Raw genomic sequence first — 56,519 nt, forward strand, 5'->3', positions numbered from 1 at the left:
TCCTTGGCGGTCTCCTGCGCCTGCAGCCCGGCGATCTCCTCGTTGAGCTGGGTGACGCGCTCGCGCAGCTGCGCCTTCTGGCCGGTGCGGCCGTTGACGCGGACCTCGAACAGCTTGGTCTCGCTCCCCATCACGTCGCGGACGTCGGGATCGTCCGCGCGCTCGGCGAGCTGCGGCGGAAACGCGATCTTGGGCCGGTTCTGCTGCTCGGCCTCGAGCCGGGCCGCGCGGGCGTACAGGCCATTCAGCGTCTTGACGACGATGGCGAGGCTCGCTTTCACCACGGTCTCGTCGAGCCGCACCACGATGTCGCCGGCCTTGACCACGTCGCCGTCGCGCACCCGCACCTCGCCGACCACGCCACCGGTCGGATGCTGCACTTTCTTCACGTTGGAATCGACCACCACCGAGCCCGGCGCGATCAGCGCGCCGGAGATCGGCACCGTCGAAGCCCAGCCGCCGACGCCGCCGGCGAGCACGAGAACCACGACGAGGCCGACGATCAGGTGCTTCCTGATCGACTGGTGCGCATTGCGCGGTAGCTCCTTCATGACTTCGCTGCTCCCGCGTCGGAGACGATCTTGATCGGCGGTGGCGGAACGCGCTGCAGCACCTGCCCGAGCACGGCTTCCTTCGGACCGAAGGTCTGCATGCGGCCGTCCTTCAGCACCAGGAGCTGGTCGACGCCCTCGATGCCGATCGGCCGGTGCGCGACCACGATCACGACCGCGCCGCGCTCGCGCGCCGCGCGCACCGCACGCGTCAAGGCCTCGTCGCCCTCGCTGTCGAGATTGGAGTTCGGCTCGTCCAGCACGATCAGGAACGGGTTGCCGTAGAGCGCGCGCGCCAGCGCCACCCGCTGCGCCTGGCCGGCGGAGAGCGCGGCGCCCTGTTCGCCGACCTGGGTGTCGTAGCCCTCGCGCATCTTGATGATCATCTCATGCACGCCGGCCTCTTTCGCCGCGGCGATGATGCCATCGGACTTGGCCTCGGGATCGAAGCGGCAGATGTTCTGCGCAACGGTGCCGCCGAACAGCTCGACATCCTGCGGCAGATAGCCGACGTAACGCCCGAGCACATCCGACGACCACTGGTCGAGCGCCGCGCCATCGAGCCGCACCTTGCCGCGGACCGGCGTCCAGACGCCGACCAGCGCGCGGATCAGCGACGATTTGCCGGAGCCGCTCGGGCCGATCACGCCGACGCCGCTGCCGGCTTCGACCGCAAAGCTGACATCCTGCACGATCACGCGCTGGTCGCCGGGCGCGACCATGGTCACGCCTTCGACCGTCAGCTTCTTCGCCGGCGCCTGCAGCAGGGTCTGCGCGGCGGGCGCCGGCATCTGCTGCAGCAGGCGGGTGAGGCGCTGCCAGCTCTGGCGCGCGGCGACAAAACCCTTCCAGTGTGCGATCGCGAGGTCGACCGGCGCCAGCGCCCGCGCGCTCAGGATCGAGCCGGCGATGATGATGCCGGCGGTAGCCTCCTGGTGAATGACGAGGTAGGCGCCGACCGCGAGCACCGCGGACTGCAGCATCATGCGCAGCACCTTGGCGACCGCACCGAGGCCGCCGGTGACGTCGCTGGCGCGCTGATTACCGGCGAGGTAGTCCTCGTTGGCCTCGTTCCAGCGCTTGTTCATCCGCCCGGCCATGCCCATCGCGACGAGCACCTCGGCGTTGCGCCTGCTCGAGGTCGCAAGATCGTTGCGCCGGGCCGCGAGCGTCATCGCCTCCTTCGCAGGCGTCCGCGACATGTATTCGGTGATCAGCGTCAACGTCACGAGGATGATGGCGCCGGCCAGCGCGGTGACGCCGAGCAGCCAGTGGAACGCGAAGCAGATCACCAGATAGAACGGCAACCAGGGCAAGTCGAAGAACGCCCCCGGGCCCATGCTGCCGAGGAACGAGCGCACATTGTCGAGATCGCGCAGCGGCTGCAGGCCCTCGTTGCGATTGCCGACCAAGAGCGGCAGGCGCACCACGGTGTCGAACACCCGCGCATTGAGCGCTTCGTCGAGCGAGGTTCCGATGCGGCCGAGGATCCGCCCGCGCAACAGATCGAGCACACCTTGGGCGATGTAGAGACTGCCGGCGATGACGACGAGGCCGACCAGGGTCGGAACGCTGCGGCTGGGCAGCACCCGGTCATAGACCTCCAGCATGAACACCGAGCCGGTCAGGTACAGCAGGTTGATCATGCAACTCATGAGACCGACGCCGATGAAGGCACTGCGGCAAGCGCGCAGTGCATCACCGAGTTCGGAACGCCGGACAGCGGGTGCGGCTGCCATTAAATCTTTGTCTCTGCAAAAAAGGGGTACGTGATGTCCACGTTGTACCGACGTTTGTGGCCACCGTCCATTTACGTCCGGTTAACCCGCGGGGGATTGCGCGGGTAATTCCCGTGATGGCACAGAGAGTTGAAGGAACAATGGCTAGTTTGCCGCCGAACCGGGCCGGGAAGCCGGCTCAGGCTTCGAAAATGGCACCAGGATGACGGACATCGAGACCCGCCCGATCGGGCCATGGGCATCGAGCAACACGCCGCTGCCGACGCCCAATCCGGCCTCCGGCCGCCAGCCTGCCTCCGCGCGGACCCCGACCCATTCGCCCTGCGGCGGTCGCACCAGCTGAACGAACAGGTTCGGATTGGGGTCGGCGATGACGTTCTGGACCGGACGCCCGATACCGTGGGTCCAATCGGCGGGGCCGAGCACCCGCGACAGTGGGCCGGCGTCGGCGATCACGCTGTGGTGCATCCGGAACCAGGCCGCATCGCCGCCGAGGCGCGCCTCCATCGCGTCCATGAACCAGACGCGACCTTGGACCGCGTGCAGGGTGCGCACAGGAAACTGCAGGGGATCGACGACGTCAGTTTCCGGAGCACTGAAGCCGGGAACTTCGATCGCACGCTCGCGCGACAAGGTCACGCGTACGGTGGCGCAGGGCTGCTCCTCGCCGACCGGCCACAGCGTGTTGTCGACGACGCTGACGCGGCCGCCTTCGGTCACAACCGCGAGCTGCGTGCGCAACTCCGTCATCGGGGTCGGCCGCAGGAACCAGGCTGCAGCCGAAATCGCACTGCCCCAGTTGCGCACGCCGGCCATGGCCTCGACCTCCGCGGCCAGAAGGCTCGCGACCGCCCCGCCCTGCAGGCCGGCAAACGGTCCCGCCGCCAGCGCGGACGGCTGCCAGCGATTGGGCGCACCAAGCGGTTCGAAAATGGCCAAACGAGACAATCCCGGAGGTGAGGAATATTGAGCCTTAGGGCAGTTTGGGCCAAAACTGCCGGGCATGACAAAAGGGATTTCATCATCTGAGATGAATCAGGTTCACCCATTGGGAACGCTTGATCCGCGGGTCATTCCGCCGCTGACGGCGCTGCTCGCCTTCGAGCGTGCCGCCACGCAACTGAGCTTCCGACGCGCGGCGCGCGACCTGTCGCTCAGTCCGTCGGCGATCAGCCATCAGATCCGCGGACTGGAGCAGCAGTTCGGCACCAAGCTTTTCGTCCGTGGCGCGCGCTCGGTGCGGTTGACCGCCGACGGCGAGCACTATCTCGCAAAGGTGTCGGCGGCGCTGGCGATGCTGCACGAGGCGAGCCGCGACATGCTGCGGCAACGCCGCGAGACCGGCGGCGAGCTCTGGATCTCCTCGCTGCCGTTCTTCACCAGCACGGTGCTGTTGCCGGCGCTGCCGGAGTTCAAGCGGCGCCATCCACGGCTGACGCTGCGGATCGAAGCCACGCATCAATATGCCGACTTCAACGGCTCCCGCGTCGACGTTGCGATCCGCTACGGCCGCGAACATTCGGCCGGGCTGAAGGTCGAGCCGCTGGTCAAGGTCAAGAGCCTGCCGGTCTGTGCGCCGGCGCTGGTCAAGGGTGGCCTGCGGACGCCGGAAGATCTGTCACAGCAGGTCCTGCTCCATGTCACGACGCAGCCGCGGACGTGGAGCGTCTGGCTGAAGGAAGCGGGGCTCGCCCACCTCACCCCGCGCGGGCATTTGTGGCTCGACAGCGTACCGGCGATGCTGGAGGCGGCCGAGCACGGGCTCGGCGTCGCACTCGGGATGGCACCCCTGATCAGGGCGCGGCCCGGCTTTGGCAAGAAACTGGTCGCGCCCTTAGCGTTCGAGCCGACCCATAGCGAGACCATCTACCTGATCTCCCGGACCGAGCAGGCGCGGGACCGGCGAATCTCCGCGGTGCGGCGCTGGATCGCGGACGCGGTCGCCCGCGCAAGCTGAACCCTAAAGCGCGCGCTTTAGCCTCTGTTTAAGCATGATCTTTTCGGAAAATCGCTTCACACTTTTCCGGATCATGCTCTAGCGCCGGAGCAGCCGCACGATCAGCAACAGGATGACTGCGCCAATCGCGGAGTAGACGATCTCGGATACCAGGCCGGTACCGATGCGAATTCCGAGCTTGGGGAACAGGAAGCTTGCGACCAACGCACCGCCGATGCCGACCAGGACATCCCCGATGATGCCAAAGCCGGTGCCGCGTACGATCTTGCCGGCGAGCCAGCCCGCGACCAGACCGACAAAGAGGATAACGAGAATGCCTTCGTTGGAGATGTGCATTCGAAAGTCCCCCGGTTGCGCGGCTGGACCCTAGCTGCAATAGCGTGGGCTTACCACGCGAATCTGCAGGCTATGTTACAGCTGCCACCGCCGGCTCCGCCAGGACGCAGCGCGCGAACCGGTCCGGCGCGATCTCGACATTGGGCGGCAAACGCTCGCTGCAGCGCGGCTGGGCAAAACTGCAGCGCGGCGCAAAGGAGCACGAGGTCGGCGCGCGATCGAGCGAGGGCGGCGTGCCCGGGATCGTCTCCAGCCGCTGGCCGCGTTTGGCGCCATGGATGGTCGAGGCCAACAACCCCTTGGCATAGGGGTGAACGGGCGAACGCACGATGTCGCGCAAGGTCCCCTGCTCGACGATCTGGCCGGCATACATCACCGCGACGCGGTCGCAGATTTCGATGGCGACGCCGATATCGTGGGTCACGAAGATCACCGACATGCCGAATTCGCGCTGCAGCTCGCGCAGCAGGAGCAGGATCTGGATCTGCACGGTGGCATCGAGCGCGGTGGTGGGTTCGTCCGCGAGCAGGATCTTCGGCTTGCAGGCGAGCGCCAGCGCGATCATCGCGCGCTGGCGCATGCCGCCCGACATTTCGTGCGGATAGGACTCGAGCCGGCGTTTCGCCGAGGGGATCCGCACCACCTCCAGCATCTCGAGCGCGCGCGCCGTCGCCTCGCGCTCGCTCTTGCCCTCGTGGCGCATCACCGTTTCGGAGATCTGCCGGCCGATCGTGTAGACGGGATCGAGCGCAAGCGCCGGCTCCTGGAAGATCATCGAGACGGTCTGGCCGCGGAAAGCCGACAGCGCCTCGTCGTCCATCGCTAGAACATCCTGTCCCAGCACCTTCACGCCGCCGGAGATCTGCGTCCGCTTTCGCGGCAACAGCCGCATCAGCGCCCGCAAGGTCACGCTCTTGCCCGAGCCGGATTCGCCGAGCAGCCCCAACACCTCGCCTTCGCCGAGCGACAGGCTGAGATCGTTCACGGCATGAACCGTGCGATCGCCGGTGAAGCGGATGTTGAGGTTGTTGATCTCGACGAGCCTGGTCATGCGAGTTTCGGCACCTGGGCGTGGAAATCGGTCGCGCGCTGGAATGCGGCGCCGATCCGGATCAGCGTGGCTTCCTCGAACGCGCGGCCGATCAGCTGCATGCCGACCGGCAGGCCGTTCCTGGTGAAGCCACTCGGAATCGATAGCGACGGCAGGCCGAGATAATTGACCGGCCGGGTGAAGCGCGTCAGGCGCTGGATCACGGCCTCCGCGCCCGGGCCGTTGCCGACGTCGCTCTCGGCGATGGTCGGCGCCGGGACCGGGGTCGCCGGCGCGATCACGGCATCGACGCCGTTAACCGCCGCGTTATAGGCGGCCAGCGCCGGGCCGCGCCAGCGCATCGCCTCGAGATAGGACACTGCCGGAATCGCGAGCCCGTTCTGCAGCCGCATCAACACCTGTGCGCCGTAATCCTGCGGGCGCTCGATCAGCCAGCGCTTGTGGAAGGCCGCCGCCTCAACGGCCAGCACCAGTTGGGAGGCGGCGCTGAGCTGGCGCTGGTCCGGCAGCTCGACCTTGACGATCTCGGCACCCTCTTTCTTCAGGGTCGCAATCGTCTCATCGAGCACGCGCGCCACCTCGGGATCGAGATCGTCGACATAGAACGCGGTCGGCACGCCGATCTTCATCCCCTTCAGCGAGCCCTTCGCGGCAGCCATGTAGTCCGGCACCGGCAAGGTCGAGGCCGTGAGATCCTCCGGATCCGCGCCGGCCAGCAAGCCGACCAGCAGCGCGCAATCCTCGACGGTCTGCGCGAGCGGACCGACGGTGTCGAGCGACTGCGACAGCGGCATCGCGCCGGCGCGGCTGATGCGGCCGACGGTGGTCTTCAATCCGGTGACGCCGCAGAAATGTGCGGGCATCCGGATCGAGCCGCCGGTGTCGGAGCCGAGCGCCGCAAAGGTCAGGCGCGCGGCGACCGCCGAGCCGGAGCCGGACGACGAGCCGCCGGTGATGTGATCGACATTCCAGGGATTATGCACCGCACCGTAATGCACGTTGTGTCCGGTCGGGCCGTAGGCGAACTCGACCATCTGCAGCGAGCCGAGCCGGATCGAACCTGCATCCTTCAGCCGCTGCAGCGCCGTCGAGGTTGTCTTCGGCACGAAGCCGCGGCGGATCAGCGAGCCGCAGGTCACGACCTTGCCGGCCTCGTAATACATGTCCTTGTGCGCCATCGGCACGCCATGCAGCACGCCGCGACTGTTGCCCTTGGCGAGCGCCGCGTCGGCCGCGTCGGCGGCGGCCAGCGCCTCCTCCGATTCGATCGCCATATAGGCGTTGAGCCGCGGCTGCCATTGCGCGATCCGGTGCAGCACGGCGCGCGTGACCTCGCGCGAGGACACCTTCTTCTCGGCGATCGCCTTTGCGACCGCAACGAGCGACATCAAAGCGTGTTCGGTGCTCATTTCGACACCTTCGCGGTCTGCGCCAGCAGGAAGCTCGCGGGTTCGAGGTCGAACGGCAGTGTGCCGGCGATCGCAGCAAAGCCGTCGAATGCCGGACCGATCGAATTGGCGATGCGGTTGGAGACCTCGTCATCGACCGGCACGCCGGCGATCTGGGCCACCACCTTCACTTCCTTGGGACTGGGTCTGGTCATGCGGCGTTTTCTCCTTTTGTTTTTGCCGGCGCGCGGCTGTGCCCTGAGCCCGGAATGGCCATGTAGCACGCCGCCTGATGTCCCATTGTATCGAGATCGCTGAGCTTTGGTGTGTGCCCTGCGCAGAGCGGCTCCGCAAACGGACAGCGCGTGTGAAACCGGCAGCCCGGCGGCGGATCGATCGGGTTGGGCGGATCGCCTGAGATCGGCGGCACTTCGGTGCGGTTGTCCGGATCCGATGACGGCATCGCGGCCAGCAGCGCGCGGGTGTAGGGATGCGCGGGCACGTCCCAGACCGCGTCGACCGGGCCGAGCTCGACGACCTCGCCGAGATACATCACCAGCACGCGGTCGGAGATGTAGCGGACCACATTGAGATCGTGGCTGATGAAGAGATAGGTCAGCCCGAACTCGCGCTTGAGATCGGCGAGCAGGTTGAGCACCTGCGCCTCGACCGACTTGTCGAGCGCGGAGACGGCCTCGTCGAGGATCACCAGCCGCGGCGATAGCGCCAGCGCACGCGCGATATTGACGCGCTGGCGCTGGCCGCCGGAAATCTCGTGCGGATAGCGATTGGCGAAGGTTTCCGGCCGCAGACCGACCTTGCCGAGCAGCTCGCGCGCCAGCGCCCGCGCCGCGCCGTCAGCCATGCCGTGAACCTTGGGCCCGAACGCAATCGATTCCTCGATGGTGAGGCGCGGATTGAGCGAAGCGTAGCTGTCCTGGAACACCATCTGCATGCCGCGGCGCAATTCGCGCAGACTGAGCGACTGGCCGACCGTCATGCCGTCATAGACGATCTCGCCGGCATCGCGGGTCATCAGATGCATCAACAGCCGCGCCGTGGTCGACTTGCCGCAGCCGGATTCACCGACGATGCCGACGGTCTCGCCCTTCATCACCGAGAACGTGACATTGTCGACCGCGCGCACGGTCTTGCGGGCGCTGAACAGCTCACCGCGCACCGGGAAATGTTTGGTCAGGCCCTTGACCTGCAGCAGCGGCTGCGCGGCGCCGCCGATATCCTCGACTGGCTCCAGCATCTCGGCTGACAGATTTGCGTCGGTCATTGCACTAGTTCCTGATGTCCATGGCGCTGCGCATGCCGTCGCTAAGCAGGTTGAAGCAGATCGAGACCGCGAAGATCATCGCGCCCGGCAGCGCCGCGACCCATGGATTGACATAGATTGCGGTGCGCAAGGTGTTCAGCATCAGGCCCCATTCCGGCTCCGGCGGCTTTGTACCGAGACCGAGGAAAGAGAGGCCGGCGGCCAGGATCATCGAGACTGAGATCAGGCCGGTCGCGTAGACGAAGATCGGCCCCAGCACGTTGCCGAGCATGTGCACGCGCATGATGGTGAAGGGACCGGCACCGGAAGCACGCGCCGCCTCGACGAAATCCATGTTGCGCACGCCGGTGGTGACGCTTTCGGCGACGCGGGTGATCTGCGGCACGAACACAATGGTCAGCGACACGATGGAGTTGACGATGCCGGCGCCCAGCGCGCCGGAGATCGCGATCGCCAGCAGCACCGAGGGAAACGCGTAGAACACATCCACGGTGCGCATGATCACCGTGTTGAGCTCGCCGCCGACATAGCCGGCGACAAGGCCGAGCGAGGTGCCGATCACGAAGGCGAAAATCACGGGCAGGATGCCGACGATCAGAGACAGCCGGCCGCCATAGATCAACCGCGCCAGCATGTCGCGGCCAAGCTCGTCGGTGCCGAGCGGATAGTTCGGCGTTCCGATGTGGCGAAGGCGGCGGATCATCGAGCCCTGATAGGGATCGGCGAGCCCGAGCCACGGCGCGAGCAGCGCCGAGGCGAAAATCAGCACCAGGACGAAGGCGCAGGCCATGCTGACCTTGTCCCTGACGATACGCCGGCCAACGGTCGCCCAATAGCCCCGCGCCTTCGTCGCGGGTGCAGCCTGCAATGCAGCCTCTGATATCGCGCTCATAGCCTAGCTCCGCTTGATGCGCGGATCGATCGCGGCCTGCGCGATGTCGACCAGGAGGTTGAGCAACACGAAGAACAGCGCCAGCACCAGGATCGTGCCTTGCAGGAGCGGCAAATCGCGCTGGAAGATCGCGGAGTTCAATAGCAGGCCCGAACCCGGCCAGGAGAACACGGTCTCGATCAGGATCGAGCCGCCGAGCATGTAGCCAAGTTGCAGCCCCATCACCGCGAGCGCGGTCGGCGCGGCGTTCTTGACGACGTGGCGGAACACCTCGGTCTCGCGCAAGCCCTTGGCGCGCAGCGCCTCGACGAAATCCTGGCTCAGAATGTCACCGGTCAGCGCGCGCACCGTGCGGGTGACGATGCCCATCGGAATCACCGAGGTCGTGATCGCGGGCAGGATCAGATAGCGCAGATGCTCCCAGTCCCAGGCCCAGGCGCCGGAGCCGCCGGGCCCGGCGCCAACCGCAGGCAGCCAGTTGAGCTGCACCGAGAAGATGATGACCATCACCATGCCGAGCCAGTAATGCGGCACCGAGACGCCGGCGATGGCGAAGGACGTCGCGACCTTGTCGACCCAGGTGTCGCGGAAGTAGCCGGCGATCAGCCCGAACAGCAGGCCGAGCGTGAAGCCGATCATCGCCGCCGCGATCGCCAGCATCACGGTGTTGCTGACCGCGCGCATCACCTCGGAAAGCACCGGGCGGCCGGTGGCAATCGAACTGCCGAGATCGCCGTTGACCGCGCGCCACAGCCAGAGGCCGAACTGCACCGGCAGCGGACGGTCGAAGCCGTAGGCCGAGCGTAGCTGCGCGGCGAGCTCCTGCGAGGCGTCGGCCGGCAGCACCGCGACCAGCGGATCGCCGGGCGTGATGTGGACGAGCAGGAAGCACACCAGCGCAACGCTGATCACGATCGGGATGACGTAGACGATGCGTCGGGCGATATAGGCGAACACGAGTCAACCTTCGAAAATTGATAGTACGCTCCCTCCTTCGTCATGCCCGGGCTTGACCCGGGCATCCACGCCTTCCTTGCTTCGCGGCCAAGACGTGGATGGCCGGGTCAAGCCCGGCCATGACGAGAGAGCAGGATCAACCGATCACGGCGCGACCGTGACCGGCGAGAAGTCGACAAACCAGCTCTTCGGCTGCACGAACCCCTTGATCTTCGGGCTCATCGCCCGCGGCGCGACGTCGTGGGCGACGTAGAGAAAGGCCGCGTCGTCGACCGAGGCCGCGTGCAGCTCGGCGAGTGCGGCGTCGCGCGCCGCAGGATCGAAGGTCTGGCGCGCCTTGGTCACCAGCTCGTCGAACTTGGGATTGTTGATGAAGCCCCAATTGTTCGACACCGGCGGCGCCATGCCCGACTGCAGGAAGCGCACCAGCGCGAAGAACGGGTCCATCGCCGCATAGGTGACGTTGGTCGCGTTCGAGCCGTTGGCCGACGGATCCTTGGCGCCGCGCCGCCAATTGGTGAACAGCGTATTCCACTCGATGACGTCGAGCTGAACATCGAAGTAGCACTCAGCCAGCGCCTGCTGCAGATATTCGTTCATCGGCAGCGGCAGCATCTGGCCCGAACCAGACGCAGACGTCTGGATCTTGACCGTCAGCTTCTTGCTCGGACCGAAGCCTGCCTCCTGCATCAGCTTCTGCGCCGCCGGCTTGTCATACTTGATCTGGAAGGCGGGATTGCCGCGCCAGGGATGGCCGGGCTCGAAGGTGCCGGTCGCCGGCACCATCAGGCCGGCAAGCAGGCCGTCGCGCAGGCCTTCGCGATCGACGCACAGGTTCGCCGCCTTGCGGACGCGGATGTCGTTCCAGGGCGAGCCCTCGACGCGGGAGAACTGCCAGGGCCAGACATGCGGCTCCTCATTGGAATAGAGCGCGAAACCACGCTGCTTGATCTCGGGCAGCGCATCCGGCGCCGGCGCCTCGACCCAGTTGACCTGGCCGGACAGCAGCGCCGCGGTGCGCGCATTGGCTTCCGGCATCGGCAGCAGCACCATCTTGTCGGTCTTCGGCACACGCGCCTTGTCCCAGTATTTGTCGTTCTTCACGAGCTCAAGCCGCTCGCGCGGGGTGAAGCTCGACATCTTCCAGGGACCGGTGCCCGACGCGTCCTTGGCGAACGCCGCCCATGCGGCCTGCGATTTTGCCTTGGCGTCGGCACCTTCCGCCTTGTCGTAGAACGCCTGCCACTTGGTCGGGCTCGCCATGAACAGGTTGGTGAGGTTGATCGGCAGGAAGCTGTCCGGCTCCTTGGTCGTCAACTCGACCGTCATGTCGTCGATCTTGCGGGCCGAGACCAAGGTCGGCATGCGCGAGGCGGTGACGCCGACCTGGCTCGGATCGAATTGCGGCGCGTCCTGCTTCAGGACCTTGTCGACGTTCCACACCACCGCGTCGGCGTTGAACGGCGAGCCGTCGTGGAAGGTGACGCCGGGGCGCAGCTTGAACGCCCACTTCTTCTTGTCTGCGTCGTCGACCTTCCATTCGGTGGCAAGGCCGGGAATCAGGGCGCTCGCCTTGTCCGCCGACGACAGGTCCCACATCGTCAGCGCGTCATACATGGTGAGGCCGGTGAAGCGGTTGCCTTCAAACCCCTGATCGGGTTGCCCGAGCGTGCGCGGAATATCCGCGGCCGTCATGCCGATGCGCAGAACGGTCTCGGCGCCGGCCGTGGCCGGGACGCCTGCGGCCAACGCGATCGCCAGCAGCATGGCCGTCGCTGTCGTCTTTGGTTTCTCGTTACGCATCGCAGCAAATCCCTTCTTGCAACCTCGGGTGATTATTTGTTGGGCAATCGTATGCAATGGCTGTGCCAAGGGGGAGAGGCTCTTCAGCATTGAACCCTCGAATGCGACAATTCTTCCCACTCCGACCACGCGCATATTTTCCGCCGGAGTAGACGGCTGATGCGCGCACGGACGCGCGGTCGCGCCACTGCACTCACAGCAAGGTATCCATCGTATTCTGCAAATGCGCGCGCATCGCCCGCTCAGCGCGGGCTCCGTCCTTGTCGCGGATGCAACCGAAGATCACTTCATGATCGCGCTGGAAGCTCGCCACCAGATTCGGATAGCGAACCCGGGTGTTGGCGCGGGCCGCCGCGATGCTGTGATAGAGACGGTGGCCGATGAACGAAACGAAGCTCTCCAGATAGGAATTCTTCGCGGCCGCGGCGATGGCAACGTGAAAACGAAAATCTTCCGCGGCCCCTTCGTCGCCGACCTCGATGCTGGTCCTGATGTCATTCAGCGCAGCCTCGATTCGCGCGAGATCACGCCTGGTGGCGCGCTGCGCGGCGAGATTGGCGCATGAGCATTCCACGATGATGCGCAGTTCAAAGATTTGCCGCCGATCGTTCTGACCTTCGAGATCGCCGCGAAGTCGAAAGACGTCGCGGTCACTGATCTCGGTGACGAAGGCACCGAGCCCCTGCTGAGACCGGATCAAGCCTTCGGATTTGAGCCGCGACAAAGCTTCGCGGATGACCATCCGGGAGACCTGGAATTTCTCCGTGAGTTCGCGCTCGCGCGGCAGGCGCGCGCCCGGCGTGAGCTGCCCCGTCTCGATTGCCGAGGCCAACTGCTCAGCGACCTTGTCCGACAGCCGCTGTCCTCTCGATACGGCTTGAAACGCCATGCCCACTGAAGCCCTGCTTGTGTCGCTTCGCCCGCAAAGCGCCGCCAGAGACAATCACTCGACGTCTGTATCCAGGGGAAAGCCTGTCATGCCGTATGTTGTCATACAAGCATATGTTTGGCGCTATCGTTGCCGCATTTTTCAGCATGCTGCACCGCAGCCATGTCGCGAGGCCTGAGGATTGAATGCGCCGTTCCGGGGTTAATGCACCAACGGTGCCCAACGGATCGATCCGACCGCAGCGCTGACGTACCCCTTTCGCCTCGCTGTCGGCGACAGCACGATCACTGGCACCAGGCTTGCAGGTTGGCATTAGGTATTTCGCATATTCATCCCAACGGAGTTCACGTCATGCGTGCGCGCAATTCGGTTCTGATGGCGGCAATGGCGCTCGCCATGACTTGGGGCTGGCCGGCCATGTCGGCGCGTGCCGAATCCGTCGTGCGCTACGGCATCTCGATGGCCGACATCCCGCTCACCACAGGCCAGCCGGATCGCGGTGCCGGCGCCTATCAGTTCACGGCCTACACGATCTACGATCCGCTGGTCGCCTGGGAGATGGACGTCGCCGACCGGCCCGGCAGACTGGTGCCGGGCCTGGCGACCGAATGGAAGGTCGACGACCAGGACAAGACCAAATGGCGCTTCACGCTGCGCCAGGGCGTCAAATTCCATGACGGCAGCGACTTCAATGCCGACGCAGTGATCTGGAATCTCGACAAGGTGCTGAACGACAAGGCACCGCAATTCGACAAGCGGCAAAGCGCGCAGGTGAAGACCCGCCTGCCCTCGGTCGCGAGCTACGCGAAGATCGACGGCTCCACAATCGAGATCACGACCAAGACGGTCGACTCCTTCTTCCCCTACCAGATGCTGTGGTTTCTGGTCTCGAGCCCGGCGCAATATGAAAAGCTCGGCAAGGACTGGGACAAATTCGCCAGCCAGCCCTCCGGCACCGGTCCCTTTAAGCTGACCAAGCTAGTGCCGCGCGAGCTCGCCGAGCTGACCAGGAATCCCGACTATTGGGACAAGAAGCGGCTGCCAAAGGTCGACAAGATGGTCTTGATCCCGATGCCGGAAGCGTTGACGCGGACCAATGCGCTGCTGGCGGGCCAGGTCGACCTGATCGAGACGCCGGCGCCCGACGCCGTGCCGCAGCTCAAGGCCGCCGGCATGAGGATCGTCGACAATATCACGCCGCATGTCTGGAATTATCATTTGAGCGTGCTGCCGGGCTCGCCCTGGACCGATATCCGGCTGCGCAAGGCGCTCAACCTCGCGATCGACCGCGACGCGGTCGTCGGCCTGATGAACGGATTGGCAAAGCCCGCGAAGGGCCAGGTCGATCCGTCGAGCCCTTGGTTCGGCAAGCCAACATTCGAGCTGAAATACGACGTCGCGGCGGCGAAGAAGCTGGTGGAGGAAGCGGGCTACTCGAAGGACAAGCCGCTGAAGGCGACCTTCATCATCGCCCAGGGCGGCACCGGGCAGATGCTGTCGCTGCCGATGAATGAATTCCTCCAGCAAAGCTTCAAGGAGATCGGCATCGACATCGACTTCAAGGTGGTCGAGCTCGAGACATTGTACACGCACTGGCGCAAGGGCGCGGCCGACGAGATCAACGCCGGCATCACCGCCAACAACATCGCCTATGTGACGTCGGACCCGCTCTACGCCATCGTGCGCTTCTTCCATTCCGGCCAGGTGGCGCCGGTCGGCGTCAACTGGGGCGGCTACAAGAACCCCAAGGTCGACGCGCTGATCGACGAGGCCAAGCAGACTTTCGACACCGCGAAGCAGGATGACCTGCTCGCGCAGGCGCACGCGCTGATCGTCAACGATGCCACGCTGGTCTGGGTGGTGCACGACACCAATCCGCATGCCTTGTCGCCGAAAGTGAAGACATTCGTGCAGGCGCAGCACTGGTTCCAGGATCTGACGCAGATCGGGCTGGAGTAAATCTCTCCGCCGCCGTCCCCGCGAAAGCCGGGACGACATCGAACGTGTATCACATCACTTCGTCATCAGCGCGAATGCGCCGTTCCAGTCGTCGGGCGGCGGCTGCTGCTGGAAGTCGCGGATGCGCGCTTCATAGAGGGTGTAGAGATATTGCAGCGAGCGCGCCTCGTCGGTCTTGCGGCCGCGCTCGATCGCCGCCAGCGCGCCCTCCCAATCGCGGCCGCGATAGCAGGCAAGCATTTCAATGGTGAGGTTGCGCAGCCGCTGGAAGCGGCCGGAATTGGCGACATCTTCACGGCCGGCGATCGCGTAGATCACCTCGGGCTCCCTCTTGCCCTTCACCATGATGAAGTCGAGCTCGAGGATCGCGAACTTCTCCTTCACCGCCAGCGCCGTTGTCGACCCCACGATGATCGGGAAGCCGTATTCCTTGGATTGTCCTTCGAGGCGTGAGGCCAGATTGACGCTGTCGCCGAACACCGAATAGTCGAACTTGATGTCGGACCCCATATTGCCGACGACGCAGGCACCGGTGTTAAGGCCAACGCCGATATTGAGCGGGATATAGGTGTGGCCGCCATCGAGCGCTTCCTGCTCGCGCTCCCGGTTCAGCGCGTCGACGCGCTCCAGCATGTCGACCGCGGCCTCGCAGGCGTTCAGCTGGTGCTCCTTGTCGTCGAGCGGCGCGTTCCAGAACGCCATGATGGCGTCGCCCATGTACTTGTCGATATATCCCTTGCGGTTGAGGATCGCGTGCGTCAACGGCGTCAGGAAGCGGTTCATCAGCGACGTCAGGCCCTGCGGATTGTCCTTGTAGGTCTCCGAGATCGATGTGAAGCCGCGCATGTCGGAGAACATGATGGTCATCTCGCGCTCCTCGCCGCCGAGCACCAGCCGCTCCGGCTGCTGCGCCAGCTGCTCGACCAGCACCGGCGACATGTACTGCGCGAACTGCGAGCGGATCTGCCGCCGCTGCTGCTGCTCGCGCACGAAGCTCGCGAAGATCAGCGTCAGGTAGATGGCCGTGGTCGACATCAGCGGATAGGTGAAGTCGATCAACAGACGGTGCTGCGCGTAGAAATACCAGGAGGTGCCGACCAGGATCGACGCGAACATGCCGCCGACGATCACCAGCGTCACCGGGCCGAATTTCGGCGCGAATGCGAGGACCAAGAGCCCCATGATCATCGCCGCGAAGAATTCGATGCCGATGCCATAGCCCGGCTGCGAGATCACCGCGCCGGTCAGCGCGCTTTCCAGCACCTGGGCATGGATTTCGACGCCCGGCATCGCCGGCGTGATCGGCGTCGTCTTGATGTCGTTCATTCCGATCGACGAGGTGCCGATCAGCACCAGCTTGCCCGCGATCCGGTCCGGCGCGACGCGCCCTTCCAGCACGTCGATCGCCGAGACATAGATCGAGGGATCGTAGTGCGCGTAGTGGATCCAGAGCTGACCGTAGCGGTCGGTCGGGATGCTGAACCCCGTGACACCAACGCTCTGGATGCCGGCCGGGTTGGCCTTGATCAGGATCGTTCCGGAGCCGCTGGCGACGCGCAGCACCTCGAAGGTCAACGACGGCATGGTCACGCCTTGCGCAACCATGATCATCGGCACGCGCCTGACGATACCGTCGCGCTCCGGCTTGATCGTGAACAGACCACGCCCGGCGGCCGCCTCCTCCAGCACCGGCACGTTGCGCAACAATCCCGGGAACTTGAACATGAACCGCTGCGGGTCCTCGCCAAGCATTGCCAGGCCGGTCACCGGGAGCTTTTCGTTGAGATTGGCGTGAATGTTGAAGTCGCCGGACTCGCCGAGCACCACGCGTGAACTGCGGATCGCGTCGGCGAGGATCTTGTCGTTGCTGGGCAGCGAACGCAGCCGCTGCCGCATCTCCTCATCAAGGTCGCCGAACGTATCGGCGGCGATATCGGGATTGAGCCGATCAGGCTCGGAGAACACGACGTCGAACGCGATCACGACGGCGCCGAGCCTGGTCAGGTTGGTGACAATGTCGGCAATGCGGGTCCTCGGCCACGGCCACTGACCAAGCCTGGGATCAGCCAGGCTCTTTTCATCGATATCGACGATGGTGACGGGACGCGAGGTCTTCTTGCGGGGATCGATCCGCTGGAAGGTGTCGAAGGTCCTGACCCTCAGCTCCTGGACGGGGCCCGGATCGAGGACGCGTAGCGCCGCGATGCCGATCAGCAGCGCCACGCAAGCCAGCCGCGCATAGCCGAAGCGCCGCGCGAACCATCTCCGGATCACCCTCAGCCGTTTCATGCCGTCTGGATATCACGCCCGGGGGGTTGTTCCAATCGGGCGCGATTCGCTGCAATGCAGGATCGGGGCGTCATGTCGTGTCCGCAGCGATCGCGAGCTGCGCGCCGGTCACGTGATGTGGACGATGAAGTCGTTCTTGGTCAGGGTCGCGTTGCGAACCGCAATGGTGTCTGCGCTATCGATCGTGATCAACGTATCCGCGGAATTGGTCGGCGACGGCGCGACATGCGTGCTGAACCAGGTAGCGAGGTCGCTCGTCGACACCACCGCCGACAGGTCGATCTGGTCCTGGCCGGACTGGAAGCCGATGATCGCATCATGGTTGAAATTCGGCGCGAACACGAACTTGTCCTGAAAGCCCGTTGCGAAGAACACGTCCTTGTCGCTGGTGCCCGTCAGCGTCACCGGCTGCGTGGGGTTCTGCGCGAGGTTGAAAATCAGATTGACCGTGTCGCTTGCTTGATGGGAATCGGAAACCTTGACGGTCACCATGTCGGTCGCGGGCGGCGATGTGCCCTTGTCATAAGTGAGGCCAGACGTCAGCGAGGTGTTGATGTTCGACAGCCCGGCGGAAACGGAGGCCGGGAGGACGCTGCTGCCTGGTCCGACACTGGTGGCGCTTAGCACAAAGCCTTCGTTGACGCCCGCATCCGCATCCGTGACGGACAGCCCGGCGATCTTCGTCGTTCCATCGGGATTGCCCGACACGGTCAGATTGTCGGTGTGGATCACCGGTGCATCATTGGCGCCGATCACGTCGACCGTCAGCGTCGCCGTGCCGACGGCGCCGTGCGCGTCGGTGGTCTGCACGTCGAACGTATCGTGATACGTGCCGTCGGACAGCGCGTTGATCGCGACCGCATTGGGGACATACGTGTAGCTGCCATCGTCATGCACGGTCAGCGAGCCGTAGTGGCCCGTGACTGGCGTGGTCACCGCATGGTGGGACGCATTGAGCGCGGCATATTTGAGCGTGGCGGTTTCACCGACATCCTTGTCGGAGCCGACCAGTTGCCCGGAGAGATTGCTGAAGCTGTCGTATGCGGCCGTATCGGTCAACGTGCCGGCGTTGACGCTGGCGAGCGTCGGCGCGTCATTGGTGCCGGTGATCGTGATCGTGACGGGTTGCGTGACAACGCCGCCATGATGGTCGTCGACCTGGATCGTGTAGGTCAGCATCAGCGTCTGATCGGCGGCGAGGTAGTCAAAATTCTTATCCAGCGCCGAGAAGGTCCATGGCTGCGATCCCGTCGCACCATTGGTCGAATCGGTCAGCATCCCGAGCGTCAGCCAGCTCAACACCGTCGCCTCGTCGGAGAGCCCGCTGGTGACGCCACTCTCCGTCACTCCGGCGACGGTGACACTGTGGGTGTCGGCGAGATCGACATCGGTAAATGTCACCGCTCCCGTGGCGGTGTCCGGCTTCACCGAACCGGTCGTGTCGGGCACCTCCGTGATAGCACCCGTCTGCGCCGAAGATGTGATAGCCGGCGTATCGTTGCTGCCGGTGATCGTGATCGTGACCGGCTCGCTGATCAGGCCGCCATGATGATCATCGACCTGGATCGAATAAATCAGCGTCAGCGTCTGGCCGGCCGCGAGGTAATCAAAATTCTTGTCCGGCGCCGAGAAGGCCCACGACTGTGACCCCGTCGCGCCATTGGTCGAATCAGCCAGCGTTCCCAGCGTCAGCCAGCTCAACACCGTCGCATCATCGGCAAGCCCAGTGGTGACGCCGGTCTCGGTGACCCCGGTAATGGTAACGCTGTGCGTATCGCTGAGATCGACGTCGGTGAACGTGACGGCGCCCGAGGCCGCATCCGGCTTTACCGAACCGGTCGTGTCGGGCGCTTCGGTGATCGCAACCGCCTGCGGGGCCGACGTGATGACAGGCACATCGTTGGTGCCGGTGATCGTGATCGTGACGGGCTGTGTGACCACCCCCCCATGGTGATCGTTGACCTGAACCGCATAGGTCAGCGTCAGCGTCTCGCCCGCGGCAAGATAATCGAAACTCTTGTCCGCGGCCGAGAATGTCCAGGCGCGTGATCCAGTGACGCCATGGGTCGAATCCGTCAGCGTGCCCAGCGACAACCAGTTCAACACGGTCTGTTGGTCGGCAAGGCCCGTGGTCACACCGGCCTCGGTCACGCCGGTGACGGTCACGCTGTGGGTGTCGCTGAGGTCAACGTCGGTGAAGGTGACCACGCCCGAGGCCTTATCGGGCGTCGACGAACCGGTCGCGTCAGGCAACTCGGTGATCGCGGCCGTCTGCGCCGACGACGTGATCACCGGCGTATCGTTGGTGCCGGTGATGGTGATCATGACCGGCTGAGTGACCACCCCACCATGATGATCATCGACCTGGACAGTATAGGTCAACGTCAGCGTCTCGCCCGCCGCGAGATAATCGAAATTCTTGTCCGCGGCCGAGAATGTCCAGGACCGCGATCCCGTCACGCCGTCGGTCGAATCAGTCAGCTTGCCCAGGGACAACCAGCTCAGCACCTTCGCCTTGTCGGCAAGGCCTGTGGTCACACCAGACTCGGTCACGCCGATGATGGCCACGCTGTGCGTATCGGTCAGGTCCGGATCGGTGAATGTGATCGCGCCGATCGCAGTATCCGGAACCTCGGAGTTCTTTGCACCTGGAATTTCGGTGATCGCGGCGGTCTGCGGCGACGAGGTGATCACCGGCAAATCGTTGGTCCCGGTGATCGTGATCGTGAAAGTCTGGAAGCCGGTCTCGTTGCTCAGCTCGAAATTGTTGTCGACACGCGCCGTGTAGGTCAGCGTCAACGTTTCGCCCGCCGCGAGGAAGTCGAAGGCGCCGTCAGGGAGACTGTAGGTCCAGGTCGCGGAGCCGACGTTCCGGTTGCCGGGATCCTGTTCAACGACCAGCGGGACCTCGACCGCTTTGATCGCGGCCAGCTGCTCCGGCGTCAGCGACGACGTCTTGTCGCTGTTGTGGGCATCCTTGTACGTAAACGACGTAAAGCTCGCGCTTCCGGTCGGGATGTCGCCGAGATTGACGTCGAGCCATTTGATCTTGCCGGAGATCGTGTCTGCCGAGGCATCATGGGTGACGCCCGCCCGTTCAACGAACGCCCCGTTCTCGGTGGTAACCGTCGGCGGGCCCGGGATGTGATCATTACCCTTGAAGCCACCGGTCGCCGCCGCCAGTTTGTCCACCAGGTTGAGCACGAAGAGCGTTGGCGTGACGATGTCGCCGTTTGGCAGCTTGAAGCCGAACGTAATCGGGACGACTGTATCAGTGAAATTCGTCGTGAGCTTGGTATTGGGATTGGTGTTATCGGTGAATTTGAGCGCGAAGACGTCGTTGATGATCTTCTGCGCGTCGGTCGACAGTTGCGCCGACGACAGGAAGCTGACCGTGCCCTGGCCGTTGACGATCGTCTGCGTGCCGGCCTGATTGACGGTTGCGATCGGGTTGAGCGTGGTCTTGTCGAACAGGATGTAGGAGCCGGTGGTGCCGTCGGGCTCAACCAGCACCTGGAACTTGGCGGGCGGCGCGCCGCCCTGGCCCGGCACCTCGAAATCGATCTCGACCAGCACCGCGGTGCCGCGAATACCCATGGTCGCGACCGGCGTGTCGACCTTCATGTCGCCGTGCTTGGCGGTCTGGCCGGCGACGAACGAGATGGTGCCCTGGACCAGGCTCATGAGCGAGGAGTTGTTCGACCCGTTCGGGTCGTAGATCATCTCGTTCAGCACCATCTTCGCGTTCGAGCCGAGGCCGAACACGGTGCCGTCGATGAAGGTGATGCCGAGCGTCGAATCGGATCCGGACTGGACCACGTCGCCCTTGTAGACGTTGTCGCCCTGGTTGAGGACGATCGCGACGCCGTTGCGGATCGCGGTGGCGTTGCCGGCGAGCTTGGTGACGTGACCGATGATCTTGGCCGCGTCGGGCGCGCCGCCGGCCTGGGCGTATTGGGTGTAGCCGGTGAGCGCGCTGACGATATCACCGGTCAGATGCGCGCCGTCGGGCGAGGCCAGCGCGGCGCGCTTTTCGCCCTTGAAGTAGTCATGCAGGACCAGTTCGCGGTCGTCCTTCGACAGCACAAGGTCGAGGCCCGAGCGCTTGAAGTCGCCGGTAAACAGCAGATGCGCGTCGTCAACGACGATCGCACCGGGCGGAGCATGCGCGGAGACATTGTCGACATGGACCTGCCCACGGGCATGAGCGTCCATGCTCGGCAAAAAGCCGTCGAATTTCTCGACAAAGTTCACGCGGGTGTGCCCACTTAAGGTTAATATTTATAGAATATGCAAACGACTATGCTTGCATATCATCGGACGGAACAAGACGAAACCATCCTTTGCTTGTCCAAAGCCCTCTTACGGCCCGTTGTTTTTGCGTGTGGCATTTCGGTCGTCTTCTACTCTTGAGTAGTTATACCCTATTTGTAGGTATTATGGGAGGGAATTTTCGACCGGCGTGGGTATTCGCGCACGTATTCGATGTATTGATAGGCGCAATTTTACTCACCTCTATTTCCCCTCAGTTCCGTGGCGGGATATGAGCCCAACTTCCTGGCTAAAGCTGTGACTTAGCTTACAAATCACATATTCCTGAGCCCTCCGGGCTGATTAACCGGGAAGCAAGGATGGGGCTTTGCGACCCGGCAAAAGGTTCGCGGGAACCTGTTCACAAAGTCGGTAAAGTTTTCGGGACCGCGACGAGCGCTTTTTCAGCGTCTTTTGCGCTTTCTCGCCCGATTCGGCGCGCTTTAAGCAGATTCAAAGCCTCCGTCCCCAAGCTGACGCGTGATACGATCCGGTCACGCGCAGGCGCTACGCCAGTCGATGCCCGGACAGGGGGTGTCAGATGGGGATCTCGCTTCACTCGCGCGCACTGCGCGCCGTTATGCTCGCCTGCGGCCTGGCTTGGCTCGTGCCGATGGCGCCGCTGAACGCCGCCTCGCTGCTCTCGCCCGGTCCGGCGGAGTTGATCCGCAAGTCGACCGAGCCGTTTGGGCTGCCGACCGCCCTGCTGCTCGACGGCGGATTGCGCGGCAAATGGCTCGGCGTGCAGCGCCGTCTCGACGACGAATTGGTGCAGCTTGCGATCTGCGAAGGCGATCGCGAGGGCTGCGTGTCGCCGGAGGCATTACGCTTCCTCGCCATCATCGAGAGCGCGCGGGCGAACGAGGGCCGCGCCCGGCTCGGCGAGGTCAACCGCGCCGTCAACCTGGCGATCCGGCCGGGCAGCGACCTCGCGCTGTACGGCCAGGTCGACGTCTGGACGTCGCCGCTCGCCACCCTCGCCAAGGGCGCCGGCGATTGTGAAGACTATGCGATCGCGAAATTCGTGGCGTTGCACAAGGCCGGCGTCGCCGCCGAGGACCTGCGGATCGTCGTCATGCACGACCAGCTCAGTGGCGAGGATCACGCCGTCGCCGCCGCCAGGCTGGATGGCCGCTGGTTGCTGCTCGACAACCGCCGCATGGCGATGATCGAGGATTCCAGTGTCAGGAATTTCCGGCCGACCTTCGTGATCGACGCGCATGGCGTCAGCAAGTACACCGACGCGCCGCTTGTCGCCGAGGCGGCGTTGCGGTCGGCGACCCAAGCCAATTGACAAAGCTCTGCTGAGCAATTTCATTTCCGGCGCAGCAAGCCGTGGCTGTCATGGCCACGGCTTCGCTGTTGTGTTCATGACGGTGAGCATTGCATGCGCTCGTTTGTATTGACGGTTGCCGCAGCCCTGTGCGGACTGACGCTTTCCGCGCGCGCCGACTACCAGGACGAAGATCGCTCGCTGCGCGGCATGCAGCCCCTGTTCGAACAGAACCGCTGCATCGAGGTAAAAGATCCGGCCGGTCAGCTGCTCTGCGGCGATCCTGTGCTGCAGGCCGCGGGCCGGCGGCTCAGCGGCGCGGTCGAAGCGCGGCTCGCGCGCATCGCGGACCGCGCGCACGCGATCGAGGAGAACGTGGGGTGGACAAAGAGCCGTGACCTGAGCTGCGGCATCTTTGCGAGAGAGCGCGTCGCGCGTCGCCGGGCAGAACATCGATGCAGTGAAGGCCTGCCTGCTGAAGGAGACGAACGAGCGCGTTGCCATCCTGGCCGACCCGAACTTCGATTGCCTTGCCACCGGCACCACCGCCGGCCTGCTGATCTGCGGCGATCCTGCGCTTGCGATCGCCGACAAGGATCTCAACACCCAGGTGCTCGCCCTGATCGCCAAGCTTGGGGATGACGAGGCGCAGGGCGCCTTCAGCGACTATGCGCGCTGGACCAGGACGCGCGACCGCAAGTGCAAGCTCGCCGACAAGGACAATGTGCCGCTCGCCGAACTGGCACCGTTCGAGGGATGCCTCGCCGGCGAGCTGGCGCGCAAGACAACCGAGATCGCGGCCGCCAAAGGCGATCCGAAGAAGGTGTTCGGCCGGGCGCAGAGTTCCCCCTTGCCCGACGCCGACGCCGTCGATCTCTGCGTCGCGCAGATTCACGCCGCCAACGCCTGCGGCAATTTCCTGCGCGTCAGCCGCATCATCCAGATCGACACCGAGGTGTCGGAACGCGACGCGCTGGTGACGGCAGAGGTGGAGATGAAGGTGCTGTCGCCGTTTGCGGTGTGCAGCCCGATCGCCTCGACCTGCACCGGGACATGCTGGGACGTCGGGTCGGGACAAGCCAGGCCGACGCCGCGCAGCCGCGAAAGCCTGCCGATCTCACATCGGCTCCGCATCGAAAAGTCGTTCGCCTTCCATAAGGCGGACGGCGGCAACTGGCAATGCACCACCAAAGCGCTGCAGCCGATCGAGCTCGGCGTCGCCCTGAGCGGGCCGTAGCGCGAGCGAACTTCCGCCACCGTCATTGCGAGCAAAGCGAAGCAATCCATCCTTCCGCGGAAAGAAAGGATGGATTGCTTCGTCGCTTCGCTCCTCGCAATGACGATGTAACTGCGTTCCGGGGCTTACTAGAACATCAAATTGTCCTTCACCAGAACCCAGCGGCCATTCTTCACCTGCTGTACTTGGGTGATGGTGCTGGCGAGGTGATTGATCTTGGAGAACGTCGTCGGCGGCGAATTGAAGATGTCGATGAATCTGTCGCCGGACTCCAGCGCTTCGAGCATCTTCTGACCCGACAGATCCTTGCCCGCCTTCTGCGCGTAGAAGGCAAAGGTCGTCACGGCATTGTAGCCGATGATCGCCTGGGTGTTGGCATCGGTGCCGAACATCTTCTTGTAGTTGACGAGCCAATCCTTCACCTTGCCCTTGGCGGTGTCCTCATAGGGAATCTCGAAGCCACTGGCGGCGTAAAGCCCTTCCACCGCCTCCTTGCCGAGCGCCGGCACCTCGAGCACGTTGGTCGGCGTGGCGCCGAGGAACGTGACGTCCCAGCCGAGCTTCCTGGCTTCGCCCATCGCGCCGATGGTCTCGCGGATCACGGTGCCGAGCAGGACGAGATCGCAGCCGTCCGCCTTCATCTTGGCGACCTGCGCGCTGAAATCCGCAACGCCGCGCTTGTAGCTCGTGATCGAAGCCGGCTGCACCTTCATCGCTTCGAGCTGCTGGTTGAAACCGTCGAGCACGTTTTTGCCATACTCGTCGTCCTGATACATGATGCAGGGCTTCTTGAAGTTTTTCAGCTCCATCATGTATTTGAGCGCGGCGCGCGTGCTCTCGACATAGGGCAGGACGTTGCTGAATTTCAGCCGCTCCTGCGGCTTGTTCGGGTCGAACTTGAAGGTGAATTCGGCCGCGCTCAGCGGGAACAGCTGCAGCACGCCGGCATCGAACAGCACGTCCTGCGCGGCGAGCACGGTCGGCGAACCCATCGGACCGACCATGGCAAAGATCTTGTCGCGTTCGACCATCTTCTGCGTCGCCAGCACCGCGCGCTTCGGATCGTAGCCGCTGTCCTCGAGGATCATCCGGATCTTGCGACCGTTGATGCCGCCGCTCGCGTTGATCTCCTCGACCGCCATCTTCATGCCGTTGGACACCGGGACGCCCCAGCCCTTGATCGGGCCGGACAGGTCCTGATGGGTGCCGATGACGATCTCGGTCGCCGAGATGCCTTCATTGGTAACCTTGGTCTGGGCGGCGGCCGGCAGGTTGGCGAGCGCCAGCGCGCCTACCGCAAGGCCCAGCGCCTTGAACGTTACAGACATTCTGATCTCCTCTCCATTGGCCCGTATTTCAAGCGAAGGGCGGGGCCAGTCTCGGCGCCTTCGCATTGCCAAAAATTCCTAGGCAACCGCCCGCGCGCCATACATGGCGTCGATTTCGGCCGCGTAACGCTTGTTCACGAAGCTGCGCTTGAGCTTCATGGTCGGCGTCAGCTCCTCGTCCTCTGGCGTGAGCTGGCGCTCGATCAGATAGAATTTCTTGATGGTCTCGACGCGCGCGAAGTTAACGTTGACCGCCTCGACCTCGCGCTGGATCAGGTCCTGGATCTCGCGTGCGCGGCACAGGCTCGCATAGTTGGTGAAGGGGATGTCGTGATCCTGCGCGTATTTCTCGACATTCTCCTGATCGATCATGATCAGGCAGGTGAGATACGGCCGCTTGTCGCCGATCACGACCGCATCCGAGACGTAAGGCGAGAATTTGAGCTGGTTTTCGATCTCTGACGGCGTGATGTTCTTGCCGCCCGAGGTGATGATGATGTCCTTCATCCGGTCGGTTATCTTCACATAGCCTTCATTGTCGATCGTGCCGACATCGCCGGTGTGCAGCCAGCCCTTGGCGTCGATGGTCTCGGCGGTTTTCTCCGGCTGGTTGAGGTAGCCCATGAACAGGAAGTCGCCCCTGATCAGGATTTCGCCCTTCGGGCAGATCATCACCTCGCCCCATGGCGCTGCCTTGCCGACCGAGCCGAGCTTGATGCGTTCGGCCGGCATCATGGTCGCGACGCCGCAATTCTCGGTCTGGCCGTAGACCTCGCGCATGTCGATGCCGAGCGCGAGATACCAGCGGATCAGGTCCGGCGCGATCGGCGCCGCACCCGTGAAGGCGATACGGCAGCGGTCGAGCCCGAGCATGCGGCGGATGTTGCGGAACACCAGCCAGTACGCGGCGCGGTTCGCAAGCCTGAGCGACAGCGGCGGCGTCTCACCTTCGAGCCGGCACTCGGTCATGCGATGGCCGACCGCGAGCGCGCGGGCGTACATCCAGTTCTGGAACGGGGTGGCGTCCTTCAGCGCGATGGTGACGCCCGAATAGAACTTCTCCCAGATCCGCGGCACCGCGAGGAAGGCGGTCGGCTGCACCTCGCGCAGATTGTCCGGCACCGTCTCCGGGCTCTCGGCGAAATTCATCACCGAGCCCAGCGCGAGCGAGATGTAGTAGCCGCCGACGCGTTCGGCGACATGGCAGAGCGGCAGGAACACCAGCCGCTCCTCGCTGTCGGTCGACGGATAGAGATCATTGGCGTGACGCATCTGGTGCGTCACGCTGCGGTTGGAATGCATCGCGCCCTTGGGCGGACCGGTCGTGCCCGACGTATAGACGAGGATCGCGAGATCGGACGTCGTGCGGCTGCCGGTCATCTCGTCCCACAGCACCTCGTTGCCCTGCTCATGGTTGCGGCCGAGCGCCATGAATTCGGCAAGCGACAGCACCATCGGATCAGAGAAGCCGCTCAAGCCCTCCATGTCGAACACGACGATCTTCTCGAGCGTCGGACAGCGCGATCGGCAGGTCAGGAGCTTGTCGAGCTGCTCCTCGTCCTCGGCGAACACGATCCGGGTGCGGGAATCATTGACGAGATATTCGACCTGGGCTGCTGAGTCGGTCGGATAGATGCCGGACGACACGCCACCGGCGCAGAGAATGCCCATGTCGGCGTAGACCCATTCGGGCACGGCATTGGCGATGATCGAGGCAACGTCGCCGGGGCGAAAACCCGTCGCATGCAGGGCATAGGCGATGTCCTTGGAGATCTGCAGCCACTGCCGCCAGCTGGTCGGCTGCCAGATGCCGAACTTTTTTTCGCGGATCGCGGGCCGATCGCCGCGCTTTTCCACGGCGAGCAGAAAGCTCCTTGCGATCGTGTCGGCGACCGTCAGCACCGCCGGTCTGGCCATGCCCGTTTCCTCCTCTGTCGCCTGCCTTGCGCGCCGGATTTGCCGCCGGTCTTGTCCGCGAAACAGGGCCCTAATTTAGCTCGAAGTTCTTCTCGACGCCAATTCTTCTTCAGCGCCAAATCTTCCTCAACGCCAAACCTTCCTCAACGCCACGTCTTCTTCTTTTTCCAGCGCCGCTCACCCCGCGCGCCGGCCTCCTTGGCGCCGAGATAGAACTCCTGGATGTCGGGAGAATTCATCAGCCGCTCGCAGGTGTCGTTCATGACGACCCGGCCGATCTCCAGCACATAGCCGTAATGCGCCGTCTCCAGCGCGATCTTGGCATTCTGCTCGACCAGCAGGATCGACATGCCCTGCTCCTCGTTGACGCGGCGGATAATGGTGAAGATCTCCTTCACCAGGATCGGCGACAGCCCAAGCGACGGCTCGTCGAGCAGCAGCAATGTCGGACGGTTCATCAGCGCGCGCCCGATCGCGAGCATCTGCTGCTCGCCGCCCGAGAGCTGCCCGGCCGGCTGGTCGAGCCGCTCCTTCAACCGCGGAAAGTAGCCGTAGACCCGCTCCAGGTCATCAGCCACACCGTCGCGGTCACGGCGCGGATAGGCCCCCATCATCAGGTTCTCGCGCACCGACAGGAACGGAAACACTTCGCGGCCTTCAGGCACGTGGCTTAAGCCCAACCGCACGATCTTGTCGGCCTCCATGCGCTGGATCGGCTTGCCCAAAAACTCGATCGAGCCCTTCTGCGGATCGAGGATGCCCGAGATGGTCTTCAGCACCGTGGTCTTGCCGGCGCCGTTGGCACCGAGCAACGTCACGATCTGGCCGCGCGGCACCTCGAGGCTGATGCCGCGGATCGCCATGATCGGCCCGTAATAGCTTTCGATGTTGCTGAGCTTCAGGATGATGTCGGGTGCGCTCATGGCATCATCCTCATGCGCCGAGATAGGCGGCGACGACGTCGGGATGGTGCTGCACCTCCGACGGCGAGCCCATCGCCAGCACACGGCCGTAGTTCAGCGCGATCACTCGGTCGGACACGCGGTTCACCAGCGTCATGTCATGCTCGACCATCAGCACGGTGATGCCGAGCTCGCTCTTCATGTCGCGGATCCAGAACGACATGTCGTCGGTCTCCTCGACATTCAATCCCGACGACGGCTCGTCCAGCAAGATCAGCTTCGGCTCGGAGCACAGCGCGCGCGCCAATTCGATCACCTTGCGCACGCCGTAGGGCAGGCCCGAGATCAGCTTGTCGCGATAGGGTTCGAGATCGAGGAATTCAATGACCTGCTCGACCCGGCGGCGATGCATCTTCTCGGTGGCGCGCACGTTCGGCAGGAACAGCAATTCCTGCCAGAGCCTCGTGGTGGAATGCACGTGGCGGCCGACCAGGAGATTGCTGAGCACGGTCGCATTCTCGAACAGCTCGATGTTCTGGAAGGTGCGCGCGATGCCGAGCTTGGCGATGTCGTAGGCCGGCTCCTCGGTGATGTCCTGGTCCTCGAAGAAGATCTTGCCCGAGGTCGGCGGATAGATGCGCGAGATCAGATTGAAGATCGAGCTTTTGCCCGCGCCGTTCGGTCCGATGATCGATAGGATCTCGCCCTTCTCGACCGCGAAGCTCACGGAATCGACCGCCTTCAGGCCGCCGAAGTGCAACGACAGATTCTCGGCACGGAAATAGCTCATCGGTTCCGCTCCGATTTGACGTAGATCTTCTGCCGCTTGAAGGTCGCGCGCTTGTAGAGCGGGAAGAGCTGGAAGAAGAGCTTGATCTTCAGCCAGCGCCCATAGAGCCCGAGCGGCTCGAACAGCACGAACACCACGATGATGATACCGTAGATCGCGCCTTTCAGCCCGTTGGCCGAGGCGATAGCCGCGGCCACATCCTGGATATGGCCGGCACGCTCCTTGCCGGCGCCAAGCGTCGCTGCGACGCCGCCGATGATGCCGGGCACGTCGTCCTTCAGGTAGGTCAGGAACGGATCGATCATGACGAGGAAGATCGCCCCCAGCACCGCGCCGTGCAGGCTGAACGTGCCGCCGATCAGGATCACGATGATGAACTCGATCGAGAGCTGCAGCGTGAACATCTCCGGCGAGATGAAGGAGAGCTTGTGCGCGAACAGCACGCCGGCAAGGCCGGTGATCGCGGCTGAGATCGCGAACGATTTCACCTTGTAGAGCGAGACATTGATGCCCATGCTGCGCGCCGCGGTCTCGCTGTCGCGGATCGCGACGAAGGCGCGGCCGGTCGGCGAACGCAGCAAGTTGAGCGTGCCGACGATGGTCAGCACCAGCACCGCAAGGCAGAGATAATAAAAGGTCGGGCTATCGCGCGACACACTGGCGCCGAGCAACTGCATGGTCTTGACCCGCATGCCTTCATTGCCATGGGTCACGCTTTCCCATCGCGCCAGGATCTCCTCGACGATGAAGGCAAACGAGATCGTGGCGATCACGAGATAGATGCCCTGCAACCGCAGCGCCGGAAATCCGACCAGCGCGCCGACCACGCCGGTCAACAATCCCGCCGCAAGGAAGTAGACCGGAAACGGCACGTTGAACTGCTGCAGATACGCCGCGGTATAGGCGCCGATTGCAAGGAAGGCGGCGTGGCCGAGCGAGGCCTGGCCGGTGAAGCCGGTGAGGATCAACAGGCCGACGCCGACGGTCGCATAGATGCAGACGAAGACGAGCTGGCTCATCAGATAGCTCGAGAGCACGTAGGGCGCGATCAGGAGCGCCGCCAGCAAGAGGCCGTAGGAATAGACATAGCCCGAGTGCGGGAACAGCTTGATGTCGTCTTCGTAGTCGGTCTTGAAGAGAAACCGCATATGTCGCTCCTCAGACCTTCTTGCGGACATGAAGGCCGAACAGGCCTTCGGGCTTGAGCAGCAACACCGCGAGCAGCACGATGTAGGGCGCGACGTCCTTCCAGCCCTGCGGCAAATAGAAGCCGGCCATGCTCTCGATCACGCCGATCAGGACGCCGCCGACGACCGCACCGGGGATCGAGCCGAACCCGCCGAGGACGGCGGCCGGGAATGCCTTCAGCCCGAGCACCAGGCCGACATTGGAATGGATGAAGGTGATCGGCGCCAGCAGCACGCCGGCGCAAGTCGCAACCGCCGCCGAGATCGCCCAGACGATCGACACCACGCGCTTGACCGGAATGCCCATGTAATAGGCAGCGAGCATATTCTCCGAACTGGCACGCATCGCGGTGCCGAGCGTGGTGCGGTTGAAGAACAGATAGAGCAGCGCACAAAGGATGACGGTCGCCGCGATCACCGAGAGCTTGTCGTAGGCCAGCACGAGCGAGCCGATCCGCAACACCCCCTGGCTGAACGGCGTCTCGATCTTGAAGTCGTCGGTGCCCCAGATGATGCCGGAGACCGAGCGCAGGAAATAGCCGAGGCCGATCGTCGCCATGATGATCGAGAATTGCGGATAACCCAGGATCGGACGCACCACGACCCGCTCCGCCAGCATGCCGAACATCGCCATGCAGATGACCGCGCCGGCGAAGCCGACCCAGTAGTTCAGCCCGAGCATGCCGATGAAGGTGAAGGCAAAGAAGCCGCCCAGCATCATCAAATCGCCTTGCGCGAAATTGACGACCTCGGTTGCCTTGTAAACCAGCACGAAGCCGAGCGCGATCAGGCCGTAAACGCAGCCGAGCGCTATGCCGCTGACGAGCTGCTGAACGAAGTCCAGCATCGTTCCCTCCCCGATGCATGGCGATTCTTCGCGACCGCCTTGGTGCATCCCGCCTTCGCGCCCTTGTGCCGGAAGCGCTGAAAGCCGCCTATGTCCGTCCCAATTGAGCCAAAAGCCCTCATCCCTGTCAACAAAGCGCTCGCCGCCGGGCGTCATCACAATTGCGGAGAAATGCCGCAGCACGGAGTTTTACGGACTTCACTTCGATTTGCCGGTCGCGATTCACCGCGCCGAAACGGTTTCTGTCCAAGGTGCGCAACCGAAAAGCGAAGTTCGGGATCGTCACCCTATTATGACAATCGAGTTATCCGCGCTCGAAGTGCGAAAGTTAACGAAGCGTTTTGACCGTCCGGCGGTCGATGCGCTCGATCTCACCGTCCGTGTCGGCGAGTTCTACGCGCTGCTCGGGCCGAACGGCGCCGGCAAGACCACCACGCTGCGCATGGTGGCGGGGCTGCTGCGGCCCGACGCCGGCGCGGTATCGATCCTCGGCATCGACGCGTTGAAGGATCCGGTTGCGGCCAAGCAGGTGATGGCCTGGGTATCCGACGAGCCCATGATCTACGACAAGCTGACGCCGCTGGAGTACCTCGAATTCGTTGCCGGCCTCTGGGGCGTCGCCCCCAGGACATCGGAGGCGTCGGCACGCAACCTCCTGGTGTCGCTCGGGCTGGAGGCGCATCTGCACGAACGCTGCGAGGGCTTCTCCAAGGGCATGCGCCAGAAGGTGGCGCTGGCCGGCGCGCTGGTGCATGACCCCCGCCTGATCATCCTCGACGAGCCCCTGACCGGTCTCGACGCGCTGTCGGCGCGCCATGTGAAAGGCTTGCTGCAGGAGCGCGTGCGCACCGGCTGCACCGTGATCATGACCACCCATATCCTCGAGGTCGCCGAGCGCATGGCCGATCGCATCGGCGTGATCGCGGCCGGCAGGCTCGTGGCCGAAGGCACGCTGGCCGAGTTGCGTCAACAGAACGGACGCAACGCCACCAGCCTCGAGGACATGTTCATCGCGCTGGTTGACAGCCAAGCGGCCGCCGCGTGAGCGCGACCGCCCACCTGTCGTGGTTCGCGCGTCACGAATTCCGCCTGGCATGGCGCGAATGGCTGGCGCTGATGACCGGCGGTCGGCGCCGCCGTAGCCGTGCCGTGATCGGGCTGTTGGTGTTTGCCGTCCTCCTGCATCTGCCGGCCTATGCCGTGGTCGGCCGCTTCGCGGACCTCAGCTTTCCGCTCGACCCGCCGTCCATGATCGTGCTGACGGCCACGATATTCCTGTCGTGGGCGCTAATGCTGTCGCAGGCGATCGAATCGGTGACGCGCGTGTTCTATGCGCGCGCCGACCTCGACCTGATCATCTCGTCGCCGGCGAAGCTGACCAACATCTTCTCGGTCCGGATCGCAGCGATCGCACTGTCGGTGACCAGCATGGCGCTCTTGCTGTCGATGCCCTTCGTCGACGTGCTGGTGATCCTCGGGGGTGCGCGCTGGCTTGCTGGCTTCGGGGTCGTGGTCGCGATCGGCCTGTCAGCCGCGGCGGCCGCGATCGCGGTCACCGTGCTGCTGTTCCGCCTGATCGGGCCGAGCCGGACACGGCTGGTGGCGCAGATCGTCTCCGCCATCATCGGCGCGGGCTTTGTGATCGCGCTGCAGGTGGTCGCCATCCTCTCCTACGGCACCTTGTCGCGCTTCGCGGTGCTGACCTCGGACACCGCCGCGCGGTTTGCGCCCGGTCCCGACAGCGTCATCTGGTGGCCGGCCCGCGCCGCCCTCGGCGATGTCGAAGTGCTGATGCTGCTCACAGCCGGCGCGCTCGTCCTGCTCGGCGGCGTCATGGCGGCGTTCGCGCCGAAATTCGCCGACTCCGTCGCCAGCGTCGCGGCCAATCCCTCCGCCGCCACGCGCGGGCGCGGACGATCGTTCCGCGCCGGCTCACGGCAACAGACGTTGCGCCGGAAGGAGTTTTTGCTGCTGCGGCGCGATCCCTGGCTGCTGTCACAAAGCCTGATGCAGATGCTCTATCTGGTGCCGCCGGCGCTGATGCTGTGGCGCAGCTACTCCGACTCGTCGACCGCGATCGTGCTGATCACGCCTGTTATCGTGATGGCGGCGGGCCAGCTCGCCGGCGGGCTCGCCTGGCTGACCATCTCGGGCGAGGACGCCGCCGACCTGGTGGCAACCGCGCCGCTGCCGCCATCGCGGGTAATCCGCGCCAAGATCGAGGTGGTGCTGCTTGCGATCGGCGCGATCTTCGCGCCCCTGGTCGTTGCGCTGGCGTTCGCCTCGCCACGGCAGGCCGCCGTCACCGCAACAGCGGTGATCGTCGCGACCGCCTCCGCCGCCGCCATCCAGCTCTGGTTCCGCGCCCAGGCCAGGCGCAGCCAGTTCCGCCGGCGCCAGACCTCTTCGCGCGTTGCGACCTTCGCGGAAGCCTTCTCCTCGATCGGCTGGGCCGCGACGGCAGCGCTTGCGCTGACGATCCCCCTTGCCGCCATCGTCAGCGGCGCGATGACCATGATGGTGCTGGCCGCCGCCTGGAAGATCAGCCCGAAGCGGGCGTGACCGGCCGATCTACCCTTTCATCACCTCGATCACCGCCGCGGCGAAGGCCTCGGGGGCTTCCTGCGGCAGATTGTGGCCGGCGTGCGGGATCACCCGATGCGCCCGGCGGGCGGTGAATTTCGACGCGCTGGCGCTGCCGTCGGTCGCCGGCACGACGCCGTCCTCGTCCCCATCGAGCGTGACCGTGGGGACCGTGATCACCGGCAGCGCGGCCAGGCAGCGCTGCACCTCGGCATAGTGCGGATCGCCGTCGGCAAGGCCGAAGCGATGGCGATAGCTGTGGATCACGACGTCGACATAATCAGGATTGTCGTGCGCCATGGCGGTGCGTTCGAAACAGGCGTCGTCGAACCGCCAGTTCGGCGACCATTGCGACCACAGGATCTTCGCGATGCCGCGGCGGTCGGCGGCAAGGCCCGCGCGCCCGCGCTCGAGTTGGAAGTAATACTGGTACCAGAGCGGCACCTCGCGATCCGGCTTTGCTGGCAGCATCGCGCGCGCAATGTCCTGGATCAGGTATCCGTTGACGCACACGAGCCCGATGCAGCGTTCCGGCCACAGCGCGGCGCCGACGCAGGCGGCGCGACCGCCCCAATCGTAGCCCGCAAACACCGCCCGCCCGATACCAAGCGCATCGATCAGCGCCATCATGTCGGCGCCAATGGCCGCCTGCTCGCCCGAGCGCGGCGTGGCGCCGTCGCGGAATGTCGTCGGCCCATAGCCGCGCAGATAGGGCACGATGACGCGACAGCCTTGCGCCGCCAGCATCGGCGCGACGTCCACATAGGCGTGGATGTCGTAGGGAAAGCCGTGCATCAGCAGCACGGCCGGACCGTCGGCAGGCCCGGCCTCGTAATAGGCAATGTTGAGCACGCCGGCGTCGACATGGCGCAGCGGCTCCAGCCGCTTGGTTAACGGCGCGCGCGGCGCGGAGGCGGTTTCGGTCATGGCGAGCTCCCGGAGTTCTGCAACTTGCGCGCCCATGATAACGCCCGTCGCCGGATTCTTGTGTTGCCTTACGCGCTACGGAGCGATGCGCCGGCGTCATCATGACGGAGCGCCGATTCGGCGATACTCTGGAGATCGCGGTCATCGCTACGGACGGAACAGGTCATGCCGAGATTGCTCGCCGCGCTCATCCTGTTGGGGTCGTTCACTGCCCAGGCTTGGGCGCAGGACGCCCGACGCAGCGAGTGCCTGGCGGTGGCCAATGCACCGCCGCGCGCCGCGCCGGTCGCCTTCCGCCGCGTGGCGGCAAAGGCCGACGAGGTCGCGATCACCTATGCCGGGCATTCGACCTACTATATCGATACCCCCGGCGGCATCCGCATTGCGACCGACTATAACGGCGCCTACCGCACCGGACGGCTGCCCGACGTCGTCACCATGAACCGGGCGCACGACACGCATTACACGCTGTTCCCCGACCCGAAGATCCCCCACGTGCTGCATGGCTGGGGCGAGAACGGGCAGCCGGCGCACTACGCAATGCGGATCGGCGACGTCTATATCCGCAACGTCACCACCGACATCCGCCGCTATTGGGGCGAAGGCCCCGGCGGCGAGATGATCAAGGACGGCAACTCGATCTTCATCTTCGAGGTCGCCGGCCTCTGCATCGGCCATCTCGGTCACCTCCACCACAAGCTCGACGACAGCCATTTCGCGGCGATCGGCCGGCTCGACATCGTGATGGTGCCGATCGACGGCACCTATACGATGTCGCTCGACGGCGTCTCCGAGATCACCAGGCGGCTGCGCGCCGCGGTGGTGCTGCCGATGCACCGGTTTGCGACCCCGCTCGGCGAGTTCATGCGCCTGATCGGCCAGCAATTCGAGATCGACCGGCGCGGCGGCGAGCGTACGTTGCGCATTTCGCGGGACACGCTGCCGGCGGCGCCGACGGTCATTATCCTCGACGGCGTCTGAGGCAGGGCGATCGCACATTTCGCCAGCGGGCCTTTGGCACTGAAGTTTCCGCATCGTCATGGCCGGGCTTGTCCCGGCCATCCACGTCTTTTGCACGGAGCCAAGACGTGGATGCCCGGCACAAGGCCGGGCATGACGAGTTTATGGAGCGGCCGACACGATTTCGTGACGCGGTGATGTTTCGCGCTTGACCTAGAGTACGCTCTAGCATGTTCACTGATGCGGTCTGGAGACACCGCTCGTGAGGAACAACGGCATGACGACCATCAGCAAGCTCCCGCATCGCAAGCTCGGCAAGAACGGCCCCGAGGTGTCCGCCATCGGGCTTGGCTGCATGTCGCTCTCCGGCGTCTATGGCGCGAATGACGATTCTGCGACGCCTGACTTCATCCGCCACGCCATCGACCGCGGCATCGATTTCCTCGACAGTGCTGATCTCTATGGCTGGGGCCACAACGAGGAATTGCTCAGCCGCTCGCTGAAGGGCCTGCGCAACCGGGTCGTGATCGCGACCAAGTTCGGCCAGGTCAAGACCGCGACCGGGCAAGGCGTCGACGGAACGCCGGCCTATGTGCAGCAGGCCTGCGAGGCCAGCCTGAAACGGCTCGGCATCGACACCATCGACCTCTATTACCAGCACCGCATTGATCCGAACGTGCCGATCGAGGACACCGTCGGCGCCATGGCGCGGCTTGTCGAGCAAGGCAAGGTACGCCATCTCGGGCTGTGCGAGGCGCGTCCCGAAACCATCCGCCGCGCGCACGCGATTCATCCGCTGGCCGCGGTGCAGACTGAATACTCGCTGCTCTATCGCAGCGAGGCCGAGGAAACCCTGCAGACGACCCGCGTGCTCGGCATCTCGTTTGTCGCCTACTCGCCGCTCGGCCGCGGCTTCCTGACCGGGCAGATCCACTCGCACGCCGACATCGCGGGCGATCGCCGCAGCGATCATCCGCGCTTCGTCGGCGATAATTTTGCCCGCAATCTCGATCTCGTCGACCAAATCGTCGCGATCGCGCGCGAGAAGGAGTGCACGCCGTCGCAGCTCGTGCTGGCCTGGCTCCTGGCCCAGGGGCCCGACATCGTGCCGATTCCCGGCACCAAGCAGCTCGGCAGGCTGGACGAGAACATCGGCGCGCTGGATGTGAAGCTGTCGACAAAAGACCTCGCACGGATCTCGGCCGCGATCCCGCCCGGCGCAGCGGCCGGCGAGCGCTATCCGGCCGGTGCCATGAAGGCCGTGTATCTGTGATGGACGCCCGGACACCTCCCGCGCAGGCCATGCCGAGCGCGCTCCATATCGGCGAGATCGCGCGGCGTTCGGGCCGCAGCGTGCACACGATCCGCTGGTATGAGGCGCAGGGCCTGATGCCCGGGGTGAGCCGCGACCGCGGCGGCCGCCGGGTCTACAGCGACGATCACATCGGCTGGCTCGACCTGATGGATCGCCTGCGCTGCACCGGCATGTCCATCAAGCAGCTGCGCGAATACACCAACCTCGTGAAGCAGGGCAGCGCCACCTTGCGCAAGCGCCGCGCGCTGCTCGCCGACCATCAGCTCCGCGTGCAGGCCATGATCGCGAAATGGACCGAGGCGCTCGCGCTGGTCGACGCCAAGATCGAATTCTACGACGAATGGGTGGCCATGGGCTCGCGCCCTGCGGTCTCGGCGCAGCAGCGCGCGCGTACGAGGCGGCGCGCGACAAAAGCGTGAGCACCGCCGCGCTACGCGCGCCACCTGCTCACGTTTGACGCGCTCCCTAGGGCCTCGCTATCCTCGGCACAGCCGACATCGCCTCGGCGGCCGACAAGAGCAAGAACAGGGAGCATCATCCATGGCCAGCACGCTGCCCGCCTCTGCGAGCGGACTCTATGCCAATCCGCGCGAAGACTGGCTTGCACAATATACCGAGGAGATCATCGACCCGGCCCGGCCGATCGTCGATCCACATCATCATCTCTGGGACCGCGGCGGGCTGCGCTACCTGATCGAGGAGATGCGTGACGACGTCGCCTCCGGCCACAACATCGTCGCCACCGTCTATGTCGATTGCCGTTCGATGTATCGTGCCGATGGCCCGGAAGCATTCCGCCCGGTCGGCGAGGTCGAATTCGCCAACGGCGTCGCCGCCATGGCGGCAAGCGGCGGCTACGGCAGAGCGGCGATCTGCGCCGGCATCGTCAGCCACGTTAATCTTTTGCTCGGCGACCAGGCCAAGGCGGTGCTGGAGGCGGAGATCGCCGCCGGCAACGGCCGGTTCCGCGGCATCCGCCACTCCTCGGCCTGGGACGAGGACCCCGACGTGGCGCACGTGTATGCGAACCGGCCGAAGGGAATTCTGCTCGATTCCACCTTCCGCAAGGGTTTTGCCTGTCTGGCGCCGCTCGGGTTGAGCTTCGACGCCTGGCTGTTCCATCCGCAGATCGGCGAGCTCACCGATCTGGCCCGCGCCTTTCCTGACACCCGCATCGTGCTCGACCATTGCGGCGGCCCGGTTGGCATCGGCCGTTTCGCCGGCAAGCGGAACGAGACCTTTCCGGCGTGGCGGGCCTCGATCCAGGAGATCGCCAAATGCCCGAACGTCGTCGTTAAGCTCGGCGGGCTCGCGATGTGCCTGCTTGGCTACGATTTCCACCTGCGCCCCCGGCCGCCGTCGTCGGAGGAACTCGCCGCCGCGTGGCGCCCCTATGTGGAAACCTGCATCGAGTCCTTCGGCCCCAGCCGTTGCATGTTCGAGAGCAACTTCCCACCTGATAAGGGCCAGTGCAGCTACCAGGTGATCTTCAACACCTTCAAGCGGCTTGCTTCACAGTACAGCGAGGTCGAGAAGACCGCGCTGTTCTCGAAGACGGCAAAGGATGTTTATCGGCTCGAGATCGGGTAATCTACCGACTTATGGATGAAGGCATCACCATCCGGACGCTCCGCGAGACCGACGCGGAGGCGGTTATCGCGCTTTATGCCAGGGCGGCGGCGGCGGAACCGCGACTTGGCCCGGTCACGCTGCCGCAATGGGAGCAGTTCCTGAAGCTGCCGCAGAATCGCGGCGGGCGGGATTTTCGTGTCGCCGAGCGGGGCGGACGCCTCGTCGGCCTCGCCGAATCGTCGCTGCGGGATCAAGGCCCGCATCACGCCCGGTTCCTCAAGATCGTGGTGACGCCTGAGACGCGGCGCCGTCGCGTCGGACTGGCGCTGTTCGACGACGTGCTCGCGATCGACGCGGCCGACGACGATCTGGCCGTGCAGACGCTGGTAAGCCGCGACTGGCCGGCCGGCATGGCCTTCGTGGCGGCGTTCGGCTTTGTCCATATCGAATCCGAAATCGGGATGAAGTGCGTGGAACCGCTGCAGCCGGCCCGCACGCTGGCGGCCGCGCGCGCCACCATCGAGCGGGTCAGTGACCCGACGGCCTGTGCGGCGGAGGTCGCGCGCATCCACAACGCGGCCTATGCGTCCGATGCGGCGTTCCGCCGCTACTCCCCGGAGGAGATGGCGCAGCTCTTGTCCGAGAGCGAAGTCTGGCTCGCCTCCGAGGACGGGCAGGCGTCGGGCTTCTGCCTGACCGAGCCCGAGCAGAACTCGATGTGGATCGAATCGGCCGCGGTCGATCCGGCACGGCAGGGGCGCGGGCTCGGCCAGGTACTGGTCTATCACGTGCTGACCTCCCACGACGTCTCGGTCGAGCATCCGTGCTGGCTGAACGTCTCCAGCCACAATCCGGCGGCGCTGAAGATCTATCGCCGGCTCGGGTTCCGGCCGCAGCACGAGACCTGCCGCTTCAGCGCCACGCGGCGCCAGCTGATCGCCGCACGCCAGCGTTTCCGCTGACGCGATCGGCGACCGGAAGACGTTACGCCCACTCGCCCTGACGGAACACCGGCACCGTGCGGCCGTCGGCATGGACCCCGTCGATGTCGGTCTTGCCCGAGCCGATCATCCAGTCGATGTGGATCAGGCTCTTGTTGCCGCCTTGCTCGGCGATCTGCTGCGGCGTCAGCTTGTCGCCATTGACGAAGCATTTCGAATAGCACTGGCCGAGCGCGATGTGCGAGGCGGCGTTCTCGTCGAACAGCGTGTTGAAGAACAACAGCCCGCTCTTCGAGATCGGTGACGAATGCGGCACCAGGGCGACCTCGCCGAGGCGGCGTGCGCCCTCGTCGGTGTCGAGCACCTTCTTCAAGACCTCCTCGCCGCGCGACGCCTTGGCCTCGACGATCCGGCCCTCCTCGAACTTCACCGCAATGTTGTCGATCAGAGTGCCCTGATAGGACAGCGGCTTGGAGCTGACGACGTGGCCGCTGACGCGGCGGCAATGCGGCGTGGTGAAGACCTCCTCCGTCGGGATGTTGGCGTTGCAGACAATGCCGTTCTTGGCGGTCGAGGCGCCGCCTTCCCACTCATGGCCGTCGGCAAGCCCGATGGTGAGGTCCATGCCGGGACCACTGTACTTCAGTGCGTGGAAGCGCTGGCCGTTCAGCCATTCGGTGCGTTCGCGCAGCTTGGCGTTATGCTTCTCCCAAGCGCCGACGGCGCCATCCTGATCGACGCGCGAGGCCGAGAAGATCGCATCCGCGAGCTTGGCCACCGCCACATCTTCGGCATCGTCGGGGAAGACCTGCCTGGCCCAGGACGCGCTCGGATAGGCGATGATGTTCCAGTTGGTGTCGAAATTGACGATCTTCTCCAGCGCCGGCTGGTAGGCGATCGAATTCGCCTTGCTGGCGCGCGCGACCTTGGTCGGGTCCTCGCCCGACAGCAGCATCGGATTGTCGCCGACGATGGCGAGCCGTGCGGTGTTATTGCCGAAGGCCTTGGCCATGCCATCATAGAGCCAGTTCGCGGCGCGATCGAAGCTCGCATCCTGCGCGTAGCGATAGCGCGCCAGCGTCATCTCCTCGTCCGAGAAGATCGGCGTCACCACGCCGGCGCCGGCCTTGTAGGCATGCTCGGCGATCCGCCGCACCAGCGGCAGCGCCACTGACGGCGCGGTCAACAAGAGATCCTGCCCCGGCTGCAGCCGCAGCCCGACCTTGATGGCGACTTCGGCGAGCCGGTCGAGCTTCACGGGATCGATCGAAGCGGAAACGTTGCGTTGATGTGCGGTCATGATGGTCCGGCAGTCATTGGTGGATGAGTTGGGTTGGCTCAGTCGTAGTCCAGTTTGATCCGAATTCGCAAGGTTCCCGCTCGGCCTGCCGATCACGCAAAGGCGAGCGATCGCGTTGAATTTACCGCTTTGCCGACGCCAGCACGCGATCGACCATCTCGGGTGCCAGCCCAAGATAGTTCGTCGGCGAGGTGAGGCGATCGATCGTCGCACGATCGATGCGGTTCACCTCGCGCGGATCCGCCGCGAGCGCGTCGGCGAGCGTCAGCCCCTTGTCGTTGGCGACGCGGCAGGCGTCATAGACGACGTCGTGCGCCTCCTGCCGGCCGATCGCGGGGGCAAGTCCCATCATCACGGCTTCGGCGACGATCAAGCCGCGGCTGCTATCGAGATTGTCGGCCATCCGCTTCTCATCGACGATCAGGCCGCCAAGCGCGAACTTCGCCTGGTGCAATGCGCCCGCGGTCAGCACAAAGCTTTCGGGGATCGCCATCCATTCGGCGTGCCAGGGGCCGGTGGCGCGCTCGAAATCCTGCACCATCGCATCCAGCATCAACCCCGCATGCTGGCGCACCGCCTTGGCCGCCGCGAGCATCAGCTCCGACGAGATCGGGTTGCGCTTCTGCGGCATGGTCGAGGACGCGCCGCGCCCTTTCACGAACGGCTCATAGACCTCGGCGAATTCGGTCGACGCCATGATCATGATGTCGAGCGCGATCTTGCCGAGCGATCCCGTGACCAGTGCGAGGAAGTTGATCGCTTCCGCCAGCCCGTCGCGCGCCACATGCCAGGTCGCGACGGGAACGCCGAGGCCGAGCTCCTCGCACAGCGCCTGCTGGACGTCGAAGCCCTTGTCGCCGAGCGAGGCCAGCGTGCCGGCGGCGCCCGCGAACTGGCCGACCAGCACGCGCGGCTTGAGCTCGACGAGCCGCGCGGCGTGACGATCGAACATCGCAAGCCAGATTGCGGTCTTGTAGCCGAACGTCACCGGCAGCGCCTGCTGCAAATGGGTGCGGCCGGCCATCGGCGTATCGCGATGGCGCGCCGAGAGGCCGGCAAGGATGCGGCGCAGGTCAGCGATGTCGTCCTCGATGATATCAAGGCCGTCGCGCAGTTGCAGCACCACGGCGGTGTCCATGATGTCCTGCGTGGTGGCACCCCAATGCACGTAGCGGCCGGCCTCGCCGCATTGCTTCGCCATTTGATGCACCAACGGCAGGATCGGGTAGCCGACGATGTCGGTCTCCTGCCGCAACAGGTCGAAATCGAGCGCGCCGACGTCGGCGCGCTGTGCGATTTCCTCCGCCGCCTCTGCCGGGATCACGCCACAGCGCGCTTCCGCCTTGGCCAGCGCCACCTCGACCTCGGCGTAGCGGGAGATCAGGCGCAGGTCGGAAAACACCTCACGCATCTCGGGCGTGCCGAAGGCATCGCGGAACAGCACCGAATCGAGCACGGTGGTCGAGGTCGGGAAGGCGGGCATGGGCGTGTCCTGTGGCCGATCACGGCTCAGCCCTATCACGCCACGCGCGGAGGCGTCATCCGGACTGACCCGCGGTCTCCGGCGGCAGCTCGCCGAACACCTCGGCAGCAATCCTGCTGGTCTCGATCGCGGCCGGAACTCCGCAATACATCGCGACCAGCAAGAGCACGTCCTGCACCTGCGCGGCGGTGCAGCCGTTGGCAAGCGCGCCCTTGGCGTGGACCTTGAATTCGGCGGGCTTGCCGCTCGCCGCAGTAATTCCGAGCATAACCAGGCTGCGAATCTGGTCGGAGAGGCCGCTGCGCTCCCAGACGTCGCCGTAGACATAGGCGTTGATGATGTTCTGCAGCGGCGCACCGAAATCGCCCGCGGCCGCCATCCGCCCGGCGACATCGGCCTCGCCGAACATCTTCTGGCGCCGGCGCAGGCCGCGGGCGTGGAGATCGCTGACATCAACCATGTGGCATCTGGCTCCCTGTTTCGAACGTTTATACGGACAAATCTCGCCGCATCGGCCGGACTGCCGGCCATGGCCGCCGACGACTTCCCGCAGCGCCAGATCAAGATCATCGTGCCGTTCCCAGCCGGCGCCGGCCCCGACAACGTCGCGCGGCTGGTCGGCCAGCACCTGCAGGACGCGTTCGGCCAGACCGTGCTGGTCGAGAACCGCGCCGGCGCGCTCGGCAGCATCGGTGCCCAGGAAGTCGCGCGCAGCGCCCCCGATGGCTACACGCTGCTGATGGGCACCAACACGACGCATGCCAGCAACGTCGCGACGCTCAAGAGCCTTCCCTACGACCCGGTGAAAGATTTTGCGCCCGTCATCCGCGCCACGACGACGGCGATGGTGCTGCTGGTCAATCCGAAATTCGCGGCGCGCGACCTGCCGCAGTTCCGCGATTATGCCAAGGCGCATCCCAGCCTGACCGCGGGATACGGGTCCGGCGCATCGCAGATCTCGATCGCGCAGTTGCAGTCGCGCGGCGGCCTGTCGCTGGTCGCGGCGTCGTACCGTGGTGTGCCACAGGCGATGACCGACGTGATGGCCGGCGTCATCGACCTCACCTTCGGCGACTTCTCGGTCGCGATCCCGCAGATGCAGGGCGGCACGCTGCGCGGCATCGGCGTGACGTCGGCGACCCGCAACGAGCTCACCCCGGGCCTGCCGGCGCTCGCCGAGGTCATGCCCGGTTTCGAGGCCACGATCTGGTACGGGCTGTTCGCGCCGGCTGGCACACCAGATCCGATCGTCAACAAGATCTATGCCGAGTGCGAAAAGTTCTTGTCGATGCCGGCGACGCGGGAGAAGCTGGCGAATGTCGGTGTGATCGTCTCGACGATGAAGCCCGCCGAGTTCGGCGCCTTCGTCGGGAACGAGATCGTTCGCTGGTCGGCGGAAGTGAAGGCGGCCGGCATCCAGCCGCAATGACAGGACACGACAAGGTCGCGACGTGACGTCCGGGACATCGATCGGAGTGATTGGCCTGGGGCTGATGGGTTCGGCCCTCGCCGCGCGCTTGATCGAGGCCGCCACGCCGGTGATCGGCTTCGACATCGATGCCGCAAGGTGTGAGGCGCTGCAGGCGGCCGGCGGCGACATTGCGGTGTCCGCGGCGCAGGTCGCGGCCCGCTGCCGGACCGTGGTGATCGCGGTGTACGACGCCGCCCAGGTCGAGGAGCTGCTCCCGGAACTCATCGTCTCACCCGCGGAACCGCCGCTCGTGATCTGCACCACGACCTGCGCGCCCGGGGAGATCGTTTCCCTTGCAAGCCAGGCGGTGCGGATGAACCTGCCCTTGATCGAGGCCCCGATCTCCGGGACCAGTGAGGACGTCCGCGCCGGGACCGCAACCGCGCTGATCGCCGGCAACGCCAACGCGATCGAGGCGGTTCGCTGCACGCTCGATATCCTTTGCCCGCAGCGGATACCGGTCGGCCAGATCGGCAACGCCAGCCGGACCAAGCTCGCGATCAACCTGATCCTGCAGAACAACCGCGCGGCGCTCGCGGAAGGCATCGCCTTTGCCGAACGCCTTGGCCTCGATGGCGCGACCTTCCTTGCCACTGCGCGCCAGTCGGCGGCGTATTCGAAGGTGATGGACAGCAAGGGGCCGAAGATGCTGGCGCGAGATTTCGTGCCGCAATCGCACATCTCGCAGACGCTGAAGGATGCCGAACTGATCCTGCGCGAGGCCGAGCGGCACCAGCTGACGCTGCCGATGACGACCACACAAACCGCATTGCTCCGGACCGCAATCGCGCTGGCAGGCCCGGACTGTGACAGTTCAGCGGTGATCGAGGCCATCCGTACCAAGCGGAGCCTGCCCCGGAGAGGCACATGATCAACTGCGCGATCGCGGGCCTCGGGCGATGGGGCCGCGCGCTGGTCGAGGCGGCGCGCAGCGAACCCCGGCTGAGCATCAGGTGCGCCGTCGAACCCGATATCGCGCGCATCAGCGGGTTTTGCGCCGAACACGGCCTCGAGGCGGTGCCCGACCTTGCCGAGGTCCTCGCCGATCCCACCATCGATGCGGTGCTGCTGGCGACGCCGCATTCGCTGCACAAGGCGCAGGTGATCGCAGCGGCCGCCGCCGGCAAGCAGGTGTTTTGCGAGAAGCCGTTGGCGCTGCGGCGCGAGGATGCGGCGGAGATGTTCGCCGCCTGCCGCAAGGCCGGCGTCGTGCTGGCGGTCGGGCACAACCGGCGCTTCTGGCCGTCGATGCGGGCGCTGCGCGCCATTACAGCCGGCGGCGAGCTTGGCACGATCCTGCATGTCGAGGGCCACAACAGCAACGAGAACTCCCAGAACATCACGCAAGGCTGGCGGCTGTCGCCGGAGGAATCGCCGGGCGGCGGGCTGACCGGCGCGGGCCTGCATGTGCTCGACGGCTTCGTCAGCCTGCTCGGCCCGGTGCGTCGGGTCTATGCCCATCTGACCGCGCGCGAGGCGGGCCCGCCGCCGCTCGACACGGCGATGCTTGCGATCGAATTTGTGAATGGCGTCACCGGCACGCTTGCGACGGTGCGCGCGACGCCGTTCTATTGGCGGGTGCATGTGTTCGGGACAAAGGGTTCGGTCGAGGTGCTGGACGAGGTGACGGTGGTGCTGCGCAAATCCGGCGAGCCGCCCGCGACGACGCGCCATCCCCCGCTCGATACGCTCGCAGCCGAGCTGTCCGCCTTTGCCGATGCCGTCGAGGGCAAACAGCCTTTCCCGGTGGCTGAGGCGGATGTGCTGGCGACGCTCGCCGCGTTCGAGGCGGCGCTGCACTCGATGCAGACGGGGCAACCGGTCGTTCCCCAAGTGACCCGCCATAAGTGATCCGCCATGGCTGACAAACCGGGCAAGGCGAGATCGTCCCGCTACCGCGATATTGCCACTAGGCTGCAGAAGGACATAAGGCTCGGCACCTACGCGGTGGGCAATCTGCTGCCGACCGAGACCGAGCTGATGGCTAGCTATCAGGCGAGCCGTCAGACCGTGCGCGAGGCGCTGCGCATCCTGATCGACCAGGGCCTGATCGTGCGCCGCGCCGGCCTCGGCTCGGTGGTGATCGCGGCCGAGCCGCCGGTGCTGTTCACCCACAGCGTTAAATCGCTGGGAGAATGGCTGCGCTATTCCAACGAGACCTATCGCGAGGTCGTGCGCTATGGCGACATCGTCGCCGACAAGAAGCTCGCCGCGCTCCTGAAATGCGAGCCCGGCAAGAACTGGTTCCTGATCGAGGCGGTGCGCCGCTCCGACCAGTTCGCGGCTCCGCTCGGCTGGGCCGAGATCTACGTGCTGCGTAAGTTCGCTGATGTGGTGAAGCGACCCGACCACGGCCGCACCCCGGTGCATGAGCAGGTCGCCAAGATGTACGGCCAGACCACCGAATACGCCCAGATGGAAATCTTCGTCCGCGGCATGCCGGCGCCGATCGCGAAGGCGCTCGGCGTCAAGACCGGCTCGCCGGCCCTGACCGTGGTGCGCCGCTATTACGGCCTGCGCGAGGAATTGTTCGAAGTCACCATCACCACCCATCCCGAAGGGCGCTACACCTACACGATGGACATGCAGCGCTTGATGCGGCCACGGCTCTGACCGCCGCGCCGGCCCCGACGATGGCGCCGCTAGGGCGTGATGATTTTTGGTTGAATCGGCTGCCCGCGGGCTCGCTTCACCTCTCCCGCTTGCGGGGGAGGTCGGCGCGCGACGAGCGACGCGAAACGTCGTCCGGAGCGCGGCGAGTGGGGGCTCTCTCCACGGTACGATTCGTGGAGAGAGCCCCCACCCCAACCCTCCCCCGCAGGCGGGAGAGGGAGCGCAGCGTCTTCGGGGCCGGCAATTCGACCTAATCTCATCATGCTCTAGCGGGCGCGGGCCAGATGCGTAGTGGCTGAGGTGTGCGCCATCTGCGGGGTGCCGGCCATGCCCCAGATCGCGACCGCGATCAGCGCGGCCGCCCAGATATACGGCTTGGCACTCGGCTGTCTCATCTCCAACATCACCCCGCCTGACGGCCGGGGTCTCCCGAACGGTCGACTCAACCTCTGATATGCTAGCGCTACAGCGTGTCCATTTCAGGACGGCTTCATCCGAATCCAGAAATGGTTTCGTCGCAATTCGAAATTGGTCTGATCGTTGCGGGTGCAGGCATCCTGTATTTTCGGCAATTGCACGATGCTTGGTCTGCTCCACCTGCTTCCAGGAGAATCTTCTGCCTGTTTTGGAGTCAGTTGCGTGAGATATTTTCCAAAGCTTCGTCGCTGAAATCTTTTTGATTGTCGCGCGGAATCCCGGCGTGCCATGACTCGCCATGACAGTACGATGACAAGGGTTCCCCCCGTGACCGCTCACCCGGCAAGACCTCATGGCGCGCAGCGCCGCCATTCCAAGGAATCGCAACAGGAGGTCGCGCGCTCGCTGGAACGGGAACTGAATCTGCTGGCGGAGGAGCGCCGTGAACGCGCCCGCTTGCTCGGCCTCGATGTCGGAGCCGCGGCGACCGCACCCCGCGAGTAGCCGACACCTTCGATCCCGACCGGTCGTCCCTACCCCCTTCGTCGCAGACCGCGGCGCCAAGCTCCATGATCCCAGCGATTCGCGCGACCGCATCATACAATCTTCGCGCGAATCGCTGCGACCTGTCGCGCTCCCCGACGCAACCCCCGGGCGCGCCGCGTTAGGAGCAATTTCATCAATTGCCGTTAATCCTTTCGGAACCATCGGCGCCCGGCGCGGCAGCCGCCTTCCCAGAAAAGGTATCCCATGCTCGGCAATCTGCGAATCTCGTCCAAGCTCATGATTATGGTCGGCGTGGCGGTGCTCGGCATCGTCGCTGTCGCCGCCGTCGGGCTGACCGCGCTGCGCAGCAACCTGCTCGAGGACCGCAAGGCCAAGCTGCAGGACGTCGTCCTGCTGGCGCGGCAGGCGATCGATCTCAACTACCAGGCCTCGAAGGCCGCCGGCCTGTCTGATGCGGACGCGTTCGAGCGCGGCAAGGCGCTGCTGCGCACGCTGCGCTTCGGCAAGAGCGACTATTTCTATGCGCTCAGCCCGCAGGGTGTGATCCAGGCGCATCCCAATCCGAAGGTCGAGGGCCAGAACCTCTACAACACGCCTGATACGGACGGCGTGCTCTTCACCAAGCGCCAGATCGAGCTCGCGGCGCAGGGCGGCGGCTTTGTCGGCTTCCGTTTCGCGAAGCCAGGCGGCAGCAACGAGCCGCTGCCGAAAATCTCCTACGCGACCGAATTCAAGCCGTATGGCTGGACGATTGGCGGCGGCATCTATCTGGACGATATCGACGCCATCTTCTGGACCGAGGCCGAATGGATCGGCGCCCTGGTCGCCGGCGCGCTTCTTCTCGTGATCGCGATGTGCCTGCTGCTCGGACGCAGCATCGTGGCGCCGATCACCGGCATGACGGCCGCGATGCGCAAGATCGCCGCCGGCGACACCGCTACCATTATTCCGGCGCTGGAGCGCCGCGACGAGGTCGGCGCGATGGCGCAATCGGTGCAGGTGTTCAAGGACAGCATGATCGAGGCGGTGCGGCTGCGCGGCGAGCAGGACGAGCTGAAGCAGCGCAGCGAGGCCGAGAAGCACGGCCTGCTCGGCCGGATGGCCGACGATTTCGAGAACAGCGTGCGCGCCTCGCTCGATGCGCTGGCCGGCGCGGCCGTCGAATTGCGCGCCACCTCGAACAGCATGTCCACTGCCGCCGATGCTGCGAGCCAGCAGGCAACCACGGTGGCCGCGGTGGCGCAGCAGGCCTCCGCCAATGTGCAGACGGTGGCGGCGGCGACCGAGGAATTGTCGTCGTCGGTCTCCGAGATCGGCCGCCAGGTCGCGCAATCGACCGAGATCGCCCACAAGGCCGTCGAGGAGGCCAACCGCACCAACACGACCGTGCAGGGCCTGTCGGCGGCGGCGCAGAAGATCGGCGACGTGATCAATTTGATCAGCGACATCGCAAGCCAGACCAATCTGCTCGCGCTCAACGCCACCATCGAGGCCGCCCGCGCCGGCGAGGCTGGCCGCGGCTTTGCCGTTGTGGCGAGCGAGGTGAAGTCGCTCGCCAGCCAGACCGCGAAGGCGACCGAGGAGATTTCGGCGCAGGTCGCGGCGATGCAGGACGCCACGACCGACGCGGTGCAGGCGATCGAGCATATCGGCGGCACGATCGGCGGCATCAACGAGATCACAGTCGCGATCGCCTCCGCCGTCGAAGAGCAGGGCTCGGCGACGCGGGAGATCGCGCGCAACGTCCAGGAAGCCGCGCGCGGCACCAGCGAGGTCTCCGGCAATATCGGCGTCGTCACCCGCGCCGCCGGCGAAACCGGCACCGCGGCCGGCCGCGTGCTGACCTCGGCCGACCAGCTCAACACGCAGGCGACGATGCTGCGCGAGAAGGTCGACCGCTTCCTCGCCAACATCCGCGCGGCTTGAGGTGGCCGCGGCATGCCCACCGGCGTCGTCCCGGCGAAGGCCGGGACCCATAACCACAAATGCCAATTGTTGCGCGACGCTGGAACGACGATTCACGTTCACAACGCCGGCCGCGGAGTATGGGTCCCGGCCTTCGCCGGGACGACGTTGGGGTTGATTCTCGATTCACATATCAAACAGCGATGAGGATGCAAGTTCGCGTTCTCGCCGCGCGCTGCGCCCGAGTCTTGCTGCACTTTCCACCCTCCCCTTGAGCAGAGGGCGCAGGGAAAGCCGGGTGCCGATCGCACCCATGGGTCCCGTGCAACAAAAGCACGGGGGTAGGACCACAGGTGAAACCGGAGACTCCGGCTTTCCCTGCGCGATGGGTTATGGCTTATCTCGTGCTCTCCCCGGCGAGACCGGCTTTCTTGTCACCGTCGCCAGCAAGAGGCTTGCTGATGAGACACCAGCCACTGGGGCGTCAGGACCACACGACTTCACCGTCCGCGTTGTGCGCACTCGTCAGTTGCGCACCCCGCGTCCACCGCATCTCACACCACGTTCGTGACGATCGCGAGCCGCCCCTCATTCGGGTGAGACGGGCAAATCAATACACCAATTCGTAATTCTAAAAAACCGAAATATTTCTTCCGCGAGGGCTTGCGTCGACGGGCAAATCAGTGGCATGGGCGCGGAGCCGTAGGATGGGTAGAGCCACCGGGTCCGCGCAAAGCGCGGCCCGATGATAAACTCCGCGAAACCCATCATCACTCTCGGCGATGCGATGGGTTTCGCTGCGCTCTACCCATCCTACGACCTACGACCTGGACGCGCCCGCCATTCCTGCCCAGCCGCGTCGCCCTATTGTCCGCCCGCGGCGTCGCTATCGACCTGCACGTCGCCGCCGAAGCGGTCCTTGCCGCGGAGGCTGGCTTTGCCGCCGTCGAACGACAAGAGCCATCTGCTGTCGGTGTCGCCGCCCACCATGCGCATGTCGATCGCGAACGTCCGGTTGTCCTGCCATGACCCCTTCAGCGCCATCACGCCGAGCGGCGTCGACGGGCCGAGCCGGAAGAGCCCGTCGAGCCCGATTGGCCCGGTCAATTTGGTCACCGGATTAGCCGGATCTGATGTCGACATTTCCAGCTCGTAGCGCGCCGGCTGGTCGGTCAGGCTCAGCGCAAGCGCCCGCACTCTCAAGGCGTTGGACGGGAAGCGATAGGTCTTGCCCGCGATGGCGGCGGCGGTCGGCGGTGCTTGGCCGACCGCCGAGGGCTTCTCCGTCGCGACGTTGCGCAGCTCGCTGGCGAGCAGATTGGCGCCGACGGGATCGGCCGGCAGCGCCGCGTCGGATTTGACGGCGTCGGCGATGTCACCGGCCACCTTGCCGAACGAGCAGTAGTCGCGCGCCGTCGTCACCGCGACGATATCGCGCGCAGGGAACACCATGATGACCTGGCAGCGATCGCCGACCGCCATGAACACGTTCTTGTCCGGTAGCACCCAGAAATAGTTGGCGTAACGCAGGGCGGGATTGAACGAAGCGTGCATGTCGAGCGTGGCGTTCCTGATGCGGTCGACCCAGCCTGGCGGCAATAGCCGCTGCCCCTCCCACTCCCCGTCATGGAGATAGAGGTAACCGATCTTGGCGGCGTCGCGCGGCACCAGCAACAGTCCGCCGCCGCCCTGCGACAGGCCCGGCCTGACGCTGTGCCAGTACGGCGCCGGAATACCGAGCGGACGGAACAGCCGGGCCAGCGCATAGTCTCGCGCGCTCAACCCCGTCAGCTTGCTGATGATCGCGGACAAGAGCTGCGGGTTGCCGGTGTTGTAGTAGAACACGTCGCCCGGCGCGTTCGCCATCGGTCGGTCGAGAACGAAATTGATCGCGTCGCGGCTGCGGGCCCACTCGATCAGCAATTCGGGGCGGCCGCCCTCGACACCTTCCGTCCAGGCGAAGCCCGACGTCATGTCCAGCATGTTCTGGATCGTGATCGCCCGCTTGCGGTCGTCGACATTGGCGATCGTGCGATCGCGGAAGAAATCCAGCATCGGATGGTCGAGGCTGTCGAGCAGACCGTCCTTTAGCGCCAGCGCGATCAGGGTGCCGGTCACCGCCTTGGTGGCGGAGTTGATGATATGGGGGATCTGCGGCGTGTAGGGCGCATAATAGGCGTCGAGCACGATCCGGCCGTGGCGCGCGATCAACAGGCTGTCGAGGCTGCGGGTCGCACCATAGCTGACGAGCTTGGCGAGCGCGGTCGAATCCATGCCCTGCTCTTCCGGCGTCGACGTCGGCCATTGCCGGGTTGGCCATACCACATCGGCGGTTTGCGGGCGGGCCGTACCGGACAGGACAGCGGCGAGCAACAGCCCGCCCAACATCGACACCGTCAATCGTCTGAGATGCATGCGCGCCTCGTCAGGTTGCGATCGTAGGCCAGCACAATCGGTGACCGCGGGCTGAACTGTCAATGCCGGCGCCGCTGCGCCACCGGCATGACTGCTATTTGCAGCTTGATCCGGAATATTCGGCACCGGCGCTGTCGGATCGCGCCCTCCGGTTTGAACCACCGATGTCCACCGCCCGACCAATCATGACGAGCGCACGACAGCGTCGTGCACAGGGATCCTGCTATGGCATCGAAGTTCATTGGTGTGGTTTTGGCTGCGCTGTTGTCGGCAACAGGCGCGCAGGCCTATGACGCCACCGACCCCGCCAATTGCAACGGCGCCGACGGCAACGACGATCACGCGCTGGTGCTGTCGAAGGTGACGGCCAGCCCGCGCGTCAACTTCGTCAAGAGCCCCTATGACGACGATTTCAAGGCCGTGACTTGTCCGGCGGCGACGGATGCCTGCCGCAAGGCGTCCTATCTCGTCACCGGCGATCTCGTGCTCACCGGACGTGTCAGAGGCGCGTTCACCTGCGTCACCTACCAGTCGCCGACGTCGAAGAAAAACATCTGGACCTCCGGCTGGCTGCCGAGCACGGCGCTGACGCCGATGGCGCCGATGCCGTCGCCGCAACCGGCGGACTGGATCGGGCTGTGGGACCAGCGGCAGGGCTCCATCGAGATCAAGCGCGGCAGCGGCGGCAAGCTGCACGTCTCGGGCGAGATGGCGGTGAAGGGGGCGCAAGAGGTCCACACCGGCGTGATCGAGGCCGACGTGGTGCCGCAGGGCGATACCATCGCCTTCGTCGACGACGGCAGCACGCCGTTCGAGAAGCGCAACGAAGGGGAGTGCTGGGTCCGGATGCAGCGCGTCGGCGCGCTGCTCAAGGTCGAGGACAATGGCGGCTGCGGCGGTGCCGGCGTGACCTTCATGGGATTGTTTCACCGCAAGAAGTAGCGGCGAACGCTCTAAGTCGAAATCGCGAAGCCGTCAGCGGCCGGTGCGATCCCGCGCGGCGCGTGCCGCAGTCGCGGCGCGACGCAGCAGCAGATCGTGCTCGCGCTTGTTGCCGGCCAAGGCCGCAGCCTGTTCGAACGCGGCCCGCGCCTCCGCGAAGCGGCCGAGCTTGTGCAGGAGGTCGCCGCGCACGCTCGGCAGCAGATGATAGGATTTCAGGGCCGGCTCCCGCGCAAGGTCGTCGACGATGGCGAGCGCGGCCTGCGGTCCCTCGGCCATGCCGACCGCGACCGCACGGTTGAGCTCGATCACCGGCGAGGCTACCAGCGCAGCGAGGTCGCCATAGAGCGCGGCGATGCGCCGCCAGTCGGTCACGTCTGATGTGTCGGCCTCGGCGTGGCAGGCGATGATCGCGGCCTGCAGCGCGTAGAAGCCGCCGACGCCGCCGAGCTTTCGGGCGCGCGCCAACGCCAGCCGCCCGCGGCGGATCTGCAGGCGGTCCCACAGCGCGCGGTTCTGGTCCATCAGCAGGATGGGGTCGCCGCGCGCATCGGTGCGTGCCGCCATCCGCGAGGCGTTGAGCTCCATCAGCGCCAACAGCCCGTGCGCCTCCGGCTCCTGCGGCGCGATCGAGGTCAGCACGCGGCCCATGCGCAGCGCCTCGTCGCAGAGCTGCGGCCGCAGCCATTCGCCGCCGCGCGAGGCGGTATAGCCCTCGTTGAAGATGAGATAGACGACCTCGAGCACGGAGGCGAGCCGCTCGGACAGCTCCTCGCCGCGCGGCGTCTCGTAGGCGAGGCCGGACTCCGACAGCGTGCGCTTGGCGCGGACGATGCGCTGGGCGATGGTCGTCTCCGCCTCCAGGAAGGCGCGCGCGATCTCCTCGGTGGTGAGGCCGCAGATCATGCGCAGCGCCAGCGCGGCGCGGGCCTCGCGCGACAGGCGGGGATGGCAGGCGGTGAAGATCAGGCGCAGCAGCTCGTCGCCGATATCGTCGTCGAGCGCGGAATCGAAATCGGGCATGGTCTCCTGCTCCCGCGCAAGGTCGTGCGCAAGCATGCCGTGCTTCTGGTTGAGCATCCGGTTACGACGCAGATGGTCGAGCGCGCGGCGCTTGGCGGTCGCCATCAACCACGCGCCCGGCTTCTCCGGCACGCCGGTCACCGGCCAGTGCTCCAGCGCCGCGATCAATGTTTCCTGGGTCAGATCCTCGGCGAGCGGCACGTCGCGCAGCATCCGCGACAGGCTGGTGATCAGCCGCGGCTGCTCGATGCGCCACACACCGAGGATGGTGCGGTGGATGTCGGCGGCCGCGTTGGCCGCCGCCGGCATCCGGCGGATGGGCCCGTCAGCAATCGACAAAGGGGCGAACCTCGCACGACAGGTCCCAGTCCGGCATGTGGTCGAGATGGAGCTGCATGAACTCGACCGCGCGCGCCACCGCCTCCTCCTTGTCCTTCAGCTCGAAGATGGCGTAGCCGCCGACCACCTCCTTGGCTTCCATGAAGGGGCCGTCGGTGACGCTGAGCTTGCCGTCCTTGATCCGCACCTCGGCGCCGGCCGTGCGCGGCAGCAGCGCGCCTGTGTCGAGCATGCGGCCGGCCTTGATCTCGCGCTCGGCCATCTTGCCGATCTCCTCCCGCAGCGCGGGGTTGGGCATCATCGGTTTTTCGGCCACCAGGACGTACATGAAGCGCATCGCAGGCCTCCCCTGACTATCCACCACACTGGCCGTCGGGCCCGGCGAAGGCGCGAACCTCGCAGGTGCCTTCCCAGCCCGGCATATGGTCCTTGTGGAGCTGCATGAACTCGACCGCGAGCGCCACCGCCTCTTCCTTGCTGCGCAGCTCGAAGATCGCGTAGCCGCCGATCATCTCCTTGGCCTCGACGAAGGGGCCGTCGACGACGCTGAGCTTGTCGCCGACAATGCGCACCTGGGCGCCGGTCGCAACCGGCAGCAGGCCGCCGCTATCCACCATGCGGCCGGCCTTGATCTCGCGGTCCGCGAGCTTGCCCATGGCCTCCATCAGCGCCGGGGTCGGCTGGGCGGGCGGCTGCGACGAGGTGACAATCGACATAAAGCGCATGAAAAACTCCTGTTTTGGACGAGCTGCGAAACCGGCCCGTTATAGGAGACGACGATCCGGGAAGCACCGGATCGACAGGGGGGCGGAGATTTTTTTGGAGTATTGGCAGGCTCGGCCCGTGCTTCCTTACCTCGCCCCGCTTGCGGGGAGAGGTCGGATTGCATCAAAGATGCAATCCGGGTGAGGGGGCGCACCACGAATTCGGCTCTCGCCGTTTCCGCGGATAGAACCCCTCACCCCTGCCCTCTCCCCGCAAGAGCGGGGCGAGGGAGAAGTCGAACGCCCCTACTGCCCCCGCAGCATGATCAAGGGATCGGCGGTGTCGGGCACCTTGCGCCACTGCGCGTTGTCGTCGGCCTCGAACTGCCAGGTCTGGCCCTTGGCCGACATCAACAGCATCTGGCCGTGATCCAGCCGCCACAGCGTCGGATTGAACGCGGCGACCGCCGGATCGCATTTCCCCTTCAGGAAGACCTGGAAATTGTCGTTGCCGGCGTCGGTGTTGGTCAGCGTCAGGGTGCAGATCGGCTGGCCGTTGCCGCGGACCATCGACCAGTCGCCGATCATCTGGTCCATCGACTTGGCGAGCGAGCGGGCCGCCGCGAGGTTTTGCAGGATGTAGACGCCCTCATTGGTGCGCAATCCCTCGAAGATGCCGCTTTCGACCTCGGTGAAGTCGATCACGGATTCGCCGGCCGCATTCTGCAGCCGGACGATGTCGCCGAGACCTTTGATGCTCCAGGCCGCGATGTCCTTGGTGAAGGGCAGCGCGGCGGCGCAGGCCGGCTCCAGCTCGAGCTTGAACGCCTGCCCCGCGGCGTCGCCCTTCAGCGTCACCACGCAGGTCTTGCTGCGCTCGGTGGTAGCGAGCTCCCACTGACCGATCATGTCCTTCTTCAACGCCGCGGCATCCTGCGCGAAGGCCGGAAGGCTTCCGGCCATCGTCAGCACAACCGCAACGGTGAAGCGGGACGGGATCATCAGCGGCCCTTCACCGGGGTTTCGGCGACCGGCGTCAGCGGCGGCTTGCCGGCGAACCAGGCCTCGAGGTTGTCGACCACGAGCTGATCCATCGCGTTGCGCGTGACCACGGAGGCCGAACCGATATGCGGCAGCAGCACCACGTTCTGCATCGCCTTCAATTCGTCCGGCACGTTCGGCTCGGCGGCGAACACGTCGAGGCCGGCCGCGAGGATCGTGCCCGACTTCAGCGCCGCGACCAGCGCCGGCTCGTCGACGACGGAGCCGCGCGCGACGTTGATCAGCACGCCGCGCGGCCCGAGTGCCTTCAGCACCTCGGCGTTGATCATCTTCGAGGTCGAGGCACCGCCGGGCACGATCACGATCAGCGTGTCCACCGCCTTCGCCATCTCGATCAGGTCGGGATAATGTTTGTAGGAGACATTCTTGGCCGGGTTGCGCGAATGATAGGACACCGGCACCAGCGAGGCCTCGAGCCGCCGCCCGATCGCCTGGCCGATGCGGCCCATGCCGACGATGCCGATCTTGCGGTCGCGCAGCGAGCCGACGCTGAGCGGATAGTTTTGGGTCTGCCACAGGCCCGAGCGCACGTAGCGGTCGGCCTTAACGAATTCGCGGAGCGTCGCAATCAGCAGCCCCATCGCGACGTCGGCGACCTCCTCGGTCAGCACGTCGGGCGTGTTGGTGACCACAATATTGTGATCGCGCGCGTGGTGGGAATCGACGTGGTCATAGCCGACGCCGAAGCTTGAGACGATCTCGAGCTTGGGGAACAGTCCGAGCGCGGCCTTGTCGGTCGCCATCGTGTGGTAGGTGACGGCGATGCCGCGGATCTTGTCCTTGACATCAGCCGTCAGCCGCTCGAGGTCGCCGCGGCTTTCGGCCCGGTGCAGCACGTATTGATCGGAAAAGCCGTTTTCGAGGATTGGCCGGATCGGTCCATAAACAAGCAGATCGATCTTTTCGGAAGAAATCGTGGCCATCAGCTTTCCTTTCCAAGCGCACTTTCGTGCCAGCGTCGCAACAAGAGGTGGGAAACTAGCGCCAGCAACCCATAGATGACAATCCCGGCGAGCGAGAGCAGCAGAAGTGCTGCGAACATGCGGGGAATATTCAGCCGGTAGCCAGATTCAGCGATCCGGAAGGCGAGGCCCGAGCCGGCGCCGGCGCTGCCCGCCGCGATCTCGGCGACCACGGCGCCGATCAGGGACA

At 65.2% G+C, this 56,519-nt stretch carries 51 protein-coding genes (2 of these 51 only partly in view); 18 read left to right on the top strand and 33 right to left on the bottom strand.

The genetic code is table 11. The annotated features are described in order from the left end of the window. The 3 genes from ACFFWD_RS08365 to ACFFWD_RS08375 all read right to left on the bottom strand — a co-directional run. A protein-coding gene (locus ACFFWD_RS08365) for an HlyD family type I secretion periplasmic adaptor subunit (RefSeq protein WP_376963486.1) crosses the window boundary here: on the bottom strand, positions 1–551 show its beginning. 760 nt of this gene lie to the left of the window's left edge; 551 of the gene's 1,311 nt are visible here — the first part of the coding sequence; it begins with the start codon at positions 549–551; its stop codon lies beyond the left edge, outside the window. Then, positions 548–2,290, bottom strand: coding sequence for a type I secretion system permease/ATPase (locus ACFFWD_RS08370; RefSeq protein ID WP_376963489.1), 1,743 nt, complete (start codon positions 2,288–2,290; stop codon positions 548–550). The genes ACFFWD_RS08365 and ACFFWD_RS08370 overlap by 4 nt, the downstream gene beginning before the upstream one ends. A 144-nt stretch (positions 2,291–2,434) precedes the next feature. Beyond that, positions 2,435–3,229 (bottom strand): acyl-CoA thioesterase domain-containing protein, encoded by a 795-nt coding sequence (locus ACFFWD_RS08375; RefSeq protein WP_376963491.1) that lies wholly within the window; start codon positions 3,227–3,229, stop codon positions 2,435–2,437. 91 nt (positions 3,230–3,320) lie between these two features. On the opposite strand from ACFFWD_RS08375, the gene ACFFWD_RS08380 reads away from it, so the two are divergent. Beyond that, positions 3,321–4,247 carry a LysR substrate-binding domain-containing protein gene (locus ACFFWD_RS08380; RefSeq protein ID WP_376963494.1) on the top strand — a complete coding sequence of 309 codons (927 nt, stop codon included), beginning with the start codon at positions 3,321–3,323 and terminating at the stop codon, positions 4,245–4,247. A gap of 78 nt (positions 4,248–4,325) precedes the next feature. Here ACFFWD_RS08380 and ACFFWD_RS08385 read toward each other — a convergent pair whose 3' ends face one another. The 9 genes from ACFFWD_RS08385 to ACFFWD_RS08425 all read right to left on the bottom strand — a co-directional run bounded on the left by ACFFWD_RS08385 (position 4,326) and on the right by ACFFWD_RS08425 (position 12,848). Further along, positions 4,326–4,583 carry a GlsB/YeaQ/YmgE family stress response membrane protein gene (locus ACFFWD_RS08385; RefSeq protein WP_376963497.1) on the bottom strand — a complete coding sequence of 86 codons (258 nt, stop codon included), beginning with the start codon at positions 4,581–4,583 and terminating at the stop codon, positions 4,326–4,328. 70 nt (positions 4,584–4,653) lie between these two features. Beyond that, a complete protein-coding gene (locus ACFFWD_RS08390) occupies positions 4,654–5,634 on the bottom strand; it encodes an ABC transporter ATP-binding protein (protein ID WP_376963499.1) in 981 nt (326 codons plus the stop codon). After that, entirely contained in the window at positions 5,631–7,043 is a 1,413-nt protein-coding gene (locus ACFFWD_RS08395; RefSeq protein WP_376963502.1) for an amidase, read from the bottom strand. Before ACFFWD_RS08395 ends, ACFFWD_RS08390 begins: the two co-directional genes overlap by 4 nt. Further along, a complete protein-coding gene (locus ACFFWD_RS08400) occupies positions 7,040–7,237 on the bottom strand; it encodes a hypothetical protein (protein WP_376963505.1) in 198 nt (65 codons plus the stop codon). The genes ACFFWD_RS08395 and ACFFWD_RS08400 overlap by 4 nt, the downstream gene beginning before the upstream one ends. Continuing rightward, on the bottom strand, positions 7,234–8,307 hold the full coding sequence (locus ACFFWD_RS08405) for an ABC transporter ATP-binding protein (RefSeq protein ID WP_376963508.1): 1,074 nt from the start codon (positions 8,305–8,307) through the stop codon (positions 7,234–7,236). Before ACFFWD_RS08405 ends, ACFFWD_RS08400 begins: the two co-directional genes overlap by 4 nt. Positions 8,308–8,311: 4 nt before the next feature. Then, positions 8,312–9,199, bottom strand: coding sequence for an ABC transporter permease (locus ACFFWD_RS08410; RefSeq protein WP_376963510.1), 888 nt, complete (start codon positions 9,197–9,199; stop codon positions 8,312–8,314). Between the two features lie 3 nt (positions 9,200–9,202). After that, a complete protein-coding gene (locus ACFFWD_RS08415) occupies positions 9,203–10,156 on the bottom strand; it encodes an ABC transporter permease (RefSeq protein ID WP_376963513.1) in 954 nt (317 codons plus the stop codon). A gap of 144 nt (positions 10,157–10,300) precedes the next feature. Next, the gene (locus ACFFWD_RS08420; protein WP_376963711.1) at positions 10,301–11,923 is read right to left on the bottom strand and encodes an ABC transporter substrate-binding protein; all 1,623 of its coding nucleotides are present in this window, start codon (positions 11,921–11,923) and stop codon (positions 10,301–10,303) included. A gap of 229 nt (positions 11,924–12,152) precedes the next feature. Beyond that, entirely contained in the window at positions 12,153–12,848 is a 696-nt protein-coding gene (locus ACFFWD_RS08425; RefSeq protein ID WP_376963516.1) for a FadR/GntR family transcriptional regulator, read from the bottom strand. A gap of 351 nt (positions 12,849–13,199) precedes the next feature. Here ACFFWD_RS08425 and ACFFWD_RS08430 point away from each other — a divergent pair, with 351 nt between their 5' ends. Further along, positions 13,200–14,807, top strand: coding sequence for an ABC transporter substrate-binding protein (locus ACFFWD_RS08430; RefSeq protein WP_376963519.1), 1,608 nt, complete (start codon positions 13,200–13,202; stop codon positions 14,805–14,807). 54 nt (positions 14,808–14,861) lie between these two features. Here the strand turns inward: ACFFWD_RS08430 and ACFFWD_RS08435 are convergent, their stop codons facing one another. Beyond that, complete coding sequence (locus ACFFWD_RS08435; RefSeq protein ID WP_376963522.1) at positions 14,862–17,096, bottom strand: CHASE2 domain-containing protein; 2,235 nt, start codon at positions 17,094–17,096, stop codon at positions 14,862–14,864. Between the two features lie 108 nt (positions 17,097–17,204). Further along, positions 17,205–21,350: a VCBS domain-containing protein gene (locus ACFFWD_RS08440; RefSeq protein WP_376963525.1), complete on the bottom strand. Its 4,146-nt coding sequence runs from the start codon at positions 21,348–21,350 to the stop codon at positions 17,205–17,207. Between the two features lie 598 nt (positions 21,351–21,948). On the opposite strand from ACFFWD_RS08440, the gene ACFFWD_RS08445 reads away from it, so the two are divergent. Beyond that, positions 21,949–22,701 carry a transglutaminase-like cysteine peptidase gene (locus tag ACFFWD_RS08445; protein ID WP_376963528.1) on the top strand — a complete coding sequence of 251 codons (753 nt, stop codon included), beginning with the start codon at positions 21,949–21,951 and terminating at the stop codon, positions 22,699–22,701. A gap of 48 nt (positions 22,702–22,749) precedes the next feature. Here ACFFWD_RS08445 and ACFFWD_RS08450 read toward each other — a convergent pair whose 3' ends face one another. Then, positions 22,750–23,184 carry a hypothetical protein gene (locus ACFFWD_RS08450; RefSeq protein ID WP_376963531.1) on the bottom strand — a complete coding sequence of 145 codons (435 nt, stop codon included), beginning with the start codon at positions 23,182–23,184 and terminating at the stop codon, positions 22,750–22,752. On the opposite strand from ACFFWD_RS08450, the gene ACFFWD_RS08455 reads away from it, so the two are divergent. After that, positions 23,141–23,917 carry a lysozyme inhibitor LprI family protein gene (locus tag ACFFWD_RS08455; RefSeq protein ID WP_376963534.1) on the top strand — a complete coding sequence of 259 codons (777 nt, stop codon included), beginning with the start codon at positions 23,141–23,143 and terminating at the stop codon, positions 23,915–23,917. The genes ACFFWD_RS08450 and ACFFWD_RS08455 overlap by 44 nt on opposite strands. A gap of 128 nt (positions 23,918–24,045) precedes the next feature. Here the strand turns inward: ACFFWD_RS08455 and ACFFWD_RS08460 are convergent, their stop codons facing one another. The 6 genes from ACFFWD_RS08460 to ACFFWD_RS08485 all read right to left on the bottom strand — a co-directional run bounded on the left by ACFFWD_RS08460 (position 24,046) and on the right by ACFFWD_RS08485 (position 30,888). Next, positions 24,046–25,245, bottom strand: a complete 1,200-nt coding sequence (locus ACFFWD_RS08460; RefSeq protein ID WP_376963537.1) for an ABC transporter substrate-binding protein — start codon at positions 25,243–25,245, stop codon at positions 24,046–24,048. Between the two features lie 78 nt (positions 25,246–25,323). Then, positions 25,324–27,162 (bottom strand): AMP-dependent synthetase/ligase, encoded by a 1,839-nt coding sequence (locus ACFFWD_RS08465; RefSeq protein WP_376963540.1) that lies wholly within the window; start codon positions 27,160–27,162, stop codon positions 25,324–25,326. Positions 27,163–27,305: 143 nt separating this feature from the next. Then, positions 27,306–28,085, bottom strand: coding sequence for an ABC transporter ATP-binding protein (locus tag ACFFWD_RS08470; protein ID WP_376963543.1), 780 nt, complete (start codon positions 28,083–28,085; stop codon positions 27,306–27,308). 10 nt (positions 28,086–28,095) lie between these two features. Then, positions 28,096–28,854 (bottom strand): ABC transporter ATP-binding protein, encoded by a 759-nt coding sequence (locus ACFFWD_RS08475; RefSeq protein WP_376963545.1) that lies wholly within the window; start codon positions 28,852–28,854, stop codon positions 28,096–28,098. Continuing rightward, on the bottom strand, positions 28,851–30,002 hold the full coding sequence (locus ACFFWD_RS08480; RefSeq protein ID WP_376963548.1) for a branched-chain amino acid ABC transporter permease: 1,152 nt from the start codon (positions 30,000–30,002) through the stop codon (positions 28,851–28,853). Before ACFFWD_RS08480 ends, ACFFWD_RS08475 begins: the two co-directional genes overlap by 4 nt. 10 nt (positions 30,003–30,012) lie before the next feature. Then, positions 30,013–30,888 carry a branched-chain amino acid ABC transporter permease gene (locus ACFFWD_RS08485; protein WP_376963551.1) on the bottom strand — a complete coding sequence of 292 codons (876 nt, stop codon included), beginning with the start codon at positions 30,886–30,888 and terminating at the stop codon, positions 30,013–30,015. 292 nt (positions 30,889–31,180) lie between these two features. Here ACFFWD_RS08485 and ACFFWD_RS08490 point away from each other — a divergent pair, with 292 nt between their 5' ends. Continuing rightward, positions 31,181–31,933, top strand: coding sequence for an ABC transporter ATP-binding protein (locus ACFFWD_RS08490; protein WP_376963554.1), 753 nt, complete (start codon positions 31,181–31,183; stop codon positions 31,931–31,933). After that, the gene (locus tag ACFFWD_RS08495) at positions 31,930–33,450 is read left to right on the top strand and encodes a permease (RefSeq protein ID WP_376963557.1); all 1,521 of its coding nucleotides are present in this window, start codon (positions 31,930–31,932) and stop codon (positions 33,448–33,450) included. The genes ACFFWD_RS08490 and ACFFWD_RS08495 overlap by 4 nt, the downstream gene beginning before the upstream one ends. Before the next feature lie 9 nt (positions 33,451–33,459). Here ACFFWD_RS08495 and ACFFWD_RS08500 read toward each other — a convergent pair whose 3' ends face one another. Beyond that, a complete protein-coding gene (locus tag ACFFWD_RS08500) occupies positions 33,460–34,398 on the bottom strand; it encodes an alpha/beta fold hydrolase (protein WP_376963560.1) in 939 nt (312 codons plus the stop codon). A gap of 165 nt (positions 34,399–34,563) precedes the next feature. On the opposite strand from ACFFWD_RS08500, the gene ACFFWD_RS08505 reads away from it, so the two are divergent. From ACFFWD_RS08505 to ACFFWD_RS08525, 5 genes are all read left to right on the top strand, one after another. Continuing rightward, entirely contained in the window at positions 34,564–35,379 is an 816-nt protein-coding gene (locus ACFFWD_RS08505) for an MBL fold metallo-hydrolase (protein WP_376963563.1), read from the top strand. Between the two features lie 256 nt (positions 35,380–35,635). Beyond that, positions 35,636–36,631: an aldo/keto reductase gene (locus ACFFWD_RS08510; protein ID WP_376963566.1), complete on the top strand. Its 996-nt coding sequence runs from the start codon at positions 35,636–35,638 to the stop codon at positions 36,629–36,631. Positions 36,632–36,660: 29 nt separating this feature from the next. Then, positions 36,661–37,092 carry a MerR family transcriptional regulator gene (locus tag ACFFWD_RS08515; protein WP_376963569.1) on the top strand — a complete coding sequence of 144 codons (432 nt, stop codon included), beginning with the start codon at positions 36,661–36,663 and terminating at the stop codon, positions 37,090–37,092. Between the two features lie 121 nt (positions 37,093–37,213). Next, positions 37,214–38,263 (top strand): amidohydrolase family protein, encoded by a 1,050-nt coding sequence (locus ACFFWD_RS08520; protein ID WP_376963572.1) that lies wholly within the window; start codon positions 37,214–37,216, stop codon positions 38,261–38,263. Between the two features lie 11 nt (positions 38,264–38,274). Beyond that, positions 38,275–39,207, top strand: coding sequence for a GNAT family N-acetyltransferase (locus ACFFWD_RS08525; RefSeq protein WP_376963575.1), 933 nt, complete (start codon positions 38,275–38,277; stop codon positions 39,205–39,207). A gap of 22 nt (positions 39,208–39,229) precedes the next feature. Here ACFFWD_RS08525 and ACFFWD_RS08530 read toward each other — a convergent pair whose 3' ends face one another. The 3 genes from ACFFWD_RS08530 to ACFFWD_RS08540 form a co-directional block, all read right to left on the bottom strand. Continuing rightward, a complete protein-coding gene (locus ACFFWD_RS08530; RefSeq protein WP_376963583.1) occupies positions 39,230–40,486 on the bottom strand; it encodes an aminopeptidase in 1,257 nt (418 codons plus the stop codon). Positions 40,487–40,607: 121 nt separating this feature from the next. Next, positions 40,608–41,969 (bottom strand): 3-carboxy-cis,cis-muconate cycloisomerase, encoded by a 1,362-nt coding sequence (gene pcaB, locus ACFFWD_RS08535; RefSeq protein ID WP_376963585.1) that lies wholly within the window; start codon positions 41,967–41,969, stop codon positions 40,608–40,610. Positions 41,970–42,024: 55 nt separating this feature from the next. After that, entirely contained in the window at positions 42,025–42,429 is a 405-nt protein-coding gene (locus ACFFWD_RS08540; RefSeq protein ID WP_376963587.1) for a carboxymuconolactone decarboxylase family protein, read from the bottom strand. Between the two features lie 69 nt (positions 42,430–42,498). Between ACFFWD_RS08540 and ACFFWD_RS08545 the strand changes: the two genes are divergently transcribed. The 4 genes from ACFFWD_RS08545 to ACFFWD_RS08560 are packed head-to-tail and all read left to right on the top strand — an operon-like array spanning position 42,499 to position 46,053. Next, the gene (locus ACFFWD_RS08545) at positions 42,499–43,398 is read left to right on the top strand and encodes a Bug family tripartite tricarboxylate transporter substrate binding protein (RefSeq protein ID WP_376963590.1); all 900 of its coding nucleotides are present in this window, start codon (positions 42,499–42,501) and stop codon (positions 43,396–43,398) included. A gap of 22 nt (positions 43,399–43,420) precedes the next feature. Further along, the gene (locus ACFFWD_RS08550) at positions 43,421–44,311 is read left to right on the top strand and encodes an NAD(P)-dependent oxidoreductase (RefSeq protein ID WP_376963593.1); all 891 of its coding nucleotides are present in this window, start codon (positions 43,421–43,423) and stop codon (positions 44,309–44,311) included. Further along, the gene (locus ACFFWD_RS08555; protein WP_376963596.1) at positions 44,308–45,291 is read left to right on the top strand and encodes a Gfo/Idh/MocA family protein; all 984 of its coding nucleotides are present in this window, start codon (positions 44,308–44,310) and stop codon (positions 45,289–45,291) included. Before ACFFWD_RS08550 ends, ACFFWD_RS08555 begins: the two co-directional genes overlap by 4 nt. A 6-nt stretch (positions 45,292–45,297) precedes the next feature. After that, the gene (locus tag ACFFWD_RS08560; RefSeq protein ID WP_376963599.1) at positions 45,298–46,053 is read left to right on the top strand and encodes a GntR family transcriptional regulator; all 756 of its coding nucleotides are present in this window, start codon (positions 45,298–45,300) and stop codon (positions 46,051–46,053) included. Positions 46,054–46,319: 266 nt separating this feature from the next. Here the strand turns inward: ACFFWD_RS08560 and ACFFWD_RS08565 are convergent, their stop codons facing one another. Continuing rightward, positions 46,320–46,448, bottom strand: coding sequence for a hypothetical protein (locus ACFFWD_RS08565; RefSeq protein WP_376963602.1), 129 nt, complete (start codon positions 46,446–46,448; stop codon positions 46,320–46,322). 331 nt (positions 46,449–46,779) lie between these two features. Here ACFFWD_RS08565 and ACFFWD_RS08570 point away from each other — a divergent pair, with 331 nt between their 5' ends. Next, entirely contained in the window at positions 46,780–46,974 is a 195-nt protein-coding gene (locus tag ACFFWD_RS08570) for a hypothetical protein (RefSeq protein ID WP_376963605.1), read from the top strand. Positions 46,975–47,220: 246 nt separating this feature from the next. Then, complete coding sequence (locus ACFFWD_RS08575) at positions 47,221–48,903, top strand: methyl-accepting chemotaxis protein (protein ID WP_376963608.1); 1,683 nt, start codon at positions 47,221–47,223, stop codon at positions 48,901–48,903. Positions 48,904–49,746: 843 nt separating this feature from the next. Here the strand turns inward: ACFFWD_RS08575 and ACFFWD_RS08580 are convergent. Beyond that, the gene (locus ACFFWD_RS08580) at positions 49,747–51,297 is read right to left on the bottom strand and encodes a serine hydrolase domain-containing protein (RefSeq protein WP_376963611.1); all 1,551 of its coding nucleotides are present in this window, start codon (positions 51,295–51,297) and stop codon (positions 49,747–49,749) included. Positions 51,298–51,522: 225 nt separating this feature from the next. On the opposite strand from ACFFWD_RS08580, the gene ACFFWD_RS08585 reads away from it, so the two are divergent. Next, positions 51,523–52,239 carry a hypothetical protein gene (locus ACFFWD_RS08585; RefSeq protein ID WP_376963614.1) on the top strand — a complete coding sequence of 239 codons (717 nt, stop codon included), beginning with the start codon at positions 51,523–51,525 and terminating at the stop codon, positions 52,237–52,239. Between the two features lie 33 nt (positions 52,240–52,272). On the opposite strand, the gene ACFFWD_RS08590 is transcribed toward ACFFWD_RS08585, so the two are convergent. The 6 genes from ACFFWD_RS08590 to ACFFWD_RS08615 all read right to left on the bottom strand — a co-directional run. Beyond that, positions 52,273–53,571, bottom strand: coding sequence for an RNA polymerase sigma factor (locus ACFFWD_RS08590; RefSeq protein WP_376963714.1), 1,299 nt, complete (start codon positions 53,569–53,571; stop codon positions 52,273–52,275). A 16-nt stretch (positions 53,572–53,587) separates the two neighbouring features. Further along, positions 53,588–53,938 carry a YciI family protein gene (locus tag ACFFWD_RS08595; RefSeq protein ID WP_376963617.1) on the bottom strand — a complete coding sequence of 117 codons (351 nt, stop codon included), beginning with the start codon at positions 53,936–53,938 and terminating at the stop codon, positions 53,588–53,590. Positions 53,939–53,954: 16 nt separating this feature from the next. After that, entirely contained in the window at positions 53,955–54,326 is a 372-nt protein-coding gene (locus ACFFWD_RS08600) for a YciI family protein (protein ID WP_376963620.1), read from the bottom strand. Between the two features lie 285 nt (positions 54,327–54,611). Continuing rightward, positions 54,612–55,307 carry an AprI/Inh family metalloprotease inhibitor gene (locus tag ACFFWD_RS08605; protein WP_376963622.1) on the bottom strand — a complete coding sequence of 232 codons (696 nt, stop codon included), beginning with the start codon at positions 55,305–55,307 and terminating at the stop codon, positions 54,612–54,614. After that, a complete protein-coding gene (locus ACFFWD_RS08610; RefSeq protein ID WP_376963625.1) occupies positions 55,307–56,290 on the bottom strand; it encodes a 2-hydroxyacid dehydrogenase in 984 nt (327 codons plus the stop codon). Before ACFFWD_RS08610 ends, ACFFWD_RS08605 begins: the two co-directional genes overlap by 1 nt. Then, positions 56,290–56,519 carry the end of an ABC transporter permease gene (locus tag ACFFWD_RS08615; RefSeq protein ID WP_376963628.1) on the bottom strand. Its footprint extends 559 nt past the window's final position, so the window shows 230 of its 789 coding nt (coding positions 560–789); its start codon lies off the right edge, out of view — the gene reads right to left on this strand; it ends in the stop codon at positions 56,290–56,292. Before ACFFWD_RS08615 ends, ACFFWD_RS08610 begins: the two co-directional genes overlap by 1 nt.

The organism is Bradyrhizobium erythrophlei (assembly GCF_042430365.1).
Classification (GTDB): Bacteria; Pseudomonadota; Alphaproteobacteria; order Rhizobiales; family Xanthobacteraceae; genus Bradyrhizobium; species Bradyrhizobium erythrophlei.

What these genes read in the sequence shown, in the direction of transcription:
- ACFFWD_RS08500 (WP_376963560.1), bottom strand. Translation starts at nt 34,398, where the DNA reads ATGACCGAAACCGCCTCCGCGCCGCGCGCGCCGTTAACCAAGCGGCTG.
- ACFFWD_RS08410 (WP_376963510.1), bottom strand. Translation starts at nt 9,199, where the DNA reads ATGAGCGCGATATCAGAGGCTGCATTGCAGGCTGCACCCGCGACGAAG.
- ACFFWD_RS08450 (WP_376963531.1), bottom strand. Translation starts at nt 23,184, where the DNA reads ATGGCAACGCGCTCGTTCGTCTCCTTCAGCAGGCAGGCCTTCACTGCA.
- ACFFWD_RS08390 (WP_376963499.1), bottom strand. Translation starts at nt 5,634, where the DNA reads ATGACCAGGCTCGTCGAGATCAACAACCTCAACATCCGCTTCACCGGC.
- ACFFWD_RS08475 (WP_376963545.1), bottom strand. Translation starts at nt 28,854, where the DNA reads ATGAGCTATTTCCGTGCCGAGAATCTGTCGTTGCACTTCGGCGGCCTG.
- ACFFWD_RS08545 (WP_376963590.1), top strand. Translation starts at nt 42,499, where the DNA reads ATGGCCGCCGACGACTTCCCGCAGCGCCAGATCAAGATCATCGTGCCG.
- ACFFWD_RS08370 (WP_376963489.1), bottom strand. Translation starts at nt 2,290, where the DNA reads ATGGCAGCCGCACCCGCTGTCCGGCGTTCCGAACTCGGTGATGCACTG.
- ACFFWD_RS08520 (WP_376963572.1), top strand. Translation starts at nt 37,214, where the DNA reads ATGGCCAGCACGCTGCCCGCCTCTGCGAGCGGACTCTATGCCAATCCG.
- ACFFWD_RS08595 (WP_376963617.1), bottom strand. Translation starts at nt 53,938, where the DNA reads ATGCGCTTCATGTACGTCCTGGTGGCCGAAAAACCGATGATGCCCAAC.
- ACFFWD_RS08560 (WP_376963599.1), top strand. Translation starts at nt 45,298, where the DNA reads ATGGCTGACAAACCGGGCAAGGCGAGATCGTCCCGCTACCGCGATATT.
- ACFFWD_RS08585 (WP_376963614.1), top strand. Translation starts at nt 51,523, where the DNA reads ATGGCATCGAAGTTCATTGGTGTGGTTTTGGCTGCGCTGTTGTCGGCA.
- ACFFWD_RS08565 (WP_376963602.1), bottom strand. Translation starts at nt 46,448, where the DNA reads ATGAGACAGCCGAGTGCCAAGCCGTATATCTGGGCGGCCGCGCTGATC.
- ACFFWD_RS08445 (WP_376963528.1), top strand. Translation starts at nt 21,949, where the DNA reads ATGGGGATCTCGCTTCACTCGCGCGCACTGCGCGCCGTTATGCTCGCC.
- ACFFWD_RS08570 (WP_376963605.1), top strand. Translation starts at nt 46,780, where the DNA reads ATGACAAGGGTTCCCCCCGTGACCGCTCACCCGGCAAGACCTCATGGC.
- ACFFWD_RS08430 (WP_376963519.1), top strand. Translation starts at nt 13,200, where the DNA reads ATGCGTGCGCGCAATTCGGTTCTGATGGCGGCAATGGCGCTCGCCATG.
- ACFFWD_RS08465 (WP_376963540.1), bottom strand. Translation starts at nt 27,162, where the DNA reads ATGGCCAGACCGGCGGTGCTGACGGTCGCCGACACGATCGCAAGGAGC.
- ACFFWD_RS08400 (WP_376963505.1), bottom strand. Translation starts at nt 7,237, where the DNA reads ATGACCAGACCCAGTCCCAAGGAAGTGAAGGTGGTGGCCCAGATCGCC.
- ACFFWD_RS08540 (WP_376963587.1), bottom strand. Translation starts at nt 42,429, where the DNA reads ATGGTTGATGTCAGCGATCTCCACGCCCGCGGCCTGCGCCGGCGCCAG.
- ACFFWD_RS08555 (WP_376963596.1), top strand. Translation starts at nt 44,308, where the DNA reads ATGATCAACTGCGCGATCGCGGGCCTCGGGCGATGGGGCCGCGCGCTG.
- ACFFWD_RS08590 (WP_376963714.1), bottom strand. Translation starts at nt 53,571, where the DNA reads ATGCCGGCGGCGGCCAACGCGGCCGCCGACATCCACCGCACCATCCTC.
- ACFFWD_RS08480 (WP_376963548.1), bottom strand. Translation starts at nt 30,002, where the DNA reads ATGCGGTTTCTCTTCAAGACCGACTACGAAGACGACATCAAGCTGTTC.
- ACFFWD_RS08485 (WP_376963551.1), bottom strand. Translation starts at nt 30,888, where the DNA reads ATGCTGGACTTCGTTCAGCAGCTCGTCAGCGGCATAGCGCTCGGCTGC.
- ACFFWD_RS08395 (WP_376963502.1), bottom strand. Translation starts at nt 7,043, where the DNA reads ATGAGCACCGAACACGCTTTGATGTCGCTCGTTGCGGTCGCAAAGGCG.
- ACFFWD_RS08380 (WP_376963494.1), top strand. Translation starts at nt 3,321, where the DNA reads ATGAATCAGGTTCACCCATTGGGAACGCTTGATCCGCGGGTCATTCCG.
- ACFFWD_RS08610 (WP_376963625.1), bottom strand. Translation starts at nt 56,290, where the DNA reads ATGGCCACGATTTCTTCCGAAAAGATCGATCTGCTTGTTTATGGACCG.
- ACFFWD_RS08530 (WP_376963583.1), bottom strand. Translation starts at nt 40,486, where the DNA reads ATGACCGCACATCAACGCAACGTTTCCGCTTCGATCGATCCCGTGAAG.
- ACFFWD_RS08505 (WP_376963563.1), top strand. Translation starts at nt 34,564, where the DNA reads ATGCCGAGATTGCTCGCCGCGCTCATCCTGTTGGGGTCGTTCACTGCC.
- ACFFWD_RS08510 (WP_376963566.1), top strand. Translation starts at nt 35,636, where the DNA reads ATGACGACCATCAGCAAGCTCCCGCATCGCAAGCTCGGCAAGAACGGC.
- ACFFWD_RS08575 (WP_376963608.1), top strand. Translation starts at nt 47,221, where the DNA reads ATGCTCGGCAATCTGCGAATCTCGTCCAAGCTCATGATTATGGTCGGC.
- ACFFWD_RS08490 (WP_376963554.1), top strand. Translation starts at nt 31,181, where the DNA reads ATGACAATCGAGTTATCCGCGCTCGAAGTGCGAAAGTTAACGAAGCGT.
- ACFFWD_RS08600 (WP_376963620.1), bottom strand. Translation starts at nt 54,326, where the DNA reads ATGCGCTTTATGTCGATTGTCACCTCGTCGCAGCCGCCCGCCCAGCCG.
- ACFFWD_RS08425 (WP_376963516.1), bottom strand. Translation starts at nt 12,848, where the DNA reads ATGGCGTTTCAAGCCGTATCGAGAGGACAGCGGCTGTCGGACAAGGTC.
- ACFFWD_RS08420 (WP_376963711.1), bottom strand. Translation starts at nt 11,923, where the DNA reads ATGCTGCTGGCGATCGCGTTGGCCGCAGGCGTCCCGGCCACGGCCGGC.
- ACFFWD_RS08515 (WP_376963569.1), top strand. Translation starts at nt 36,661, where the DNA reads ATGCCGAGCGCGCTCCATATCGGCGAGATCGCGCGGCGTTCGGGCCGC.
- ACFFWD_RS08460 (WP_376963537.1), bottom strand. Translation starts at nt 25,245, where the DNA reads ATGTCTGTAACGTTCAAGGCGCTGGGCCTTGCGGTAGGCGCGCTGGCG.
- ACFFWD_RS08405 (WP_376963508.1), bottom strand. Translation starts at nt 8,307, where the DNA reads ATGACCGACGCAAATCTGTCAGCCGAGATGCTGGAGCCAGTCGAGGAT.
- ACFFWD_RS08385 (WP_376963497.1), bottom strand. Translation starts at nt 4,583, where the DNA reads ATGCACATCTCCAACGAAGGCATTCTCGTTATCCTCTTTGTCGGTCTG.
- ACFFWD_RS08435 (WP_376963522.1), bottom strand. Translation starts at nt 17,096, where the DNA reads ATGAAACGGCTGAGGGTGATCCGGAGATGGTTCGCGCGGCGCTTCGGC.
- ACFFWD_RS08580 (WP_376963611.1), bottom strand. Translation starts at nt 51,297, where the DNA reads ATGCATCTCAGACGATTGACGGTGTCGATGTTGGGCGGGCTGTTGCTC.
- ACFFWD_RS08605 (WP_376963622.1), bottom strand. Translation starts at nt 55,307, where the DNA reads ATGATCCCGTCCCGCTTCACCGTTGCGGTTGTGCTGACGATGGCCGGA.
- pcaB (WP_376963585.1), bottom strand. Translation starts at nt 41,969, where the DNA reads ATGCCCGCCTTCCCGACCTCGACCACCGTGCTCGATTCGGTGCTGTTC.
- ACFFWD_RS08525 (WP_376963575.1), top strand. Translation starts at nt 38,275, where the DNA reads ATGGATGAAGGCATCACCATCCGGACGCTCCGCGAGACCGACGCGGAG.
- ACFFWD_RS08470 (WP_376963543.1), bottom strand. Translation starts at nt 28,085, where the DNA reads ATGAGCGCACCCGACATCATCCTGAAGCTCAGCAACATCGAAAGCTAT.